This is a genomic window from Dickeya undicola, assembly GCF_000784735.1.
Classification (GTDB): Bacteria; Pseudomonadota; Gammaproteobacteria; order Enterobacterales; family Enterobacteriaceae; genus Dickeya; species Dickeya undicola.
Window position 1 is genome coordinate 1 of sequence record NZ_JSYG01000049.1, and the last position, 57671, is coordinate 57671.

Here is a 57671-nt window from a genome sequence, read left to right on the forward strand (position 1 = left end):
AGGTGTCCATTTCATTAGCGCCTAATACCGCTATACCTACCGTTTACTGGCAGTGGCATGTTGCGTAAGGGCAACACATCCGAGGCCCGATGCAGCGCAACCAGACAGAGAAAGCAGCTCCAACGCCTTACCCTGCAAGGGCTGGCCGAAAATGGAGCACTATTCCGCGCAGCTATTTATACCCGTCATACTTCAAGTTGCAGGTGCGTTGGCTGCGTTACTCGGCCCATTTCATGGGCCTCGCCCCTTCGGGGCCGCTGCAAGCAGCGTTCAAATCGGCTTACGCCAATTTGTCACTCACCCCAGTCACTTACTTATGTAAGCGCCTGGGGATGAAATGAGAGACATCCTGTCTCTCACCAGAGGCCAGCCGTTGGCTGGTCAAATTCGTTCCCAACGAATTTGTCACTCATCTGCCGCGTTACAAGGCTCACATGAGCCTTGCCCTGAAGGGCCAACGCTTCGCGTTGTTCAAAACGCAATACGTTTTGTCCTGCAACTCGAATTATTTTGGGTATATTTGCATAGGTAGCCCTTTATTGCTTTTTTAGCCCCCAATGGCGGTATTAGCTCATAGCATTAACAAAGGGTATCCGCTTCGCCCACGGTTTCACACGCTCCAGCTCAGCCGCGAGTGACAGCAGTGTCTGCTCATCACCAAAACGGGCGGCAAAGTGTGAACCAAGCGGTAACCCTTCTGGTGTCCAGTAAAGCGGAACGGACATGGCGGGCTGCCCCGTAGCGTTAAATAATGCGGTAAACGGACAATAACGATGAAACCCTTCAATAACATCACGCAGGCTCAGGGTATCATCAAAGGCATCCAGTTGACCGATGAGCGGCGGGGCCTGTGTCAGCGTTGGTGTGAGAATCAAGTCGTATTGTGTCATGAAATGGGCAAAGCGACGTCCCAGCGCGTGTATAGCATTCACGGCCATCACATAGTCGGTTCCTGGTATGCGACCTCGTTCCCGCAGCATCACACGAGTTCTCGGCTCCACTTCCTCAAATGACACAGGTTGCCCACGGATATTACCCAGCATGTCAACATAAGCCTGCGTGTTCACGCTGATAATCGTAAATGCGTCATTGTAGAATTGCTCGGCGTCGACGGGCAGCGAGACAAGCTCCACGTGGTGTCCCAGTTGTTCACACAAGGCTGCGGTAGCGCGAACGCTGTTCAGCGCCTGTTCACTCGTGATCCAGGGCGATAAATGTTCGATCATTGCGATACGCAATTTTTCGGTCGGTCGTGACAAACAGTCAAGAAAGGGGGATGCCTGATAGGGTGCAGCATAGGGGGCTCCTAAGTCAGAACCAGCCGAAATATCGAGTAACGCGGCGCTGTCACGTACCGATAGGGTAATAGCGTGCGATACGCCCATGCCTGCCCAGCCCTCACCGGCTAATGGTCCACTAGGCATACGTCCACGTGTTGGTTTCAAGCCAAATACACCACAGCAGGAAGAGGGAACACGAATTGAGCCTCCACCATCATTGCCATGTGCGAAGGGAACAACTCTGGCAGCAACGAGTGCGGCAGCACCACCGCTGGAACCTCCGGCGCTGTGCACCAGACTCCACGGGTTGCGTGTCGCACCGAAACGTGTTGATTCCGTCGTGTATGAGGAGCCAAATTCAGGTGATGTGGATGTCCCGGCAATCACTATGCCAGCATTGCGGTAACGTGATATCAGCTCATCATCCAGCCCTGGATGTGCATCACCCAAGGATAGCGAACCGTTAGTCATTCGAGCGTCTTTCACCGCAGTAAATAAATCTTTAACGAACGTTGGAACCCCTGCAAATGTTCCCGTCATTAACTGCGGTTGTCCGATAACCTCACGCGCACTATCGAAAAGCGTTTCAGCGACAGCATTAATCTGTGGGTTCACTTTTTCCAAACGCGCAATAACACCTTCAAGTAGTTCACCTGGCGTCACCTCTCCAGACTTGACATAGTGGGCAAGCCCCAGACCATCTTCAGTATCCAGAATTTGTTGGATTGGATTCATATTAACATTCCTTAATCGATGGTTTTTTTAGGGTTATCGGTCGACAATCACACGGGAAGATCGGTTTTTTAGCTTACTTATCAGCCACAGCAATGCACCACCAAAACTCGCAACAGATAATATTTGGATCGACGCGACAAGCCCTTGCGTCAATCCCGCCAACAGCGCCACAATCAAGGGGCTAACAAATTGACCGACATACAAACATCCTGTAAACAGGCCTACGCCCTTCCCCCTGTGCTTCTCAGACAAGGCATTCATCACAGGCAGCATCGTGTTAGGAACCAACATGCCGATACCAACACCATGGATAAATACCGCAACCAGAATCTGTTGATAATCGGTCGCGTGTACCAATAACCACAGCCCAATCCCTGCGAGCGTCAGTAGCAATACGTTAACGCCCGTAATGCCAAATCGGCTACGTAATAGAGGCCACAACAGCGATCCTACCAGTGAAGCCAGTAATCCCAGCCCCGCAGATAAGCCAATAAGCGTGCTGGATGTCACACCTGAGTGTACTAACAGTGTGGGTGTCTGTACCGGCACAACAAATGCCAGCACCATTCCGCCAAAGACCAGCACGTAATTAGCCAAAAGTGTCATCACATTTATCGGTTGAGCTGCTGATGGCGCATGATGCTCGCGGTGATCTTGAGCCGTCGGTTCCCAAAGTATCTTCATCATAAACGGGACTAACAGCAGCGGTAGCAGATAGAGGTAGAAGGGCATTCTCCATGAGTGCTCACCTAGTGCGCCACCGACAATGAAAAAGATCGCACCGACAACACCAATCGAGACAACCTGTAAATTAACGAAACGGCTTCGCTCTGGGCCACGCCAATAATCAGCAATCAGGGTTGAGCAACAAGTCATGATAGCGGCTTCGCAGGCACCAAATACCAGTCGACTGAACACTATACTGCTTAGGCTATCGAGCAACGCAGGCAACATGCCGGTAACTGCATATAAAAGCGTGGCAAGAATAAGCAGGTTTTTTCGCCCAAATCGGTCGGCCAACCAGCCAATCATTGGCGAAAAAACGGCCATGGTAAGTGCCGGTCCCGTGACGGTCAGCGGGATCAACATATCCGCGCCAGGTGTTGTGGGGCCAAACTCAGCAGCTATTTTCGGCATCACGGCTGCAATCATCACCGATCCCATGATGGTCAGGCTGCTACCAAGAATCAGAACCAGCCCTTCTTTGCCTGCGCGGGGGCGATACAATGATGTGTTTATCGACATAACGCTTTCCTCAGAAACTTTGTGCAACACGTAAAGCGATGGTGTAGCCCTGGGTGCGGTTACGGCTGTCATCTTCTTTGTAGGTGTGAATCCAGAAAGAAGGACCGGTTGGGGAGAAGTAACTCACCGCAGGGCCATAGGCAAATGTCCGTGAACGGTTACCCGTTATCAGTGTGTTACTCCGGTCATCACTGAATTGGTTGTAGTAGTAACCGCCAAGACCTACTGTCCAGGCACCAATGTGCTGCCCCGCAGCATATTCGTAACGATATTCTGTACCGTTGCGATACCGTGTCTCGTGGTTTTCAGAATTGAAATCAACTTGAAAACTCGACGAAACCTCAAAACCGCTGTTCGTGATATAGGTGGCGTTAAGCATGGGAGAAAAAACCCAATGATTGAGTCCAGGGTTAACTAACCGGTTTTTATCGTAGTCACCGGTCGGTGCCTGAATCTGAAATTGGGTGTTGATCGCAAAATTCTGAGAAGGCATCCAACCAAGGATAAGCGGTAAGACCTGAGTATCTGCCTGACGAAACGCATCTCCGCTGAGGGGTAATGGGCCAATCGGTGTTTGGGCCACCATGTCCATATCCATTTTGAAAAACGGCTGGATAACACCAAAACCGTAACGCCCACCCAATAGCGTCTGATCCGTCATCTTAAGCCAGACCAGGCTCATAGACAGGACTTGCAAAGAAAATGGCGCATTTTTTTTGTTGCCAGTGTTATCGAGATTGGCATGTGCGCTGTAATACGCCACGCGGGAACCAAACGTCCCTAGGTCGGTAGTGGGCGGTAAAAAACCCGCACCAAAATCATAGGTTCCTGCGGCAGTAGAGGGCGTTCCATTTTCTGTTGCCATCGCCGGGGTTACGGCAAGCCCACAAAAAAGAGGTAAAAAGAAGCTAAATGATGCTAATTTGCTGCGATAATTCATCTTCATGCTGCCATCTCCTGATTCTATTGTGAATCCAGAGTAGGCAATAAAACAGCTTGCTGTTATCCGAAATTAGCAAAATTGTTGCAGGACCGATTTAATGTAGTTGATGGATACTCCCCAAAAAGCTGGCGATAATCATTCGCGAAGCGGCTGAGATGCCAGAACCCCCAGTGACAGGCAGTGTCTTGCACAGTTGTAGCGCCCTCTAATAGGTCATGATGCGCACCATTGAGACGTAATACGCGTAAATAACTAATAGGATTAATTCCCAGCGTTTCCTGAAAGCAGTACTGAAGCTTACGTCGGCTCGCTCCCGCATGTTTACAGACATCCAGAATAGAGGGTGGGTTATCACGATGCGCCATCATGTATTCACGCGCACGATCCACAATGCGCTTTTTGGCACTGTCTGTTAAGGCGATAGCACATTCAGGTTCAATCATTTCAGAGAGATAAATGAGAACGGTATCTCTAATAGCCTGACGGACTGCCGCGAATGTCAGTAATGCAGGACGGCGGGTATTGTCTTCACTGATTTCAATACTGTCGCTGAGCATACGCCAGCGTGCGAGGTTATCATGATTAACCAGCGGAAATAGACGAGGTGCATGTAACATCCGCTCGTTAATCTCGTCAAAAATAGTCGGGAAATAGGTTTCATCCACGCTGATAAGAAGCAGATCGACAGCTTCTGGTGCGCGTAACTCGGGCAGAGAGTGCGAGGGTGCAACAAGCAGACGTTCACGGTCAATATGATGACCCGCGCAATAAAAGTCGTCTGACGGTGGGTATAACGGAAAGGTAAATAGCTGATGCTTAACAGCCTGACCTTGCTTTAGGAGCGCCTGAGTCGTGCGTTCACGAATTAACTGGATACCATCTAACTCCAGAACGGTCAGACGACCATCGAATTTTCCCTGAGTAAACTGGTTATAGTGCAGTGACCAACCTGGAATATTGACAACATGCTCAGCAATATTTCGGGAGCGTCTATGTGTCAGGGAAAACGAGAACAATTCTGGATTAGCAATGTCAGTCATGTTTTCAGCCATATTATTGCCTTCTCATCAACTCGCGGTAATACGTGTGGAGATCATTGAATTAATGGAAAGCAAATATCGCGCCAGTTGTGATAATAGTAATATTCAACAAGCAGATTTACTAAAAATGGATAATGCAGGCGTCATTGATGCAATGTGACAAATGAAGAGGTTGTCTGTCGAAGGGCAGAAGAAGATAAAACACATCTTCTGCCTCAAATTTTTAAATAAATAGGTCGTGACGAAATCAGTGCTTGGAAATTAAGCTATTGGTTGTCATTTATATTTTCACGGTACGCATCGATGACATGTAATATCCCGCCAGTGCACAGGCCGCAATAAACCACGGAATCGTCTTCACCACGACGGAATCACTGCCGCTAAGGGTTTGCAGATTGCTGACTACCAGAATAATAGTGACAGACATGAAGACGATTGATAGCAGTGGTGCCCAGAATACCTGCAGGCGACTGTCATCAGTGGACATCCGACGGAAGAACATCACCACCGCAGCAGATACGCCCAATTGCAGAATAAGAATACACAGGGTCGCGACGGCTGAACCGATAGCAAAGATATGCACCATCGGATCCAGGCCCATACTTCCTATTACAAGTAGCAATATCAACAGGATAACGCTATGCAGATGGCTGGCATTATGTGGGGTGCCGTTGGTTAGGTGGGTTTTGCTTAGCGCTTTCCAGATCAGACCATCACGACTGATGCTAAAGATATAACGTGAAATGTTGTTGTGGAAGGCCAAAGAGGCGGCGAACAGGCTGGTGATCAGCAGTACTGACATACTATCGACCGCCCACTGCCCGACATACTGGCGAGTAATATTGAAGACAAAATTACCGGGGTCTTTGCTGGCAATGGCGACGATGTCATCGAAGCCATATGCCTGCACCAGTGACCAACTGGTAAAACAGAAAAAGGCGGTGATCAGCAGCAAGGCACAGAGGGTGGCGCGCGGTACGGTTTTCTGCGGGTCCCGGCACTCTTCGGCGTAAATGGCTGTTGATTCAAAACCGATAAAGGAAGCGATAGTAAAAATAAAGGCGATACCGAGGTTACCGTGCATGAACACCGAAGGTTCAAACGATTCGACGGTGTAGGAACCGGCTTTCTTTACCAGCAGCATGACATCAGTCAACAGTACGATAGCCACTTCAGCCAACATCAGCACGCCCAGCAACTTGCCCCCCACCTCAACGCGCTTGATGCCCAGCACCCAGGCAATCACCGTGAATACCATGCTCAGCGTCCACCAGGGAAGATGCAGGCTGACATGCTCCTCCAGAAACAGCTGAGTAAAAAAACCGAGCATGGCAACAATCGCCACCTGAATGGAAGCATAGGCCATCAGCGCCAGCACGGAGGCGGATGCCCCCCAGTGGTCGCCCAACCCCTTGGAGATGTAGGTATAGAAAGCACCGGCATTATTGACGTAGCGGCTCATGGCGATAAAACCCACCGCAAACGTCATCAAAATAATGCACGACAGAATATAAAACACCGGAATGCCGCCGCCATTGCCGGAAATAATCGCTATCGGCAGGCCACCGACCACGCCAGTCAAAGGCGATGCGGCTGCGACCACAAAAAAGACCAGGGAAAATAAGCCCAACGTATTTTTGCGTAACCCATTATCGTTGTTCATCGTTAGCGTCTCCGTGAAAGAGAGTGAAGTTTTTCAGACAATCTGCGTCGCCTGAAGCAGGTAACTTCACTGAATCATTTCCCCGTTTACGCGGATAGAAAAAATCGGACAGAGCAACGGTGCAGGCTTGCACCGTTGTAGTGCTTAGTGGTAGCGCAGGCGATGGAGTAGCGCATCGTCGGCAATGTGCCGTTGATAATCGCACGGTGTGATACTGACGAACTTCTTGAATTCGCGCAAAAAGTGCGACTGGTCGCTAAAACCGAGGTCAAACGCCAGGTTGCTAAAAGAAATATCTTCTTGTAAATGAATGCGGTGTAGTGCGGACTGGCCGCGCAAAATACGGCTAAATGCTTTCGGTGATAGCCCGGTGTCCTGGCGGAACTGTCGCTGAATAGTCCGGCACGTATAGCCGGTCAACGTTTCCAGTTGATCGATACGGATATTCCCCTTTTGCTGCACCATTGCCCGAATAATGGAAGTAGTGACAGGTGAAGACTTACGCACCAGCCTTGGCGTGAAATGGGCATTAAATAACGAAATTTGACGAGATAAATCAATTTCTTGCACAATTTCTTCGAACGCCAACCGGGCATCAGGCACTACCTCAAGAAAGTTGAATTCCTGATCAGGGATTTCCTCTGCCATCACATCAAGAAAGTCGGGAATAACGCCCGGCGCGAAACGCACACCAAAATAATGATGCTTGTATTGTATAGCTGCACCGCGTGCTTCCAGAGTAGTGCCGCAGACACGGCCCTTGGGATTAAACGGATCACAATCAAACAGAATATCGACGCATCCATCAGGCACCGCCAGTGTCACTCCTGCTGTTTGTGCTAAATCGAAGCTGTAAAAATGTGAAATTGCTGGATTTTCTGAGGCAATCACCGAGTAATGCTGCGCTGAATTCAGCACAAACCACGGTTGTTCAGGGAGAAAGCCTCCAACTGGGCGACAAAGGGCATTTTCAGACATGACTCGCTCCGATATGGGCTGAACCGACAAAAATAATGCAATCCTCATGCCATACACATGTCGCAAATATTCAATACAGGGGGGATGCAGTCACGTATTTCTTATTGCCATTCACTTGCACGCCCGTCGCATTCATGACGACGGGAATCATCATTAAGACCAAAAATAAAACTGAAGGGGCCAGACCATGACTGATTCAACCCGGATTGATTTTATCTACTTGTCGGAGCAGGACATGATCCGTGCGGGGGTTACCGACATGCCCGCTTGTGTCAACACCATGGAGGAGATGTTTGGTCTGCTTTATCGGGGTGACTACCGCATGGCTGGCGCGAATAACGATTCACACGGCGCAATGGTGACGTTCCCGGAAAACTCGCCATTCCCCACCATGCCGAAGCCCACGGCCGATCGCCGTTTGATGGCGATGCCCGCCTACCTTGGCGGCAGTTTTTGCACCGCCGGGGTGAAATGGTATGGCTCGAACATCGCCAACCGCGAAAAGGGGCTACCGCGTTCCATTCTGATGTTCACACTCAGCGATGCTGATACCGGTGCACCGTTGGCGCATATGTCGGCTAATCTGCTCTCGGCCTATCGTACCGGTGCGATACCCGGTGTTGGGGCTCGTCATCTGGCGCGCAAAGACGCCCGAGTAATTGGCCTGCTGGGTCCAGGCGTGATGGGGAAAACCTCAGTGTCAGCGTTTATCTCCGTCTGCCCACAGATTGATACCATCAAAGTGAAAGGGCGTGGTCAGCGTAGCCTCGATAACTTCATCACCTGGGTACAAAAAACTCACCCACAAATCAAACACATTGACGTCGTAGATACATTGGAAGCCGTAGTGCGGGATTCGGATATTGTCACGTATTGCAGCTCTGGCGAAGTCGGTGATCCTGACAGCTATCCACTGGTGAAACGTGAATGGGTTAAACCGGGTGCCTTTCTTGCCATGCCAGCATTGTGCAACATCGACGCCGGAATGGAGCAAAGTGATGTGCGTAAAGTACTGGATAACACCGGCCTCTATCAGGCGTGGTTCGAAGAAGTACCCAAGCCCGCCCATAAAACGATTCCGGTTATCGGTGTGCGCTTTATGGACATGATTGCCGAAGGGAAACTGACGGCGGACCAGTTGGAAGATATCGGTAAAATCGTCGCCGGTGACGCACCGGGGCGTCAGAACGATGACGAAATTATCATCATGTCGGTGGGGGGGATGCCGGTAGAAGACGTTGCCTGGGGAACGGTGGTCTATCGCAATGCACTGGCAAACGACATCGGCGTGAAATTAAACCTGTGGGAAACCCCGGTACTGAGCTAATTAAGGGACATCAGCATGACGAGTATTATTAAAGTAAAAACTGGCTCGAAATTTGAAGAAATGGGCAGCTATTCGCGAATTGTCGCGGTGGATAACTGGATTTATGTCTCTAATACCGCTGGACGCAATCCCGTCAGTAAGGAAATTCCGGCAGAGGTCAGCGAACAGACATTACAGGTATTCGCCAATATTGAAGCCGCGCTGGCAGCCATTGATGCATCGCTGAACGATGTCGTGTTCTCGCGGGTCTTTATTCAGGATCCAGACGATGTGCCAACAGTCATGTCCATCATCGGAGATAAGTTTCGGGGTATCAACCCTGCCACCACGGTGACGTGCCCACCACTGGGCTCAACAGTCTATAAAGTGGAACTGGAGGTCACGGCGTACCGTGGGGCCGCCAGTGCGGATGTTCAGGAAATAACCGTTGCGCTGTAAAGCGCAACAGGAGGCGCGCTATGTCACCGGAAATTACCCCTGTTACCACATCATCTGACTTTCCTGAATCCACGACAGTAGTCATTATTGGCGGTGGCATTGTCGGTTTAACGGCTGCACTGACGCTGGCGGAACGCAATATTCCGGTGGTGGTGCTGGAGAAAGGACGTATCGCAGGTGAGCAGTCATCACGTAATCTGGGCTGGATTCGTAAAACCAGCCGTGCCGCCGATGACATCCCACTGGCGCAGGCGGCTGACCGCCTGTGGGCGGGAATGGCGGAGCGTGTTGGCTGCGATGTGGGTTATCGTCAGGCAGGCATTATGTTTATTGCCCGCAGTGAAGCACAGATGGCGTTACATGAAAGTTGGTATAACGCGGTCGCACCGCTTGCGCTGGATACCCTACTGCTGAGTAAAGCAGACATTGCCGAGCGAGTACCAGGAGGAAAAGGAACATGGGCTGGGGGAATTTTTACCGCTTCTGATGGTCGCGCTGAGCCAACGCTGGCGGCAAGCGCGATCGCTCGTGCCGCTATCGCCAAAGGTGCGATCATTGTCGAGCAGTGTGCAGTACGTACACTTGTGACAAGTGGTGGTAAGGTGAGTGGTGTTGTCACCGAGCGAGGTGAGATTCGCTGCGAGCACGTTCTGCTGGCGGCGGGTGCCTGGTCACGGCGCTTCCTTGGCAATCTGGGGGTTTCCTTACCCACGCTACCATTGATTTGTTCGGTGATGCGCACGAAACCGCTGGAAGGGCCGACCACTATTGCAGTCGGCGCACCAGATTTCTCATTTCGTAAACATCAGGATGGCGGTTTTGTCATTACTCAGCGTGGCGCACTGGATGCACCGCTCACGCTCGATCATCTGCTGATTGGAATGCGTTATCTGCCGCAGCTACGTCAGGCGCGTGACAACCTGCGCATTTCACTTGGCAAATATTTTGTTAAAGATTTGGCGCTGGCTCGCCGCTGGCACAGTGATCACCTCTCGCCATTTGAACGTATTCGCACGCTTGATCCTGCTGCTAATCCGGCGCTGAATCAGGAAGCGATGCGCAACCTGCGTGCAGCCTGGCCGGTATTCGAGCAGGCGGAACTGGCACAGGCGTGGGCTGGCGTAATCGATGTCACGCCGGACTCCAACCCGGTGATCGGGGAGGTAGCCGCATTGCCGGGTCTGACGCTGGCAACGGGTTTTTCCGGCCACGGTTTCGGTACATCGCCTGCCGCAGGGCAGTTGGCTGCTGACCTGGTATCAGGCCATACGCCGTTGATTGACCCAAAGCCATATCGATTTTCTCGTTTTTGACAACGTGCGCGATTTGTCGCGCACTTCAAGTTAAGCGAAAACGCTAAGGTGTAGGTGATACGAGTCTGTATGCCGTCGTTGCGGTATTCAACGTACCAAACGGTTTCGGTTCCCCCCCAATGGCCCGACAACACCGGTTCCTGTCACGACGATGCACACAGTGTTTCCCGTACTCATAGCGTATATCCTCCTAACATGCTGATGGTTTAAGGGCTAACTGGATTTTCAACTGAGCCCGAAAGTTTTGCGTAAACTGGCGTCGACAGGCCCAGCAGGCATAAAGCGACGCAATTTACGCAATAGAGAGGCCTGCCCCGACGGGGTACGGCGCATCTGCCACGGCCCCAGAGCCGCATCAACAATCGTGGTTGCTACCCCTTCAGGATCGGGAGCACTGTTGACACTGTTGACAATGGCACGTGATGCCTGCTCCCGCTCGCGATCGTAGCTGTCGATTTGGGCGCTGGCCTGCGGCGCATTGATATCCAGATTGGTTCGGGTGAAGGACGGCTCCACCAGCGTAACGCGGATACCAAACTGGCGTACTTCGTGATCCAGACTTTCCGTGAGTCCCTCCACCGCATGTTTGGAGGCAGAGTACCACCCCATATAAGGTGCCGGGAGGAAACCAAGCACCGAACTGACATTGACGATTCGCCCGCTACCCTGCGCTCGCATGAGCGGCAGCACCGCCTGTACCGTGCGCAAAATACTGAACACGTTGGTATCGAACAAGGCGGCGGCTTCCGCCGTCGACGTCTCTTCCACTGCGCCGACTAAGCTTGTTCCCGCGTTATTGATTAGCACATCGATGCGTTGAGCTCGCTCAACGATAGACTGAAAGCCACGTTGTACTGTGTCGTCATCACGCACATCCATTTCGATCAGTTCCACACCGGGCAAAGCATTCGCGGTGTTGATGTTGCGCACGGTGCCGAAAACCACACAGCCCTGGCTGGCAAATTTCTGTGCTACGGCACGTCCTATGCCTGATGACACACCGGTAACCACCACAACCTTTTGTTTTGACATAACAAACCCTCTCAAATCAGATAATAGGAGTGAATTTACGGATCACGGATGACGGACCGCCCTGATCTTGAACCAGATGGAATACATGGCTGGCAGGAACACCAGCGTCAGGATTGTCCCGGCCAACGTACCGCCAATCAGTGTGTAGGCCAGCGTTCCCCAGAACACCGAGTGGGTGAGCGGGATGAACGCCAGAATGGCCGCCAGCGCCGTCAGCAGCACCGGTCTGGCTCGTTGTACGGTGGCTTCGACGACGGCACGGAACGGATCCAGCCCCTCCTGTTCGTTGTGGTGGATCTGCCCTATCAGTATCAGCGTGTTACGCATCAGGATCCCCGATAAGGCGATAAGGCCAACCAGCGCGTTGATGCCGAACGGTTGCTGGAACAGCAGCAGGGTCGGCACCACGCCGATCAAACCCAGCGGGCTGGTCAGGAATACCATCACCATCGCCGCAATAGAACGCACCTGCAGAATGATGATGAGCAGCGTGAGAGCAATCATGATCGGGAAAAGCGGCAGCATGGCTTGGGTCGCCTTGGCGGATTCCTCGATCGAACCGGCCTGTTCAATCCGGTAGCCTGCCGGAAGACGCGCGATGATCGGCTGCAACTGCGTCATGATAGCGGTGGAAACATCCGGCGGTTGCAGCCCTTCGGCGATGTCGCCGCGAACCGTGATGGTCGGCGTGCGGTCACGGCGTCGCAGGATCGGGTCTTCCATGCGCACATCGACCGCCCCCACCTGAGACAACGGGATGCGCTGCCCGGCGGAACCGACTAAGGTAAAGTCGGCGATCCTGGCGGGATCAAGGCGGATATCACCCGCCGCGCGGCCGACGACCTGCACCGAACGAATATCTTCGCGCACCTCCGTAATCGGTACGCCGCTCAGCAGGAATTGCAGTTGCAAGGACACCGAGTTAGTGGTCAGCCCTACCGCCTGGAGACGGTCCTGGTTGAGCGTGAAGTGCAAGGTTGGAACACGCGGTCCCCAATCCGTATTGACGGTACGCATCATCGGGCTGGCACGCATCACCGCCCCGACTTCATCGGCGATGGCGCGCAGCGTGTCCGGATCCGGCCCCATGACGCGGTAGGCGACGGGAAACGGCGACGGCGGGCCAAACACGATCTGCGTGACACGTACCTGTGCTTCCGGTGCTAAGCCGCCGGCTATCGCCTCGCGCAACCTGAACTTGAGGGTTTCGCGTTCTTTGTCGTTACCGGCCAGCACTACGATTTTGGCGAACGACGGATCGGGCAATTCAGGCGACATTGCCAGGAAGAAACGCGGCGCACCCTGGCCGATGTAGGACGTCACGATCCGCGCTTCTTGCTGTTGTGCCAGCCAGGCTTCGACTTTCGCGGTGGCGGCACTGGTTTGTTCAATCGACGTGCCATAGGGCATCTGCACTTCGACAAGGACCTCTGGCCGGTCGGACGTCGGGAAGAACTGCTTCTTGACGGCTCCCATGCCAAGCACCGATACCACGAACAGCGTGATGACCGCACCGGCGACGATCCATTTGCGGGCAATAACAAGCCCCAGCACCTGCCGAAAGCGGTTGTAATTACGGGTGTTGTAGATGGCGTCGTGTCCGCCCTCGACCTTCTTGATATCCGGCAACATCTTCACCCCGAGATAAGGGGTGAACGCCACCGCCACTACCCAGGACGCGATCAGCGCGATGCCGACGATCCAGAACATATTGCTGGTGTATTCACCGGCGGTGGAGCGGGCGAACCCGTTCGGCATAAAGCCGATAGCCGTTACCAGCGTACCGGAAAGCATCGGGGCCGCCGTGTGGCTCCAGGCATAGGCCGACGCTTTGATGCGGCTATAACCTTCTTCCATTTTCACCACCATCATTTCGATGGCGATGATGGCGTCATCCACCAGCAAGCCCAGCGCCAGAATCAGCGACCCCAGCGTGATGCGGTCGAAATTCTTGCCGGTGGCAGCCATGATGACGAACACCGCCGCCAGCGTCAGCGGCACTGCGGCGGCGACGACGATACCGACACGCCAGCCCATGCTGAGAAAACACACCACCATCACGACCAGCAACGCGACGAAGAATTTGACCATGAACTCGTCGACCGCCGAACTGATGTTGACGGCCTGGTCGGTCACTTTGCTCAAGGTCATGCCCAGGGGAAGCCCTGCGTTGATATTAGTGACTTCCGCTTCAAGCGCCTGGCCGAGCTTCAGACCGTTCCAGTCGTCACGCATCACGACGCCCAGCAACAGCGCCGGCTCGCCGTTGTTGCGCACCATGAAGGTCGAAGGGTCTTCATAACCGCGCTCGACGGTGGCCACATCCGAAAGTTTCAGCGTCCGCCCTTGCGCCACAATAGGAGTCTGGCGGATTTTCTCCAGGTTATCGAACGCGCCGTCGACACGCACAAACACCTGCGTCCCTTTAGTCTCGATGGAGCCAGCCGGGGTCAGTACGTTCTGGTTATTGAGCGCAGCGAAGATATCCTGTGGCGTGACGCCCAGCGTCGCCAGGCGGTCGTGGGAGAACGAAACGAAAATGCGTTCAGGCTGCTCGCCGATGATATTGACCTTCTTCACCCCAGGAACGTGCAGCAGTTGCTGGCGTAATGATTCCGCATCCCGTGCCAGTAGCCGCTGCGGTTCGCCTTTGGCTTTGAGTGCAAACAGCGCGAACGTCACGTCAGCATATTCGTCGTTGATGAGGGGGCCGATGACGCCAGCAGGCAATTTCTTGGCTTCATCACCCATCTTTTTACGCGCCTGATAAAACTCCTCCTGAATCTCCGAAGGCGGCGCGCTGTCAAGCAGAGAAAGCATGGTGATAGCCAGACCAGGACGGGTGTAGGTTTCCGTACGGTCATACCAGCGCAGCTCCTGCAGGCGTTTTTCCAGCGGTTCGGCAACCTGATCCTGCATCTCCTGCGCCGTGGCTCCCGGCCAGGCGGTGATGATCGTCATCTGTTTGATGGTAAACGGCGGATCTTCCGCCCGTCCGAGCTGAAAAAACGCGAGGATACCGGCGACGGAGATCAGGACGATCAGAAACAACGTAATGGCGCGTTCGCGTACCGCGAGCGCCGACAGATTGAAACGACTTTCACTCACGGGCGGCCTCCCACAGCAGCAGTGGTGGCGGCAACCTCAGCGACCCGCACCGCTTCACCTTCGTGCAGCAGGTGTGCGCCGAGCGCGACGATCTGTTCACCTTGCTGTATCTGGCCGGTGACGCGTGCAGTGTCGTCGCTCATATTCTGAATGGTGACCGGACGCCAGGCTACCGCCGCCGGTTCGCCGTGAATCACCCACACGCCCGGCCCTTTGCCAGCGTCAAACAAAGCGGCCAGCGGCACTTGCAGGCTGCCCTGCGTCGTGGATTGCGGGTCAAGGATGCGGACCATCACCGTGGTTCCCAACGGGGCGTCAGCCAGTTCACCTTGCAGTACGTAGCGCGCCTCGAATGTACGCGTCAGCTTGTCTGCCGTGTTGGAAAGTTGTCGCAGAGTGGCAGGACTACCGGTGCCGGTCTGGCCAAAGCGTGTCGCCAGCCCGGTCGAACCGAGCGCGGGACGCAGCGTTTCCGGTAACTGGATAATCGCCTCACGCTGCCCGGACTGAGCCAGACGGACTACGGTCTGTCCGGCGTTAACCACCTGGCCAGGTTCGGCCAGCGTGTCCATGACGATGCCGTCACCGTCGGCGACCAGGACCGCATAGCGGCTGGCATTGCGGGCCACGTCGGCCTGGGCTTGTGCTGCACTGAGCTGAGCTTTGGCCGCGTCCGCCGCAGCTTTCACCTGATCATAAGCAGATGACGATATCGCACCGGTGCCGCGCAGGTCGCGGTAGCGGGCTTCATCTTCTGCGGTTTGCAGTGCCCGAGCACGCGCGGCGACAACCGCTTCCTGCTGCGCGCGAGCAGCAAGTTCCAGATCGATAGGGTCAAGGCGCATCAACGGTTGACCACGTTTAACGGCTTGACCTGTATCGACCAGTCGTTCCAGCACTTTGCCGGAAACCCGAAAGCCTAAATCACTCTCTATTCTGGCAGCGACCGTTCCGGTGAATGTCCGAGACTCAACCTCTGAGCCTCGTACCGTTGCGGTGCGTACCAATGGTGCCTGGGTTCGCGGGTCGGAGGGCGCTTTTTCGCCGCAGGCGGCCAGGGCAAACGGCAATGCGCAGATGACTGCAAGTGAAAGGAGGCGGCGACGAGCCATATGTAGAGTCCCCTTGACGGATTAATCAGGAGACTCATCTTTAATCATGTGACCAATTTAGTCAATAGTCACTATTTCATGTCTGCCGCTGAACTAAGGCGATAAGCTACGCAGTATCAGGCTGGACAGCTGTGCCGGTGCCTTCTCGGCATAATCGAAACTATGCTGCAATATCAGTGGGTTAAGGTACGGCCGTATGACGAGATAAATCGCAGCAACCGTTTCATCCAGCGGCGTTTTTCGTTCAAAATCTCCGCTTTGTCGGCCTTCCAACAAAATATCATGCAGCAGTGTCTGGATGCGTTCTTCATAGGCGATCGCTGACTGCCAGCGCTCGCTGGCGGAGGAAGCGGCAATTTCATAAAGCTTTCTGTCCTGGAAGAACAAACGCAGGCTGGCTTCGACGATGGTCTTAAACATTTGTCGCAATTTTTCCGGCGGTTGATCGGCCTCCTCAACGGCGGCACGCACTTCCGATTCGATCTCTCGCAGGCAGTTGGCGCAAATCATCTCGCCAATCACCTGCTTGGATGAGAAGAACTTGTAAATGTAGGCTTTGGAAAAACCGATGGCTTTGGCGAGGTCAGAAACCGTAGTTTTTTCATAGCCATAAAGTTTGAAGTGCTCAGTTGCGGCGCTCACTATCTGATCCCGTACATCATGATCAGCCGGGCCCCGGTTCGACACGGGATAAGGGTTTTCTTTACTCATAGTTTGCAATTTGCCCCTGACGTAATACACAGGGGGGAAGTTTACCCCCTGACCTTCTCGTTGACAACGAGTGACCAATTTGTAATATGGTCACAATTCAGCACAGTGTCTACGGTGGAAAAATGATGTTACCTAAACCCTCCCTTATTGTCCTTAGCGTGGCTGGTCTGTTAGCTGGTTGCGCAGTCGGCCCTGATTACACCCGGCCTGTTGTGCCAACACAGGAAAAATACCTTGGGCAAGACGCTGTCGAGCAACGCCGAACAGCCGCCCATGCTGAACTCGTGACCTGGTGGGAGGGGTTCGGCGATCCGCAATTAACGCGATTTGTCACACAGGCGTTGCAGCAGAACCTCACTCTTGCGCAGGCTTCTGCGCGTGTGATGCAGGCGCGTGCCGGTCTTGGCGCAGCAAATGCCGCACTGCTCCCTTCCGGCAGCATTTCCAGTCAGGCGGGCAGAGCTTACCAGTCTGTCGAAACCCCGTTGGGGAAAGTATTGAATTCAACGCCGAATTTCGACCGCTACGGTAATGCTTACGAGGCCAATCTCGGTGCCAGTTGGGAACTGGATCTATTCGGCGGCCTGCGCCGTGGGCGGGAAGCGGCTCTTGCCGAGTATCAGGCCTCTGAAGCGGGGGCGGTGGCAACGCGTTTGGCGGTCGCGGCACAGACTGCCGACATCTACATCACCATTCGTGGATTACAAGCCCGTCTGAATGTCGCCCAACGGCAGGTACAGACAGAGCAGGATCTGCTCGCAACCATCAACCGCTTGTATGGCAAAGGGCTGGCGGCGGAGCTTCAGGTAAAGCAAGCCGAAGGTGCGTTGGCGCAGGTGCAGGCATCGGTCCCCGTTTTACAGACCGCGCTGGATACGGCGATGAACGCATTGGATGTGATGTTGGGGTCGGCACCGGGTACATACCGGGCTGTGCTGGCGGAAGCGAGCACCATCCCTGCCGCTCCGCAAATCGCCGCGACCGGTTCGCCGGGTGAACTGCTTCGACGTCGGCCAGACCTGATCGTGGCTGAGCGTCGCTTAGCCGCATCCAACGCACGTATCGGTGCTGCCGTTGCCGAGTATTACCCGAAATTTTCCCTAAGTGGGCTGCTCGGCAGCGCAACAACGGTATCCAGCGGCAACCTGTTTAGCAACGGTGCCAGCCAATCGTCCGGTGTGATAGGCCTGCGCTGGCGGCTATTCGATTTTGGCCGCATCAACGCACAGATCAACCAGGCCAAAGGCGAGGAAGCCGAAATGCTGGCAGCCTATCGCCTGGCGGTATTACAGGCTTCGGAGGATGTGGAAAACGCCTTCTCGGCGCTGGTTAACCATGAAGAGCAGGCCCGGATACTGACCCACGGGGTTGACTCGCTCAGCCAGGCGCGGGATGCCGCGTTTGCGGCCTACCAACACGGCACCCTCAGCCTGATAGAGGTGTTGCAGGCCGACGAAAGTATGCTGCGGGCCTCCGATTCGCGACTACAGGCGCAAACCGAGTCCGCTCGTGCGGCGGTTGCGGCATTCAAAGCGCTTGGCGGCGGCTGGCAACCCGATGAAACCAAGGCAGCCGCTCCCGAACAGCACCGCAGTCATGGCGTTTAAATTTTATTCATAACACTGAGTGTTGAGCCTGCATGATGACTAAATTATTACCGAACGCAAACCGAAGCCATGAACCGACCGCAAAGCAATTGACCACGGATATTCTGGTCGGCCCCATCCTGCCGGTCATGCTTCGTCTGGCGTTGCCGACCGTTGCGGTTCTGGTGGTACAGACACTGGTGGGGGTCGTGGAAACCTATTTTGTCAGCTCGTTGGGTGCCGATGTATTAGCAGGGGTCGCCGTCGTTTTTCCCGTATTGATGCTGATGCAAATGATGGCGAACGGCGGCATTGGTGGTGGATTATCATCGGCGATATCGCGGGCATCCGGCGCAGGTCGATGGCAGGATGCACAGGCACTGGTATGGCATGGCGTTATTATTGCGGGTGTGATGGGTGCCGCCTTTGCCGCTATTATCCTCATCGGCGGTAACGCCTTATATCACTTGATGGGCGTTAAAGGGCCATCGCTTTCTGCCGCGTTAGCCTATTCAAATCTTATTTTTGCAGGGGCACCGCTGGTCTGGCTGGTGGCGTTGCTGTCTGCCGCCCTGCGTGGCGCAGGAGACACCAAAACGCCTGCGCGTATCACCTTGCTGGGGGGCGTGCTCCTGCTGCCGATGTCCCCTGCACTGATCATGGGATGGGGGCCAATACCGTCGTTTGGCGTCGCCGGCGCGGGGATAGCGATACTGATTTATTACTTCTTTGCCACGCTACTACTGGTCAGGCATATGTGTTCAGCCCACAGTGTAATCAAGCTGTCCATCACGCCGCTGAATTCCCGATTATTCAAAGATGTGCTTGGCGTGGGTTTCCTGTCGGCCATCGGTACGGTGCAAATCAATTTGACCGTTACCGTGGTGACTGCCGTTGTCGGGCTGTTCGGACCTGATGTCATCGCCGGGTATGGCATCGCTTCACGGCTGGATTATCTGCAAATTCCGCTGCTGTTCGGGCTGGGCACGGCGATTATGACCATGGTTGGTGTCAATGTCGGCGCGGGTCAAAAGCAGCGCGCACAACGTATTGCCTGGGTTGGCGCTGTTGTCGCATTTACGTTTACGGAGTTAATCGGACTTGGCGTGGCGGCCTATCCGCACCTTTGGCTTTCGCTATTTAGCGACGATCACGCCATTTTATCGGCAGGCACCAGCTACCTGCAAAACGTGGCACCGTTTTATGGTTCCATCGGCATTGGCATGGCACTTTATTTTGCCGGTCAAGGCGCGAAACGTGTGCTCTGGCCCGTGCTCGCCGGGACCGTACGCATGGTGATCGCCGCGGTTGCAGGGTGGCTGGCTGTCACACAGTTTAATGCTGACTTGTCATCGCTTTTCAAGATCATCGCGCTGAGTGCTTTTGTTTATGGTGCCATAACTGTAGCGGCTAGCTTCGGCATTGGACGGTCAAATCGCTTGGCAGTATCGACCGGGGCGTGATTTGGCAAAGCCATCGGGCCACTCAATTTGTAATAGTAACCACCATTATAGGATTATCGTAATGTTATGAATGAAAAATCAGGACTCAATATGGATCGCGGGAAATAATATTCAGACCGTTCTAACTGAGTGAATATTAAACATCGAGATACCGCATTTATATTTATTACTAATATTCAGGAGAATATTAACCATGAAGAGAATTTGGTTGATTCTGGCAAGCATAATCCTTGCTTTTAACGCCTTTGCTACACAGTTTACCGACGGCAAACAGTATAATACCTTAGATAAATCGGTTGCTGGAGAACCCCAGGTATTAGAATTTTTTTCGTTTAACTGCCCACACTGTTACCAATTTGAGCAGGTCTTTCATATTTCAGATCATGTAAAAAAAGAACTACCAGAAGGCATCCACTTAACTAAATACCACGTAGAGTTCCTTGAACCTCTAGGAAAATATCTTACCCAGGCTTGGGCTGTGGCAATGGCACTGGGTGTAGAAGATAAAATATCTGCACCACTGTTTGAGGGTATTCAGAAAACACAGACGATAAAGACTGATGCTGATGTCCGAAAAGTATTTATTGATGCAGGTGTTAAGCCAGAAGAGTACGATGCAGCATGGAACAGCTTCGTTGTGAAATCACTTGTTACCCAGCAGGAAAAAGCCGCAGCCAATTTTCAGTTGCAGGGCGTACCCGCTATGTATGTTAATGGTAAGTATATAGTTAATATGCAAGGTATGGACATCAGCAGTACGGATGCCTTCGTACAGCAGTATGCCGAAACGGTCAAATTTCTAATCGACAAAAAATAACGTAGATTTATTAATAGCGCTGGGATCTGGTAATAGCCTGTATTACCCATAGAGATTCATTTTCCCAGATTAAGGTATCGACGTAATAGACTGACCAGTGAGCATAAAAAATCCAGAAATCGATAACGTTTCTGGATTTTTCACAACCACTGTTTCCTTAACTGCTCAAATTACTCATTGGTATTTTTTAAGTCACCTTATTGGCGTCAAGATGCCTACCCATCTTGAGGATGTTGAGCCCAAACTCGTGATACTGGCTGCTTGTTCAGTTTCCATGAAAAATGGGAGTGCGACCTTCAGCTTGTGCCGCCATACCTTCAATAAAATCCTTCGTGCGGTAAAGCGCACTGTACTGTGCACCGAGTTTCGAGAAAGCTATTGCCTCTCCGGAATCAATGGCCTGATGTGCTGATGCCAAGGTAGCTTGCACACCGAGAGGGCCGCATGAAGCTACCTTGTTGGCGATAGCTATTGCTCTATCCATCATTGCCTGGGGCGTTTCGGCGATCTCTTGCAATATTCCCATTCGATATGCATCTTCAGCACGCCAATGGTCCCCTGTAAGCATGAATCTCATGGCGTTCCCCCAACCAGCCTCGCGAACAAAGCGAACCGTCGAGCCGCCGCCAGGGAAGCGTCCATGTGCGTTTTCATCCTGACCAAAGTTCGTATTCGCCGCTGCTATACGGATATCCGCTGACAAGAATAACTCATGAGCCATATTCCAGGTATCGCCGTGCACAGCAACGATGAGTGGTTTGGAACGCTGCACTTGACCATAATTAAGAGGATTGATGACTCGCTGCAAACCTGCCAGAGGACTTCCGTTATTGATGACTGACTTATATGCATCCACATCAATACCCCGAGAAAAATTCTCTCCGTGACCAAATAGGATGGCGACACGGAGCGAAGGGTCATGATCATAGTCGTAAATGGCTCGTGCTAGTGCTTGAAATGTCTCTGGGTCAATACGGTTTTGGATCGAAGGCCGATTGAGGCCTAATAACGCCACCTGCCCTCGGCGTTCGATGGACAATGTCGTGTTTGATTCAAGCGGCACTTCCTCCAGAGTGGAGGGTTGAGGTGCTGTCTCTGCCAGCATTTGTTTTGTCTGTTCCACAGGGGAAGCGGATGTTGCCATGACTATCGTGGGTACAACTGCTGCGATGGTGGCAGTTGTCTTAATCAACAGACGACGCGTTAAATCGAGTTTTTTTTCCACTTGTATACTCCAATTTTGCTGGTCTACGGTTCTCGGTCGATATCACACGGTAATCAGTTCCACGACGATATGTGGCTAACAACGAGCGCACTGACAGGGTATGCAACATGGTCGGGGGCGGGCTGGAATGATGACCACAGCAACAGTGATGCTGACGTGGAAGTCAGTCCGACATTGATATTATGGTAAATATTATAATAAGAGCTACTACCGATGCAATAGTTTGTCCGAATCGTGTATTGTGTGCAGGCATCCTAACGTTGTTTGAAACAGGCAGCTATGAGCGCTTAAAGGCACCTTTGCTGCTGATGGGGGTATCCCTATAATTAATCCCCATCCAAGGGATGAGGTTGGCTTGGAGATAGGATCTATGCGATCGAAAGGTTTTGATGGAATGGTGTGCTCAATTGCTGGCGTTATGGCTGCAATCGGTGATCGATGGGGTTTGCTGATCCTCCGTGACCTTGTATTCGGAATCAGCCGATATGACGAGTTACGTCAATCCTCCGGGGTAACCAATACCACACTCAGCAATCGACTCAAACATCTTGAAGCCAATGGGCTCGTTGAGCGACGGCGCTATCAAGTGAATCCCGAGAGATTTGAATACTTATTAACCCCAAATGGCTGGCAACTTGCCCCGGTAATGGCGCTGCTTTCCCAGATTGGGGATAGTTTAGGCTTATCCGGCGCTTCAGCTCCGCCGTTAAAATTTGTGAATCGAAAAACGGGTGCCGATGTACGGTGGAGCTTCATCGATCAGAAAACCGAAAAGCCGCTGAGCAGCGAAGACATTGCCTTTGAAGAGGGACCAGGCGCAGACGACTTGGTGCGTTGGCGGCTATCTCACACCAATCGCCGATATGCTTTACCACACCATGCCGAAACAGAGCGAATAACGCCTGATCATTCGCCGATGTCCAAAATAAAACAGTGAACAGGATTACCGCCTCACAAACCGCCTCGTTATAACAACGCTATCTGCTGAATAGTAAGATGGTGCGATAGCTCGCGTACAATGACCAGATAACTGATGAAGCCCGCATCATCGGGAAATTCGCCATCGCGCTGGGGGCTGCCGGAAATAACATCCGCCACCCGGTTAAATACGTTCTCGATCTGCTGTTGAGTCAGTGTGTCGTGGCTGCCAGCACTATGGGCTATCGCTTTAAGGTAAGGGTCGGCGCACGAAGCCTGTTGCGCTACCTGACGCAACGCGGGTATTGCCTGAAGCTGGTCTTCAACGATAGCGATCGCCATTTCCACCTCATAAGGCGACGGGAGTTTGTGGTGGAAAAACTGGCGGGCAATGGCGCGATATCCTATCGGCAAGGTGATATCGGGAGTGGTGAACCGCACATGTTCTTCGCCGATAGTGAACGAATCATTCATCATCGTCATTCCTGAAACTGTCTGAATGACCAAAACAATAACGCTGATTAATCGGAAAGGGAAACCATCCCCGCTGGTTTTTGCGGCTTCTGCGGTTCTCCAGGTTGAGAGCCATCTCCCCCGCTGCCCACCTTACGCCGTAATTCATCGATGTCGCGCTTTGGCGGTGCTCCGAAAAGGCGCGTGTACTCACGGCTGAATTGCGACGGGCTCTCATAGCCAACGTTGAACGCCGCACTGGCCGCGTCCGAATCCTCGTTCAGCATCAGGCGGCGGGCTTCATTCAACCGCATCCACTTTTGGTACTGCAAGGGGCTCATGGCCGTCAGTTGCCGAAAGTAATGATGCAGGCTGGATGTGCTCATCTGCGCATAAGCCGCGAGTTCATCAATCCTGAGCGTTGCGGTGTAATTCATTTTTAGCCAGTCGATGGCCCGAGATACCCGGTGCCCCTGGCTTCCTACCGATGCAATTTGCCACAGCCGTGCCGCCTGATCGCTCATCAGCAGGCGATAGTGGATTTCCCGCTCGATAAGCGGTGCGAGCATCGGGATCGCGCCGGGTTCATCAAGCAAGCTCAACATTCGCCTGAAGGGGTCAATCAGCATCGGCGTGACCGTACCGATACCAATGCTCCTGCTATTTACCCGTTGTTCGGGTAAGGGCAACCCACCTTGTGCGATCAGCTCCGCCATGATGCGAAGATCGAACTTCATGGTCAGCCCCAGACAGGGACTTTCCGGGCTGGCAACATTTACTTGCGAATTGGCGGGGAGATCCAGCGACGTAACCAGGAAACGTTGGGTGTCATAAGCGTAGGCTTCACCACCCACCAGCATTTGTTTTTCCCCCTGAACCACGAGCACAATGCTGGGCTCGACCAGACAGGCGGTCGGCGGCATCGGCGCTTCACGTCGAAACAGCGTCAGGCTCGGAATCGGCGTAATACAGTCCATCTGACCGTCGGTCCATCGCCCGATCACCGCCGCCATCGCCTCACACGCCACGCTGACCGCATCGGCATCGTGTCGTCTTGTTTGTTGTTCCTGATTCGGCATACCACCTCTCCCGTCAGTGCCTTGTGGCAGCATATCCCCCCGACACGATAGAGCCAATCGACAATCCCGACAGTTGGAGGATCAGGCAATAAATGCGGAGTATCTGTCTATCGATGGGCTGACGAGATCACGAAAAATGCATTCGGTCAGCGTAATCCCGGTCATCCCTCAGCACGTGTTTACGCTCCGTTCGGTATATACCCAAAATAATTCGAGTTGCAGGACAAAACGTATTGCGTTTTGAACAACGCGAAGCGTTGGCCCTTCAGGGCAAGGCTCATGTGAGCCTTGTAACGCGGCAAGTGAGTGAATCCCGATGAGCTTACTCAGGTAAGTGATTCGGGTGAATGACAAATTGGCGTAAGCCGATTTGAACGCTGCTTGCAGCGGCCCCAAAGGGGCGAGGCCCATGAAATGGGCCGAGTAACGCAGCCAACACACCTGCAACTTGAAGTATGACGGGTATAGAACGATTCAGTTCGCTCATCCCCACAGCCTGTGTCCGGCGGTTACATGAGCAGTCAGACAGATTTAAAGGATATCACGATGGAAAATTTCACTTTTTTCAACCCGACCCAAATCGAATTCGGTGTCGGTAAAGAACAACAGATCGGTCAGCATCTGGCCGGGCATGGCATAAAAAAAGTGCTGCTCTGCTACGGTAGTGAACGCATCAAACGCGATGGTCTGTTTAACATCGTCAGCCAGAGTCTCTCTGGGCAAGGCATCGAACTGATCGAATGCGGCGGCATCGTCAGTAACCCGGTTATCTCGACGGTGCGGGAAGGTATCGACCTGGCAAAAGCACATCAGGTTGACGCCATTCTGAGCGTCGGCGGCGGCTCAGTGCTCGACAGCGTCAAGGCGATTGCAGCCGGTGTCCACTACAACGGCGATGTCTGGGACTTGTTTACCGGCAAAGCACCCGTTGAATCGGCACTACCGCTGTTCGCCATTCTGACGCTGGCCGCCACCGGTAGCGAAATGAACCCCGCCGCGGTGGTTACCAATGACGAAACCAAAGAGAAGTTCTTTATTTCGTCACCTGCACTGTTCCCCAAAGTCTCCATTGTTAACCCGGTACTGATGCAGGGTGTTCCTCGTAACTATCTGGTGTATTCCGCTTCGGATGTCATCGCTCATTTGATCGAGGTTTATTTCACCGCAACGGTACACCCCAACCTGCAATCACGGCTGGTTGAATCCCTGATCAACACGGTCATCGAGACAACTGAAGCATTGCTTGCCGATGAAACAGACTATAACAGCCGCGCACAGTTCGCGTGGGCCGCGACATTGGCGTTGAATGGCCTGACTTTTTCCGGCGCAGCAGGCTTTAGCTACCCCAACCACGCCATTGAACACTCGCTTTCCGCACTGTTCAACGTGCCGCACGGCGCTGGCTTGTCGGTGGTGGTCCCGGCCTGGATGAAATGGTACATCGGCCGCAATCCGGCGCAGTTCGAACGATTTGCCCGCAACGTATTTGGCGTCGATACCGGCGAACAAGGCATTACCGCGCTGGAAGACTGGTTCAATAAGATTGGTACGCCGACCCGCCTGCCACAGTTAGGCATTGAGGAAAGCGCTTTGCCAGACATCGTTGCAAACGTGCAGAACAACGTCCGTGTCTTTGGTCTTGCCGACACGTATACCCCAGCTGTGGTGACCGACATTCTGAAGAACGCGTTGTAACCGTTGAGTTGTGACACTCCCCTGATAAGGCCAGTGTTCCTTATCAGGCGGTATCCCGTAATCATTTAATGAGATAATCCACATGAGCAGCCTGCTTTCCCGCAATAGGTTCATTCAAAACGCTATCGCCATTTGCGTAGCGACAATATTGACCAGCGTCCAGCCGGTGCTGGCGCAGTCCCCTTCCGCGTCAGCCAATGGCGATGCCCTGCAATTGACGCAGGAATGGGATAAAACGTTTCCGAAAAGCGATAAAGTCGACCATCGGAAAGTCACCTTCAAAAACCGCTACGGCATCACCCTGGCCGCCGATCTGTATTTGCCGAAAAACCGTGGCAACCAGCAACTGGCAGCACTTGCGATCAGCGGTCCTTTTGGCGCGGTAAAAGAGCAGTCTTCCGGCCTGTATGCGCAAATCATGGCCGAGCGCGGCTACGTCACACTGGCCTTCGACCCGTCTTATACCGGCGAAAGCGGCGGAGAGCCTCGCAATGTGGCGTCACCGGATATCAATACCGAAGATTTCAGCGCCGCGGTCGACTTTCTCGGTTTGCAGCCTTTTGTTGATCGCAGCCGTATCGGCATTATCGGCATATGCGGTTTCGGCGGCATGGGGCTAAACGCCGCCGCGGTGGACAAACGCATCAAAGCCGTTGTCACCACCAGCATGTATGACATGTCCCGCAGCATGGCGAAAGGCCTCAACGATAGCCTGACCAACGCGCAGCGCACCGAAATGCTGGAGAAAATGAGCCAGCAACGCTGGGTTGACGCCCAGAAAGGCACGCCTGCCGCCGGTCCCCGCATTTTGCCGGAGAAACTGGACAGCACACCCAATCCGATCATCAAGGAGTTTTTCGAGTATTACCGCACACCGCGCGGCTATCACAAGAACTCACCGAACTCCACTGGTGCCTGGACTGCCACCACGCCGCTGTCATTCATGAACATGCTGCTGCTGACCTACGTGAACGAAATCTCGCCGCGCCCGATCCTGCTCATCGCTGGTGAGAATGCGCACTCGCGTTATTTCAGTGAAGACATCTATCAGGCAGCAGCACAACCGAAGGAACTCATGATTATCAAGGATGCCAACCACGTCGATCTCTACGATCGCCTGGATAAAATTCCGTTTGATAAGATTTCCGATTTCTTCCGCAACAACCTGAAATAAGCAATACGACGGCCATCGGGCGCGAAGTGTATTCGTTGCCAGATGGCCTGTCGGTATTTCATATCCGCCATCGTGTATAGCCGCACTGGTTTTACTCGCCGGGTTTGGACTGTTCATCCGGTTTATCACGCAGTGCGCCGCGAAAATACGCAAACCACCACACTGACCGAGGCAGGCTACATCGGGTCGCGGCAAGCAAAATGTCACCTCGCTCCCCTTTTACCACGCATTGCAGGTACAATTCCCCACCAGTTACCTCATTCACATCCGCGCGTTATCACGCAATGAGTCCGATATGTTAAAAGACGGCGACATCACCTTCCGTAAACTTGAGATTTTCAAGACGTTCATGGAGAGCGGCACCATCACCCGCACCGCCGAACTGCTCGGGCTCAGCGGCGTCAGCGTGCATCGGGCGCTGCATACGCTGGAGGAAGGGGTGCGCTGCCCGCTGTTTATCCACAAAGGGCGCAATCTGGTGGCGCTGCCAGCGGCGCACACACTGCTGGAGTACAGCCAGGAAGCCATGTTGCTGATGGAACGGGGGCTGGAGGAAACCCGCAAGACCGCAGGTGTCGGTCAGGGGCGTTTGCGCATCGGGACGCTGTATTCGCTGACGCTGGAAACGGTGCCGCGCCTGATTATGGGCGTCAAGCTGCGCCGCCCGGATCTGGAGCTGGATTTAACCATGGGGTCGAATCAGCGCCTGCTCACCCTGTTGGATGACCAACAGCTGGACGCGATTCTTATTTCGCTCTCTGACAGCGACATCGACCGTAACCGCCTGGAGTTCCTGCCACTGTTCGAAGACGATATCTGTCTGGCCGCCCCGGCGACCGCGAAGCTGGATACCCGCCAGCCAGCCGACCTGCGTGATTTCCATCACCAGCGCTTCGTTTCGCTGTCCGAAGGGTTCGCCACCTATGCCGGTTTTCAGGACGCGTTTCACATCGCCGGGTTCGAACCGGAGATCGTCACGCGGGTAGACGACATTTTTTCTATGCTGAGTCTGGTGCAGGCGGGTGTCGGCTTTACGCTCATCCCCGAGCGGATGAAAAAAGTGTACGAGAACGATGTCCAGTTGCTGAAACTGGCACCGCCCTATCAGATGCGCCAGCTCATCGCCATCGTGTTCGCCCGCAACCGCGAGCATGACCCGAATCTGCTGGCGCTGGTGGCAGAAGGCCGCATGTATGCCCGCAGCCTGAATGCTACTCCTGCGCCTTAAGCTGGCAGGCGCGGTGGACCACCACATCGATACCGCTGCGCTCCAGAGAAAACGCCTCGCTACGGCTAAACGCCTGCTTTGCTAAGCAGGTCAACACGCCGCCCGGCGGCATCTCAATCGCCAGCCGCACGTCGCGCTCTTCCGCCGCCACCATCGCCTCATGCCAGTGCACGGTACGCGCCATGTTCTGCGCCAGGTCGTCCGCGATGCGCGCAGGCTGCCAGATTGCCCGAGCGGAACTGCCGCTCAGGTAACCGCATTGTGGCGAAGAGAGCGGGACGGCAGCCATCGCCGCCGCCAGCTCTCTGGCGGGCGCATCCAGCAATGCACAATGCGACGGTACACTGACCCGCAGGCGTTGTGCCCGGCTGGCACCGCGTTGTAACGCGCGCTCCGCCACCTGTGCCATGTTCGCATCACTGCCCGCAATCACGATTTGCCGTTCCGCATTCAGGTTGGCAAGATACGCGCCGCTGTCAACCAGCAACGCCTCCACCTCCGACTGGCTCAACCCCATGATGGCGGTAAGCCCATACCCTTGCGGATAAGCCTGCTCCATCAGGTCGCCACGCAACGCCACCAGCCGTAATGCATCGTCAAAACGCACAACCCCGGCCGTTACCGCCGCCGGAAATGCGCCAATCGACAGGCCGCTGACCATATCCGGCATCACACCGCGCGCCATCAGCGCTCTGGCCCAACCCACCCCCGCAATCAGCAGGCACAACTGTACCGCACGGGTATGACGCAGCGCCTGCGGGCTATCCAATTGGTCAAGCTCGTCGCCCAGCACCGCCGCCGCCTCATCCATCACCCCGGTGTCGGCTGGCAGCGACTGCAACATTCCGGTATGCTGCGCCCCCTGTCCGGGGAAGGTAAACAGCGTCTTCATCTCAGCACTCCAATAACCACGGGTCACTGACCCGCCGCGGACCCTGGTTGGTTTTTAACAGCACGTGTTCATCGCGTAACCATTCAGCCAGCGCAAAACCACCGTTAGGTGTTTCAATTTGCGTATCGACCCGGCATAGCGGCGAGGCGGATAGCCGCCGCTGCCAGTTTGTCAGCGCCTCACGGTCCAGCGGCTGTGGTGCGCGAATCAGCAGGTCCAGGTCGCTGTCGGCATGTAACACCGGCACTTGCGTCGCCAGCGCATACCCCGTACTGCCGGTTATCCCCCACTGCCACGGCCAGCGCTGCTGCGCCAGTTGAATCGCGACCTGCACCGGCGGTTGTGACACAAACGGCGAGGCCAGCAGTACAGGCAGTTCACCCAGACTTTCCGGCGTCACGGCCCGCACAATCTGATCCACCGCCACCCACCCGGCGGCGCGCTGGTCACGGCGCATACCGCGCACCCCGACCGGAATACGCCCGGCCGGGTCAACGTCACGCCGCACCACCACCGGCAAGGTCGGCCGCCATTGGCTGTCCACCCAGGGCGCGTCGATGCCTTCCAGCCCCTCGCGGGACGCCAGCCATAACAAATCGTGCGGACGTGTCGTTTCCATGATTCCACTTCCTGATAGGGTTTACATTCCGGATGTTAACGTAATAAACAACGGCAACGACAGGATACAGAGTACCGAGCTTAACAGCAGCACTGCTTCTGCATCCGGTGACTGCACGCCAAACCGGTTACCGAAAACCACACCGAAGAAACCGGCGGACAGGGCAATCATCAGAATCGCGGTGATCGCCACCGAACCGTGCAAGCCCAGTGCCAGCACGATACCCCATGCCAACGCCGGTTGAATCAACAGTTTGGTCAGCACTGCGGTCGTCACCATCAGGTTCAGTTTTAACTGCCGTGCAGACAGAATTACCCCGGTCAGAAACAGTGCCGCTGCGGTGGCGGATAACCCCAAAGGTTTAATAGACGCCAGCAGCAACTCCGGCATACGGATACCGATGGCGGACAGCACCACACCCAGTAGCGGCCCCAGCACAATGGGCTTTTTCAGCGAGCGCCACATCAGCACCGGCAGCATCGACAGCGTAGAGGTCTGATTACCCCCTGATGCTCGCACTTTTTCACGTTCCAGAATCAGCAGGCAGAATGGCGTCATCAACACCGAACCACAGGCGATGGACACCGCCACCGACAGCGAGGTAGACGACGCATCGCCCAGTACGCTGCCGAGAATCGGCAGGCCGAGCGCGGCGTAGTTGGGCAGCGCGACGGTGAGCGTCAGCACCGCAGCGTCCTGCGGCGTTTTATGAAACACCTTGACGGACAGAAAATAAATGGCGGCATAGGTTACCCACATCGCCAGCGTCAGCACCACGATCAACGGAGCCTGCTCGACAATACCGGACCAGGGCGTCTGTACTGTGGCACTGAACAGCGCGGCTGGCAGTGCAAAATCCATAACAAAAATATTGAGTAGCGCAACGTTCTTGTTATCCACCATTTTGGCTTTACCAGCCCAGAACCCCAGTAGCATGATGATAAAAATCGGCGCAAGGGCATGAACAATTACATAAGTCATATCGTATTCACCTGTAATAAAAGAGTCGTCGTTCCAGCACGATGATTTGGCTTGTGTCCGCACAGTGGCTGGCACAGCGTCGTTTTTTCAGACAAAGGGATTCCCGCAGGCGTCCAATGACGCCAGCCCCGGTTATCTGGCAGGTTTCTTTATTGGCTTACCGATAGGTGGCCGTCGCGAGTGAACACGAACCAGCCACCGGTGTGTGACTTACCCGCGAGCGCGGTTTCCTACGTTTTCTGTGCTTACCACTGCGCCCGCATCCGTTCGCGGACCAGCGAAGAACTGCGCCGGTTGTCCGCGCCCAGCCGCGTTTTCAGCGACGGATCACGTCGGGCATCGGTTATCGCCTGCTGCAATGCGGCAATCACCTGCGCCGCATCGTCAGCGGACGGCGTATCCGGGTTGGCGATATCCAGCAGCGTCGATAACAACCCCAGCGTGGCATAATTACGAATGTCATACGCCATCGGTGGGATGGTGGCGGCCAGTTTTTCCAGGTCTTCCACACTTCTGAGTGTGATACGCGCGGCGGAGGCTTTACCCATTGCGTGAATTTGTACGTCCGGGTCATTGAAGGCGATCAGCCGATTGGCCTGATAGCCGTGGGCCAGAAACGCACCGGACATCGCTTTGCCGACGATCAACCCAATAACCGGATGCCCGGCGAGACGCGCCTGCGCATACGCGCCCGCCGCCGCAGCCAGCGCCTGATGGATGCCGAACGCCTCTTCGCGGCGGCCATACGCCTGACTCGGCACGTCGATCACCGCCACAATCGGCCGTTTGTGCTCGCTGTGCCGGTCTGCGGCGATAGTCTCATGCACCACTTTCGCCAGCGTCCAGCCTTCAAGCAGCCCGACCTCGCCCTGCGCGGCGCGTGGGTAGTGGTTATCCGCATCAGGAACAACGGCAATAAAACGAACCGCTTCGCCACCGATGTCGCCATCAGCCGCCTGTACCGACGGGCACAGCCCGGCCAGTCTCGGTTTACCGTGCGCCAGCGTTTCCAGCCATACCGCACCGCGATGTGCTACCTGACTCATGGGTTTACCTCCCCAAAAAGCTGTTGGATCTGTTGCGTGTCGGCCTGCACCCGTGTATCAGCGCCGGTCAGTCGCGCCAGATACCATGCATAGTTATCCGAACGGTGCTGCGCCGGAACGCCGCTGGCGAGCGCGTCATTCACCGCCTGTTTGACGGCGTTAACGCCATCAGCCACCAGGCTATCGGCCAGCCCGATGTGATGACGGATTTCCCCACCGGTCATGCTCCAGATAAAGGGACGATCACGCGAGTCGTACTCGGCAACTCCCGCTTCCTGTTCGATGACCTGCGGGCCGTTAAGCCCGAGACGCGCTTCACGGGTAACAATCAGATGGCTGCACAGCGCGGCGGCGATCGACATGCCACCAAAGCAGCCCACCGTACCGGCGATGATGCCGATTACTGGCGTGTAGCGACGCAGGTCGACAATCGCCGCGTGAATATCGGCTATCGCCGCCAGCCCCAGGTTGGCTTCCTGCAACCGGACGCCGCCGGTTTCCAGGCACAAGATCGCCTGCGTTGGAATACCCTTGCGCTGATCGTCCGCCGCCAGTTCCAGCGCAGCGGCCATTTTGGCACCGGAAACTTCGCCCATGCTGCCGCCCTGAAACGCGCCTTCAATGGCGATCACTACCGTCGGTTTGCCCTGCAACGTACCTTTCGCCACCACCATGCCGTCGTCGGATTGCACCACAATGCCCTGCTGCCCCAGCCACGGCGAGACGATGCCGTCAAACGGGTCGAGCAATTCGCGGTAGCTGCCTTCATCCAGCAAGGCGCGGGCGCGCTCCCGTGCTTTGAGTTCGATAAAACTGCGATCATCACGCATGATTCACCCCTTCAAAAACCTGTTCGATTCGGATGCGTGCTACGCCGGGCGTAGCGCCAAAATCATGAATCGTCATCGCACCGGCAGGCAGGCCGCCGAGCGACTGTAACCGGTCGAACAGCGCCTGCCAGCGCGCCCGACTGTTATCCACCGACGTAGTGATGTCGATGGTGAGCGTCTGTCCGGCGTTTGCCGTCAACAGCACTTCCATATCACCGGAGCCGACCACGCCAGCCAGCGCGTTGCCGCTGGCCGTGCGGGTAGCCGGGAATGACAATGTAATGTGTTCCATAACACCCTCTTAATCGTATAAAGATGGCTGTGCGATACCATCGAGCAGTAACGTGGCGGCCAGCAAATCGGCCGCGCCGCCCGGCGACGCGTTCAGCGCCAGCATATGCGCATCCAGTTGTGCCAGTGCCTGCCGCCCGGCGGGGCAAGACACACCGCCGACCGCCAATACCGCCTGGGCACCGCGTTGCATGGTTTCCAGCCCGTCCAGCCCGGCGCGTGACAACACGCAGGTATCGCTCAGCGAGGTCATGATGCTCATCAGCGCATCCAGACGCGCGTCATCCTCACTGGCACCGTGCCGACGGCTATGCAGCAACTGGGGTAACGCCAACCGGGTTATGTGCGGGAACCCCTGCTGCGCTTCTTCGCGCGCGCCAGGAACCTGATAACGCTGCGTCGCCCGCCGCCCTTTACTAAACACCGCTGGCGCGGCGCTATCCGGCAGGCGGGCAAGACGTGCTGCCGTGTCCGTGATAGCCTGCGAGTCGCCAATACCACCGAGCATTGCCGTGGCGCTGACCAGTAACCCCAGCGCCCAGATCGCACCGCGGTGCGTATTGACACCGCCGGTCGCCAGCATCATGTGCTGTTCGCCTTCTCGCCCTACCCGGCCGACCAACTGGCGCAATGCGGCATCTGCCGGGCGCTGCCAGCTTTGAAGCGCCAGCGTATGAAATGTATGGGTCAGGCTGTGGGCGGAACGCTCCATCAACGCAAGCGTCAAATCCTGATGCGCACCGCTGCCGCGGCTATCGACCAGACCTGGTTTGGGGCTGAGTTGCGCCTCCTCAATCAGGCAGCGCGTCGCCGTGTCAGCCAACCATTGTGCATACCCGTGCGCGTCGGACTGTCGCTGCGGTTTCATTACCAGCTCCGGAATTTCGCAGGCGGGTTGTACAGGCCACCCGACCATTCCACCAGATCGGCCACACTACCGGCCGCCAGCAGCGAACGGGTCGCTTCGGTACGGCGGATACCCAAATCTTCCGGGTAAGCGACCTTGCCGTTGCGGCGAAATTCCGCCACGCGCTGCGCATCCACACCCAGCCCGATGTCGGTGATCCCGGCCACTGCCGCTACCATCGCTCGCCGTTCCTCCAGGCTGTCGGCACGGTAGAGATAGGCGATGCCTTCTTCCGTCAACACATGGGTAACGTCGTCGCCATAAATCATCACCGGTGCCAGCGGCATACCGGCCGCCTTCGCCACATCCACCGCGTCGAGTTTTTCCACAAACGTGGGTTTGACACCGGCCTGGAAGGTTTCCACCATCTGCACCACCAGCTTGCGCCCGCGCTGCATGGGGTCAGGTTCGTTAATCATGGCAAGCCATGCTGGCGTGGCGTGACGACGACCGTGCGGGTCATGCCCCATGTTGGGCGCGCCACCGAACCCGGAAAGACGGCCTTTGGTGACGGTGGACGAATTGCCTAACCCATCAACCTGCAATGTCGAACCGATAAACATATCGACGGCGTACTGCCCCGCCAGTTGGCAAAACGCGCGGTTGGAACGCATCGAACCATCCGCCCCGGTGAAAAATACGTCCGGTCGGGCAGCGATGTAGGCTTCCATCCCCAGTTCGCCACCAAAGCAGTGGACGCTATCGACCCAGCCGCTTTCAATCGCCGGAATCAGCGTGGGGTGTGGGTTGAGGGTCCAGTGCTTACAGATTTTGCCTTTCAGCCCCAGACGCTCGCCGTAGGTCGGCAACAGCAGCTCAATCGCCGCGGTGTTGAAACCGATACCGTGGTTGAGCGACTGCACCTGATGCTCGGCGTAAATGCCCTTGATAGCCATCATCGCCATCAGGATGTGCTCTTGTTTGATCAAGCGCGGGTCGCGGGTAAACAGTGGTTCGATAAAGAACGGCTTGTCGGCGACCACCACATAATCAATCCAGGAACCGGGAATATCGACGCGCGGCAAGTCCGTTTCGTCGTCCACCAGTTCATTGACCTGAGCGATGACGATACCGTCATGGAACGCGGCGGCTTCGACCAACGCCGGGGTGTCTTCGGTGCTGGGGCCGGTGTACAGGTTGCCTTTACGGTCGGCTTTGTACCCTGCGACCAGCGCCACATTGGGGATCAGGTCAACATACAGGCGGGAATAGAGTTCGATATAGGTATGAATCGCGCCCACTTCCAGCGCGCCATCTTCCAGCAGTTGCGAAATGCGCAGGCTCTGCGTGCCCGAGAAGGAGAAATCGAGCTTGTGGGCGATGCCTTTCTCGAAGATATCCAGATGCTCGCTACGCCCGACACTCGGCATGATCATATGCAAATCATGCACTTTTTGCGGGTTGACCTCCGCCAGCGTGCGGGAGAGAAAGTCAGCCTGCTTCTGGTTATTGCCTTCCAGCACCACTTTATCGCCGGGGGCGATCAGCTTTTCCAGCATCGCAGCAAGATGTTCCGTGGGAAGCACCTTGCCCTGGACGGGTATCGACGCCTTGCGCCGTTGTTTTTCACTGCGGCGTGTATTCCAGAGCCGCGGTGACGTTTGCCCAGACAACATTATTAACCTCCTGATTCAGCTCATCATTTTGATTTGCCTTGGTCTGGTTAAAGTATGTTCCCCGGCCGATGCCGCTTCAATAAAGCCGGTATCGCAATCATTAGCTTTAGAGTAAAGATTGATGGCGTGCTGCAAGTCGTTACGACGCCAGCGCGCCTCCGCTCACGGTTTGCCCTTGCAGCACAGTTTTGGCTCATTGTGATCGATATCGCGCTTTTTAACGTGGGATGGCTGGTTTTTAACGCAGAAGGAGGAAGAGAGAGTGCGGTAAAGGCCGTCGTTAGCAGGCAAGAGAGGCGGCTACGCTGTTAGCCCTGACCAGACAGGCCAGGGCGGTGGAACCGGTTATATCACTTGGAAGGCGGGGCTTTTTTGTCCACTACGCTGTGAATCGCAGCGGCCAGTTCATTGATTTCGAATTTCGCCACATACGAATCCGCGCCCACGTTACGCACGTGGTCTTCGTTCGCAGAGCCGGACAGCGATGAGTGGATAATAACGGGAATGTTCTTGAGCGTATCATCACGTTTGATATTACGCGTCAGTGTAAAACCATCCATCTCCGGCATTTCCAGATCGGTCAGCACAAAGGCAATCTTGTCCGAAATCGGCCGGCCTTCTGCTTGTGCTTCCTTCGCCATTTCCTTGATCTTGTTCCAGGCTTCCAACCCGGTGATATGCATGATGTACGGAATGTTCATCACCTTCAGCCCTGTTTCCAGCATCGTTCGTGCGACTTTGGAGTCTTCGGCCACAATCGCCACCGCACCGGGCTTCAGTTTGAAGGTTTTGGCTTCCACGCTTTCAATCTTAATCTCGCGCTCGGTCGGAATAATGTCGTGCAGAATCTGTTCGACATCCAACACCAGTGCCAGACGGTTACTTGATGGATCGCTGTCCAGACGCGCAATACTGGTGATATAGGTATTACTGACGCCTGCTTCCGCCGTATTGACCTGGCTCCAGTCCAGGCGAACAATGTCATCAACGGATTCGACCGCAAAAGCCTGGGTGCTGCGTGCATATTCCGTCACCAGCAGAATATTACGGCCGGTACTCGCCGCACATCCTACTACCGCCGGAAGATCGATAACGGGAATAATCTGCCCGCGAATATTAATCATGCCAAGCATTGGTGGAGTCATACCCGCCGCCTTGGTCAAGGTTGGCATCGGAACGATTTCACGAAGCTTGAACACATTGATGCCGAACAGCTCGGATGGCCCTTCGCCGGTGGCCGATCCTAAACGGAACAATAACAATTCAAACTTGTTGGATGAGGTGAGATTAGTTCTCTCCTCAATCTCTCTTTGAAATTTATCCATTCTGTCCTCAATGCAAATAATTATTAATTGTGTGGTTACAAGGCAACATCAGTAATGCAGGCAAATCAGGGCAATACCCTGCCACCTCACTCTACGCGATCGCTGGCGCGCTTCAAATAGCTCTTACTTCTTATACACCATCAAAAAGAAAAATATGTGTCTCACGTCATCCGCCGCATCTTCCTGTTTTGAAAAGCATAGACCACCGGTCATTTATCCACCATGTTCCTGATGCAATTGTTCCTGATGCAATTGTTCCACATCCTGTGAGTGACGATTAAAACAGCGTCATTGATATAAACTCCACCGTCACTATTAACAGCATCCTGTCTTAACAAAACCTTAAATGAATAAGAAAAACTCAGCGCATGGAATATCCACGCGTTGACACTCATACACATATTTCCCCCCAATAATCCGGCAGCGCGCGCACGAGAAATCCCCCCATGCTGGGCAATGATTTCCATGGACTTTTTTACGTCAGGCAAGCTATAAAAAATAAGACATTGGGTTTAAAACTGGATAACGCGTTAACACACAGGTACTGCCATGACACCGATTGTTCTGCCCTCGTATGACGATGTTGCTGCCGCCAGCGACCGGATTGCTGGTTATGCCCACCGCACGCCGGTGCTTACTTCCCGTACCGTTAACGATGCGTTCGGCGCGGAGCTTTACTTTAAATGCGAAAACTTTCAGCGCATGGGCGCATTCAAATTCCGCGGCGCGATGAACGCGTTGCTGCAATTCACCGATGAGCAGAAGGCCGCCGGTGTGGTGGCCTTCTCGTCCGGCAACCACGCGCAGGCCATCGCCCTGTCGGCAAGATTGCTCGGGATTCCAGCCACCATCGTTATGCCGCAAGACGCCCCGGCAGCCAAAGTTGCCGCCACCAAAGGATACGGCGCGCAGGTGATTACCTATGACCGTTACACGCAAGATCGTGAAGCCATCGGCCGCGAGCTGGCGCAACAATACGGTATGACACTGATCCCACCCTACGACCATCCACAGGTTATCGCCGGGCAGGGAACCGCAGCGAAAGAGCTATTCGAAGAAGTGGGTGAGCTGGATGCGCTGTTTGTCTGTCTGGGCGGTGGCGGGCTGCTGTCCGGTTCGGCGCTGTCGGCACGACAGTTGTCACCCGGCTGCCGGGTATACGGTGTCGAACCCGAAGCCGGTAACGACGCTCAGCAGTCCTTTCGCTCCGGCCACATCGTGCGTATCGATACGCCCAACACCCTCGCCGATGGCGCGCAGACACAATGTTTGGGGCAGTATACGTTCGCGCTGATCCGTGCCAACGTGGATGACGTTCTGACCGTCAGTGATGATGAACTGGTCGCGGCGATGCGCTTTTTCGCCGAGCGGATGAAAATGGTGGTGGAGCCGACCGGCTGCCTCAGCTTCGCTGCGGCCCGAGCCTGTCAGCATGAACTGCGGGGGAAACGCGTCGGCGTGATCGTCAGCGGCGGTAACGTCGATCTGACCCGCTACGGCCAGCTACTGGCAGGCTAACCCGCCAGATAACGCACGTGCCGACGAACTCATCGGCACGATGCCGCCGCTTAAGATACCAGCACCAGATGACCGTCGCCAACCTGTTGATAACGGCGCGTCGGCGGCTGATAGTCCGCCGGGCGCAGCGGGCTGTGCAGTTCATCGGCCTGCGTCGATCTGGGCACGCGCTTTTCCGGGTCGGGCACCGGTACGGCGGCCAGCAGGCGGCGGGTATACGGGTGCTGCGGATCGTTGAATACCGCCTGACGCGGGCCGATCTCCACGATTTCGCCCTGATACATCACCGCTACCCGATGGCTGATACGCTCGACGACCGCCATATCATGAGAAATAAACAGGTAGGTCAGCCCCAGTTGCTGTTGCAAATCGAGCAACAGGTTGACGATTTGCGCCTTGACGGTCATGTCCAGCGCGGACACCGCCTCGTCGGCGATAATCACCTGCGGATTGAGCGCCAGCGCCCGCGCGATGCATAAGCGCTGCCGCTGCCCACCGGAAAACTGATGTGGATAGCGGTCGGCCATCTCGGCCTGTAATCCCACCTTCTCCAGCAGTTCCGCTACTTTCTGTGGTGCCTGTCGTGCTGACACCAGGCCGTGGCTGACCATCGGTTCGGCGATCGCACTGCCCACGGTCAGCCGTGGGTTGAGGCTGTCATAAGGGTCCTGAAAAATCATCTGCGCCCGCATCCGTAACCCGGCCAGCGCCGACGAGCGGGCCGTCAGCATATTCTCGCCGCACAGCGACACCGCGCCGCCATTCGGCTCCAGCAACCGCAGAATAGCGCGCCCGGTGGTGGACTTGCCGCAGCCAGATTCCCCCACCAACGATAACGTTTCTCCCGCTTGCAGGCTGAAAGAGACGTTCTCTACCGCATGAACCCGGCCGGTTACCCGCCGCAGCCAGCCACTTTTTACATCAAAACGCTTGATCAGATTACTCACCGCCAGCACCGGTTCTCCCGGCATTACCGTGTCTGTCAGCGGCTCGCGCTCTGTGGTGGACTGCCCGAATAACGCAAACCGCCGCGGCAGGCGGCTATCCGCCATTTCCCCCAACCGCGGCACGGCGGAGAATAGCGTCTTGCTGTACGGGTGTTGCGGCGCGCGAAACAGCTGGCGGGTATCTGCCATTTCCACCCCTTCACCGTGGTACATCACCATCGTGCGGTCGGCCACTTCCGCCACCACCCCCATATCGTGGGTGATGAACAGAATCGACATGCCTTGTTCGTCCTGCAACGTTTTGATCAGCCCCAGAATTTGCGCCTGAATGGTGACATCCAGCGCGGTGGTCGGCTCATCGACAATCAGCAAGCGAGGGTTACAGGCCAGCGCGATGGCGATCACCACCCGCTGGCGCATTCCACCGGAAAAGCTGAGCGGGTACTCGTCCAGCCGTGAGCGGGCGGCAGGAATGCGTACTGTTTCCAGCAGACGCACCGCTTCCGCTCGGGCGCTGGCGTGGTCCATTCCCCGGTGACGCCGCAAGACTTCGGTAATCTGGGTGCCAATTTTCAGCACCGGGTTGAGGCTGGTCATCGGCTCCTGAAACACCATGCCGATATGATTGCCACGGATGTGCTGCATCTCGCGGGGCGGCAGCGCCAGCAGGTCGCGGCCATCGAACAGCACCCGTCCGGTGGTGCGCACCTGCGATCCTGCCAGCAGACGCATGATGGACAGCGCGGTGACGCTTTTGCCAGAGCCGGACTCACCCACCAGCACCACGGTTTCCCGCTCACCGATGTCAAACGACAAGTCCTGCACCACCGTCAGCCATTCACCGTTGACCCGAAAAGCAGTATTCAGTTGTTCAACACGTAACACCGACTGATTCACGCCTCACTCCTCTTGTCTGGTATTTAGCGCATCACGCAGGGCGTCGCCGATCAGGTTAATCGCCACAATCAGTAGCAACAGCATCACACCGGGGAACAGGCTTACCCAGTAATCGCCGGACAGCAAATAGTCAAACCCGTTGGCGATCAGCAACCCGAGCGACGGTTCGGTAATCGGCAGACCAATGCCGAGAAACGACAGCGTCGCCTCCAGCATGATGGCGTAAGCGATACGCATGGTGGCGACCACAATCAGCGGCGGCAGGCAGTTGGGCAGCATATGGCGGAACACAATACGCGGCGCGGAAAACGCCATGCCGCGCGCCGCATCCACATAATTACGGCGGCTCTCCAGCAAGGCGGAGGCGCGAATGGTGCGGGCGTAATACGCCCACTGGGTGATCACCAGCGCCAGGATAATTTTGTCCACCCCCTGCCCCAGCACCGCCAGCAGGATCAGGGCGATAAGAATGGGCGGAAAGCTGAGCTGGATATCGACGATACGCATCAGCAGCGCATCGGTTTTACCACCCAGCCAGGCACTCAGCATACCGGCGGCCATACCGATGACCAGCGCCACCAGCGCGCTACTCACACCGACTGTCAGGCTGGTGCGGGTGCCGTAGAGAATGGCGCTCAGCAAGTCGCGGCCCTGATCGTCGGTGCCGAGCCAGTACGTCAGCCCGCCCATGCCGGTTGAGCCCGGCGGCAGGCGGTTATCCATGATCATCAGTTGGGTCAGGTCATACGGATTCTGCGGTGCAATCCAGGGGGCCAGCAGCGCCAGCGCTACAATTAACGCCAGCGTAAACAGCCCCAGACACGACAGTCGATCATGAAACAGCATCGACAGTGTACGCGCCAGCGCCGAACGCGCCGCCGGTACGGCGGATGGGGTATGTAGCGAACGTCCCGACTGGCTCATTGTCCTCCTCCTAACCGGATGCGCGGATCCACCACCGCGTACAGCACATCGACCAGCAGATTGATCAGGCTGAACATCACCACCGTCATCATCAGGTAGGCCAGAATCACCGGACGATCCAGCACCGCGATGGAGTCAATAATCAGCTTGCCCATCCCCGGCCAGGCGTAAATGGTTTCGGTCACCACCGCAAAGGCGATCAGCGCGCCCAGCTCCAGACCAATGACAGTAATCAGCGGGATCAGCGTATTTTTCAGCACATGTACGAACAGGATACGACGTTCCGACAGCCCCTTGGCGCGGGCAAAACGCACGTAGTCCTGTTGCAGGCACTCGCGCACGCCAGCGCGGGTCAGGCGGATAATCAGCGAAATCTTGAACAACGCCAGATTGAGCGCCGGTAGCAGCAAGTGCTGCCAGCCGTCCGACGTCAGCAGACTCAGCGGCACACCCGCCACCGTCACGGTGTCGCCCCGTCCCGACGACGGCAGCCACCCCAGCTTCACGCTGAACAGCATGATCATCATCATACCGATCCAGAACGTTGGCAGGCTAAAGCCCAGAATCGAAACCGTCATTACCGATTTCGCCGCCAGGCTGTCCGGCCGTAAACCGGCGAACACCCCCAGAGGAATACCGATCAGCAACGACAGCAGAAATGCCACCAGCGCCAGTTCCAGCGTGGCGGGCATTCGTTGCAGAATCAGGTGTAGCGCCGGTTGGTTGAAAATGAAGGAGTTCCCCAGATCGCCCTGCAGCGCATGGGAAACAAACAGCAGGTACTGTTGCCACAGGGTTTTATCCAACCCGAACGCGCGGATCACCGCCTCACGCTCGGCGGGGGTGGCGTTGCTCCCCAGCAGCAAGTCCACCGGGTTGCCGACCAGATACACACCAGCGAACACCAGCACGGACATAACCGCCAGCGTTATCAAGGTTTGCAACAAGCGACTGAGTAAAAAGCGGGCCATAACGTGTCCTTGTTGGTTAGCGCAGGGTTAAGAAGCTACCCCGCCAGAACTATTTTACTTGCCATGTTGAACCTCGCCGTGCCCGAACGCCTGACGAACCGAATCCCTCACGAACGACATGCACGGGCCGTGCTATTCGAGCGACCGTAGCGGCTGAGCACCCGCACCAGCAACGCCAGAAAACCGGGTTCATCCACCGATTGCATTACCTGTGCGTTGGCCGCCTGCGACAACTTGCCATAAAAATCCGCCCAGGTATGCCCGGCGGTTTCACCGGCAACGGTCACCCCAACCCGCGCCTCCCGTCCAACAAACAGCGACGGTTGTAATAGCCAGGCGACGGTGGTGGCGTCATGTACCGGACCGCCTTCGCGGCCGAAACGCGCCATGTCGCTGCGGTCAAATGCGCCCAGCAGGCGAGCGATGGCCTCGCCAGGCCGCCCGGCGTCACGCTGCAAAACGTCGATTTCCTGTTGGGTAATCAGCGCCTGAAACGTCATGTCCAACGGCATGATCACCAGCGGAATCCCGCTGCTGAAGACCCGATGGGCGGCGTGCGGGTCAGCGTAGATATTGAATTCAGCCCACGGCGTGCGGTGGCCCAGCGCGGTAAAGGCGCAACTCATGGACACCACCTGACGGATGCCGCGCGCGACGTCCGGGTGTTGAATCAGCGCCAGCGCCAGATTGGTCATCGGCCCGATGGCGCAAAAGGTAATCGGATTCTGCTCTTGCGCCGCCCGACGTGCGGTACGAACGATAAAGTCCACCGCGTGCTCCTGCGCGACCTGGCATTCTCCCCCTGGCACCAGCTCATCACTGAACGCACCGATATGAGCATACTTGCCGTAGCGTTGTGGACCAATTAACGGCTTTTTTGCACCGGCGAACACCGGCACGTCATCACGACCGGACAGCGCCACAATCCGCCGGGCGTTCGCCAGCGTATTTTCCAGTGCCACGTTACCGGCCACCACCGTAACGCCCAAAACGTCCAGTTCCGGCGAAGCCAGCGCCAGCCACAACGCAATGGCGTCGTCTACGCCGGGATCGGTGTCAATAATGATTCGCTGACGTGTCATCACGCAGTTCCATACGCTGAGAATAGCTGACAGAACAACTGAAACACCTCGTCGACCGCCACACCGGTGACCACATCGACATTCGCCGACAGGCCGGATTTACCGTAGATATCCATTACGCTCTGTCCCATACACAGTTCGCTTTGATGTTCCACCAGCACTCGTGCCCGTTCGGTCTGGAACAGGTCGGGGCGCAATACCCAGGCGATCACCAGCGGGTCATGCAGCGGACCGCCGCGGGAGCCATAACGTTTAACGTCATTGCGATCCCAAAACGCCATCAATTGACTCAACGGACCGCGCAATCGCCCGGCGTGCGCTACCAGTTCATCGACGCGTTCCGGCGTCAGAATCACCTGATGGGTGGCGTCCAGCGGCAACAGCGTCATCGGCAGATCTTGCGAAAAGACGATATGCGCAGCGTGCGGGTCAGCCAGCATGTTAAATTCCGACGTCATGGTGCGGTTGCCCAGTTCCCGGCAGGCACCGCCCATGGAGACAATGCGCTCGATGCCATCCACGATATCGGGCGCGATACAAAAGGCGCTCGCCAGGTTGGTAAGCGGCCCCAGCGAGCACAACGTAATACGTTCGCCGCTCTGCGCCGCCACCCGGCAACGGGCGATCAGAAAGTTAACCGCGTGTTGCATTTCCGCCGCTTTACGCGGTGCGGGAAAATCGCTGTCGCCCAACCCATTCTTGCCATGAAACTGCCCGTGAATCGGCTCGCGCAGCATCGGTTGCCAGCAACCGGCAAACACCGGAATATCGGTACGCTCGCCCAGTTCGACTATTTGCAGCGCATTGCGCAACGTGTTGGATAACGGTTGATTACCATTCACCACAGTAATGCCCTGAATCGCCAGTTGCGGAGCGACAAACGCGCTCAGTAACGCCAGCGCGTCGTCAATGCCGGGATCACAATCGATGATGATGGGAATCGACTTCACAGTGCGCCCACCCGTTTCAGTACGCTGGCGGTGTCTTCGCGCACATGATACTTCATCAAACAATAGGGAAATACGCCGAAGAATTCGCTCATGGAGTGGCCCTGAAAGTGACAGGCGGAGTGTCCCGCCGCGAAATGCAGCGGGACACGGCCTGATGGGAGAACCCTGGTGTTAACGTAAAAATCGCACTATACCCGTCATACTTCGAGTTGCAGGACAACCTGAATTATTGGGGTATACATCATTTTCATTCATCACCAGCGCCGGGTGAAAAACTCACCGTTTACTGTTTGTGAACGAAATAGGGCAATGTGTAGCCGTCTGTGCGGCCCACGTAGCTATAGCCTTTTTTCATTGCCCAGGTATTGGAGAGAAACAGCAGCGGGATAACCCCTTGCTCTTTCATCGCCAATTCGGTTGCCTGCTGTAGCAGAGCATCGCGTTGCTGTTCATCCAGCGTGGCACGTGCCTGATTCAGCAGCTTGTCAAATTCGGCATTGGAATACCGTCCCCGGTTTCCCTGGCCTGCATTCGGGCCAAAGGTTTCCAGCAGCGGCCCCAGCACGCCGGATGCCTCGCCGGTTTCAATCGCCGCACCGCCCATCACCAGGCTAAATTCACGCTTTGCCGCCTTGGCGAAGTAGACGTTGCCGGGCATGGTGACCACCTCGGTCTTGATGCCCGCCTGGCTGAACATCTGCCCCAGCGCCTGCGCGATTTTGGCGTCGTTGGGATAGCGATCGTTCGAGGCGTGGAACGTCAGGGTAAAGCCGTTCGGGTAGCCCGCCGCCGCCAGTTTTTGTTTCGCCTGCGCCAGGTCATAAACCGGTGCTGGTATTTTGGCGGAATATCCCGGATACCCTGGCGGCACCAGCTGCGACGAAGGCAGCCCCTGACCGTCGAGGATACGCTGCACCAGCGCGTCACGATTGATCGCCAGCGACATCGCCTGACGCACCTCCGCTTTTCTCAGCGGATTCTTGCCATCGTCACCTTTGGCGAACGGCGACTCATCTCGGTCCTGATCCGGGTGCAGATACAAAATACGGTTGCCCGGCACCGACTCCGTGGCGAAAGCCTGCTGACGTGCGATAGACGCGCGGTCTGCGGTCGGCACGCTTTCGATCATGTCCACATCGCCGGACAGCAACGCAGCAATACGCGCGCTGTTGTTCTTGATGACGCGCAACGTCACCTTGTCCCACTCGGCTTTGCCGCCCCAGTAGTGGTCGTTACGGCTCAGCACCACCTTGTCATCCGGGGTATAGGAGACAAATTTGAACGGGCCGGTGCCAATCACGTCTTTACCACCGTTCAGTACGTCGGTCGGCTGGTCAGCCAGCCGCGCCGGTAATATCGCGATACGGCTCAGGTTATTGAGCAGCAACGCCGCCGGTCCTTTGGTTTTGATTTCCACCGTCAGCGGGTCGATTTCACGAATCTCGCTGATGTCCGCCACGTAGGGCGTGTAAGCGCTGGGGCTATTTTTCGCCGCCAACGCGATGCGTTTCACACTGGCGACCACATCCCGGGCGCTAAAATCGGTGCCATCGTGAAACTTAACGTTCGGTCGCAAGGCAAATTGCCAGGTGGTGTCGTTAATCGCTTTCCATGACACCGCCAATGCTGGGGTAATCTGTTGTTTTTCGTTTTGGTTAACCAGCCCGTCGAACAGATTGCGGGCCATAGCGCTGTTAGCGCCACCGACATAGAACTGCGGATCCATCGAGGTGGTGGATGACGCCAGTCCAATCGTCAAATCTGCTGCCTGCGCGATGGGCATCAGCGTCATCAGGCCAGCAACAAACAACGTTCCTTTCATGGTTACTCCTTTAAATTCGGATCCATCCCGCATTCGGGTTCATCACGCTTTGTGCAAATCTATGACAAACTGTAACCTTCGGGATGGAGTCTACGTGTTGGTTAAAATAATTAAAAATCGTATTTTGTACCGAATTCATAAATAAACATTATGGTTGGTAACATCTATGAGCCGTATCAACTTAAGACAGGTTGAAGCATTCCATAAGGTGATTCTGACCGGCGGTATCACACAGGCCGCCAACATCATGAATATCACCCAACCGGCGGTCAGCCGACTGATCAAGGATTTTGAGTACGCGGTTAAACTAAAACTGTTTGATAGGGATGGCCGGGGGCTCGAACCTCGTGAAGAGGCGCTTAAGCTTTTTCGGGAGATCGAACGGCTATATCTGGGGCTGGATCACATTCTGCGGGTGGCGGACGACATCCGTCACGCTAAAGGCAGCGTGCTGCGCATCGGCGCGGTATCGGCGCTCGCTAACCTCTGCACCGAGCGCATTTTCCCCTCGCTGTTGAAAAAATACCCGGATGTAGCACTGTCGATGGATGTGGAAAGTACGCTGGCGATCACCGAGATGGTGCTGAGCAACCAGTACGACATCGGTTTTATCAACAGTACACCGGCGATCAAGGGATTGCAGGCCGACCTGCTGGGTGTTGCCCAGGCGGTCGCGGTCGTCGCCCCCACGCATCCGCTGGCGGGCCGCGCCAGTATCACCCTTGACGACCTGAACCACTACCGCGCCATTCTGCCAGGGCGCAAAACGGTATTACGGGAACAGCTGGCGCAGGCGATTACCGCACACGATGTGGCACTGCAAAGCCCGATCGAAACCTCGCTGCGCCATTGCTGCGTCATGGCAGGCACCGGATTAGGGGTGGGAATTGTCGATGCCATTACCGCCCGCACCAGCGAATCCAGGTTGTTGATCAAACCCTTTGCACCGAAGCTTGACGTTGCCTATCTGGCGATTTTCCCACCTCAGCACGCACGCAGCCTGCTGGTGGAAGAAGTCGTCCAGCTTATCCGCACGTTGATTGGCGAGAGCGCGTCGGCCGGGTGAGCGGCATCAGCTGGCTGTCATCATGTCGCCATCTGCACGCGGCACTATGCTACCGTGGCACTATGCTACCGTGCCGCACGATGAACGGTACGCATACGCGCAGTCATACCCACGGAGCCAGACGCCAGACACATAATGCCGTGACGAATCACCTTGCAACAAATAATGCGGCGACAATGGCGTTGTCATCACTAACCATTGCGGCAATAGCCCTCTCTGGAATCCTGCCATGATACGTAAGAAATACCTGCCTGGTTTGATCGTTACGCTGCTACTGGTCGCCCTATTGCTCTATTTCTGGCAGCCTTTCGCCCGCCGCGGTGATGGCAACGCCTTGTGGACATTCGTCAGCCAGCAGTGCGTACCCAACCAGCAGAAAAATAACTCGCCCGCCCCTTGTCTGGACGTCAATCTGGCGGGTCATTACACGCTGTTCAAAGACCGGCGCGGACCGTATCACGACCTGCTGATCCCAACCGATCGCATCAGCGGTATTGAAAGCCCGATGTTGTTGCAACCCAACACGCCTGCCTATTTTGCCGCTGCCTGGAACTACCGCGACCGGCTATCGAGCCAGATGGGCAAACCGATCAAGGACGACGTGTTCGGGTTGGCGATCAATTCGCTTTACGGCCGCACGCAAGGTCAGTTGCATATCCATATTTCCTGCCTGAAACCCGAGGTCTATCAAACGCTGCGCGCCCAAAGCGCTAACATCGGCTACGACTGGGCTTCCCTCGGCCAGCCGCTGCTGGGCCACGACTATCTGGCAACCAAGCTGAACGGCAGCGATCTGACACAAATCGACCCATTCAAGCGACTTAACCAGTATGTACAAACGCACGGTGACCAGATGGAGAATTACGGTCTGGCGTTGACCGCCAACGCGCAAGGCGAACTGATTCTGCTGGCGGTGCGGCGTGATGTTATCGGCCTGTTCAACCGCGGCTCAGCGGAAGAAATTCTGGACGTGAGCTGCGCGCTGGCGCAATAACGGGGTACTGCCGCGCATTCGATACGCCCCTCGGCCCTATTGATGGGGCAGCACGACACCGGCCGGGAAACACCCCGTTGATACCCAATCACGCCATTATTATTGATTGGTGATTATTTTATTTATAACTAAAAATGATTTCAAATAAGTAATCACCAATATAAATTGAGATGGATTAATAACGAGAGTAACATTCTCCGGCTTTTCTATTTGCTCTCTTTTTATTATTAATCAGGATGATTTATGGCACTCTTCGTTCGTTCCATCAGCCAACTGGCGCTGATATTTCTCCTTTCCTTTTCTCTTCACAGCATGGCCGCAGACAACACCGCCCCGCAAGTTCACAGCGCTCTGGATAACGCGATTGAAGCCATGCAGCGTGCCGGTGTTGAAGGCCCCAAAGAAATAAACCTCGGTAATCAGGCGGTACTGAAACTCCCTCAAGGATTTGTCTATATTCCGGTACGAGAAGCCCGCGCATTTATGCGTGAGCTGGGAAATTATGTGGACAGTAATTTTTATGGTCTGGTGTTAAATCATGACATTGATGGTTTTATTTCCATCGAGTACACCGCATCCGGTTATATCAAGGATGACGATGCCAAAGAATGGAATGCCGATGAATTGCTGGATAACCTGAAAGAAGGCACCCGTGAAGCTAACAAAGAACGGGTAAAAAAAGGCATTACGCCGATCGAAATTCTCGGCTGGATTGAAAAACCCAACTACGAGCAGGCCACTCACCGGCTGGTCTGGTCCGCCGCGTTGCGCGATGAAGGCAGTAACATTGAAGAAAACGATCAGGGCGTCAACTACAACACTTATCTGCTCGGCCGCGAAGGCTACCTGTCGCTGAATCTGGTCACCAATCGCGGAACCGTCAACGACGAGAAACCCAAAGCCCGGCAGTTGCTCAACGCCGTGACCTTCAACAACGGCAAGCGTTACACCGACTTTAACGCCAGCACCGACCACGTTGCAGAATATGGTCTGGCGGCGTTAATCGGCGGGATTGCGGCCAAGAAGCTGGGCTTGTTGGCGATGATGGGCCTGGCGTTCGTGAAATTCTGGAAAATTATTCTGGTGAGTATTTTCGCCGTCGGTGCCATCGTCAAGAAGCTATTTTCCGGTAAGAGAAAAGCGCCGACAACGCAAGGCAATACCGAGAATGAAGCGGTGCCGGAAACCACCGTGGAAACGCTCCCTGAAACCACAGCGGCACCAGAAGTCACCGCAACAGAAAAGGAACAACCGAAAGTTTGATATCAATAGCGACGGTGCCAGCGTCATCGCTGAGCGTATTAACATCGCCTGAAAATACTGGCACCCTCGCCCCGCAAACATCCGTATTGTGCCCGGACGGTGACAGAAATGAGTCCCGGCTGGGCATCATACCTGTTCTCTGCATCGGCAAAAAACAGACGATGACCAGCCGGGAAATAAGAGCGTCAGCCCGACGATACGTCTTCGGTTATTACTGACTCCCTTCAGTAACTGACATAATGTTTAATTACAGCAATAATCCATTATTCCGTTTTAGCAGGCGTTTCCGGTGCGGTTTTTTCTTTTTCATCCGCATGATGTTTCTTTTTCTCCGCTGTTATTTTCTTACCGGTTACTTTTTCTTTTTCCGCTTTATTGGGCGTGGCCGTTTCTTTTTCTGCCGTTACCGTGCTTTTATGTGCGACCTTTTTATCATTGTGCATTTTCACCGCTTGCGGCTCATGCTTTTTCACCTGTGTTTCGGTGCTGGCTGCCGTCGATTGTTCAGCCGTCAGCGTTTTGCTGCTCGCCTCCTGACTCGCTGTGGCGTCGGTGGCGGCCGTTGTTTTCACTTCCGCACTGGCTACCGCGCCGGTTACCGGTTTGGCGCTCACGTCAGTCGATGCTGCATGAGCGTAAGAAGTAGCCAGAATAACGCCTAAAAGCAGGGGTTTCATATTCATTATGAATTTCCTTTAACAAGTCATTTGCGATTAACCAGAAATAAAACGTTATTCTCTGGTTAATAACTGAAGCGTTCAGGTAACCGCCTCGGGAGTGATTAAAGCAAAGCTGGAAATAAAAAGAATATGGAATACTCCTAGAAATCGCCCCACTCATCCGACCTGATGATTTTATATTCTCCTCATGACTAATAGCCCTAATGGGATAGGTTCTAAATAAAAGTCAGGGCTGGCTGCCATGACAGGAGTAACCACACCCGGTTTGCCGTAATTGGTAACAAATTTGTAAGCAGCTTTACCCGACAGTCGTGTATTAGCCCGGAAGAACACAGTAGGATGGCAGCGAAGGGTGTGACAAAACAGCCGCAGAGCCAGTCTGAACAGGCAGTTCCGCAATCCAATATCTCTTGAGGTAATCCTATGCAATCTGAAGAACAACGTCTTATTGATGGTCTGTTTAGCCGACTGAAAACAGCCGAGACTAACACGGGTCCTCGGGACCTCAAGGCTGAGCAGCAAATCAACGACTACATCCGCCAGCAACCCGCTGCACCTTACTACATGGCGCAGGCGATGATTATTCAGGAAGCGGCGTTGAAACAGTTGGATCAACGGGTGAAAGAGATGGAAGCCGAAATTAACCGGCTGAAGCAGGAAGCGGCAACCCGTCCACAGCAGAGTAGCGGCGGTTTTCTGGCCGGGCTGTTCGGCGGCGGTAGCCGCAGCAGCGCACCGCAGCCGTCGCAACCAGCAGGCTATGGTCAACCGGCCGGATACGGCCAGCCGATGGGGTATACACCACCGGCACCAGGTTACAACCAGCCCGCTCCAGGTTATGCGCAACCGGCCCCTTCCCGTGCGGGCGGTTTTCTGAGCGGTGCGTTGCAGACCGCGGCTGGTGTGGCAGGCGGTGTGGTGCTGGCCGACATGCTGACCGGCATGTTCCACCGCTCACAGCCGGAAGAAATCGTCAACATTATCAACGAAACCCCGATGCTCAACGACAATCCGCTGGGTAACGTTAGCGACAACTTTCGAGATTTCAACGCCAATAATCTGGATACCTTCAACGGTGCCGATGCCAATAATGGCTTTTGGAACAGCAACGTCAGCGATAACTCGTCAAACAACGACTACGACGATTACGCCGCTGACGACACCTACGACGACGACGATTCTTACGTTTAATGCCATTATGCCCTCCCGCGCCAGCGGGAGGGATAACCAGGAAAACGATCGCCCGTGTGCCGCGCTCCCCGCCCGTTTCGCTACTGTCATGCCGTTGTTTCCAGATAAGATGACCCAACCACACCGACAACGCTACTCACAAAGGGAAACACTACCTCATATTCGTTTGCTTGCTCGTAATCAATTGTCAGAAATAGAATAGAAGAGAAACAACATTAACCAGGATTTTTCATACCTTTTATATCTATCCCCAAAATAATTCGAGTTGCAGGACAAACGTTGTGCGTTTTGAACAACGCATCTGCAACTTGAAGGATGACGGGGATATAACGATGTTTCATACCGGCGCTATGCATGACCCGCCGCTGCCAACGCGCAGCTAAGGCTGCCAGCGACATAGTGCCAGGGGAAGGCGATAACGGAAGGTTGATTGACGGTATGCATCTGAATTTAGCTTTGTTTAAAAACAACAGTACCGGGTTAAACAGCCTGAATGTCTTCATGGTGACATTGATAGGCTGCAACATCGGTGCGCACGCCCGGCTTTCCGAGATTGACCTGTCTGTATTCTGGCCTGTGAATATCATCATTGCTGCGCTGTTTTACCGCTGCCGCTATCTGAACACGCCCTGGTATTACGCCGTTTCCTACGCGGCGATGATCCTGCAAGATTCACTGTTTTACGGCTGGGGACTGAGCGCATTTACCATCAATGCCGCCAATATTGCCTTTATCGTCGTCCTCACCCAGTTGCTCAACTGGCCCGGTTTCCTGGCCCGACGCGAAACCGACATGATCAGCTCGCTGTATGTTTTCGTCTCCTGCATGATAGCGGCGTTGGCCTGCGGTATTGTCGGCGCGCTGGCGCAGCAACCCTGGCCCCGTTTTCCGGCGGCGCTATTCCGCAGCAACTTTCTTAACTGGTTCAGCGACCAGTTCTACACCGCCGTGCTGTTCCTGCCACTGTTGTTGACCCTGCGCAGTCAAATCCCGCTGCGGATTCCGACGCTGAGGCTGCCAGACGCCTTGCCGCTGTTGTTGTTGCTGGTGTCGATCAGTGTAGCGCCGTTACTCGGCCCGGTTGCCATTCTGGCGTTTCCGTTACCGGCACTGACCTGGTGCGCCATCGTCTATCCGTTGTGGCTGGTTCGATTGATTACCTTGTGTATCGGGTCTGTCGAGCTGATTCTGACCGCGGAGCATGTTTTCGCGCTGTATGGCTCGCAAGATCCATTGTTTATGCATCAGGTCACCATCGCTCGCATCGGTATTGCTGCCACCATTTTCAGCCCGCTGATGATGGCGACCAACGCCCGTACCATTCGCCTGTTGAACGCCCGACTGCTGCAACAGGCCAGCCATGATTTTCTCACCGAAACCCTGTCACGCTACGGTTTTACCGAGGCGCTGACGGCACAGGGCCAGAGCATCAAATCATTGCAAGACTCGGTGAATATCATGCTGATCGACATCGACCATTTCAAAAACATCAACGACAGCTTTGGTCACGACTGCGGTGATGAAATCCTGCGTCAGGTGGCAACGGTGATAAAACAGACCATCCCCACGCCGGGGCTGGTCAGCCGTATCGGCGGAGAAGAGTTCGCCGTGGTCTGCTTCAATCACAGTCCGTCTTCGTTTTATCGGCTGGCCGATGGGTTGCGGCATACCATCCAGCAGACCCCGTTTATGTTCAACCAGCAGCAGGTGCCGGTCACCGTCAGTATCGGTATTGCCCATGCGTCGACGCCGGGCAACTATCTGGTGGATACGGTGCATCAGTTATTTCCGCTGGCGGACAAAAACCTCTATACCGCCAAACGCGAGGGGCGCAACCGCACTATTCAGTAGCCAAGGTCTGTCAGTAGCCAAGGTCTGTCAGCAGCCAAGGTCTGTCGTGAGTCATTCACCCGGTAGCGATGGTGCCGCCGGGTGAGTCTCATGATGTTGGGTCAGGGGTGTGCTGTTCATCAGGGCAACGGAAAATCGGCGTGCGTCTGGCGGTGCGATGCTCCTGAAACCCGACTTCCGGGTGTGCGCGCAGATCACGGCGCAACGCCACCAGCTCGTTATCCATCATGTTCAATACCCCCGATGACGGTCGATCACACCGACCATCGGCTCGCCCCGCTCAAAACGGGCGATGTTATCCATCAACGCCTCCACCGCACTGTCCGCCTGGGTCTGGCTGGCGATATGCGGCGTCAGCCACAGCGCCGGGTGCGACCAGAATGGATGGGTCGGCGGTAACGGCTCCGGATCGGTGACATCCACCACTGCGCCCCGCAGGTGACCGCTATTCAGCGCCACCAGCAGATCGTCATGGTTTAATTGCGCACCGCGCCCGGCCTGCACTAACGCCGCGCCTACCGGCAACTGGTCAAAGAGCGACGCGTTGAGTAAACCGTGGGTAGCGGGTGTCAGCGGCAACAGGCACACCAAAATGTCAGTGTCGGCCAGAAACGCCGCCCGCTGCGAGTCACCGGCGAAACACGCCACGCCCGGCAGGGATTTCGGCGTGCGGCTCCAGCCACGACACGAAAAACCGAGCGACTGCAACTGCGTCACCACCGCCTGCCCAAGCTCGCCCAGCCCCATCACACCGACGCGGCGTTGCGACGCCGACACCAGCGGATGCCCCAGCCAGCGCTGCTCGCGCTGCTGTTGCAGATACAGCGGCATGTCGCGGTGTAACCCCAGCACGGCAAAGGTGACGTACTCCACCATGCCGCTGATGATGCCCTGCTCCACCATTCGCGCGACCGGCAGTGACGGCGGCAGTGCCGCGTAGTCGAATTGGTCCGCACCGGCACCCACGGAGAACAGCACCTTGAGATTGGGCAAGCTGGCGATCAGCTCTGCTGGCGCTTCCCACGCCACCAGATAGTCTACCGCAGCCGGGTCCGGCACCTCGGGCCACTGCCAGAAACGTGCCTGCGGATAACGGCGGGCGATAATGTCTGCCCACTGCCGCCCACGCTCCGCCATCGACTTATACAGAATGTTCACTACGCCATCGCCTGCGTCATCAGCGCCCAGGCCCGCATTCCGTCCGCCTCCGGCTGCCACGGTGCGCCCCGGATCATGGTGACGGGCGCGTCCACCTGCTGTAGCCCGCAGTCGGCCAGCCAGCTTCCCAGCCCAAGCGCGGCATCGCTGTCGATACGGACAAATTCACCGTTGACCTCGGCCATCAGCGCGCTAATCAGCAAGCGGGCGTTATCCGCGCTGTCGGCAATCACCGGGCCGATGGCGTAACCGCGGCCAAAACGGCGCAGCGCGGCAAAACCCGCAGTACGACCATGCTGTTCCAGCACGCGAACGTGCATCGCCTGACGCAACAACCAGGCGACCAGCGCCGGACGCGCCAGCCCATGCGCCTGTTGATCCAATGCGGTCAGGTAGGGTGCATCCGCCAGCGTGGCAGCGCGCAACCGCTGCCCTTCCTGTAATGCAGGCGCGGTGAACAACGGTAACAGCGAGCACTGGTACTGATGGATTTCGCCCACCGGTGTAAATCCCAGTTGGGCATACAGCCCCTGCCCGGCTGCCGTGGCGTGCAGCCGCACCTGATAACCCTCCAGACCGGCTAACAGCCCTTTCATTAACATCCGGCCGATACCGCGCCCCTGCTGCTGCCCGTCCACCACCACCAGACCGATGGTGGCCCAGCGGTCACCCCAGCGCCAGCACAGCGCGGTGCCGACGGGTTTGCCCTGGTCTTCCGCCACCAGCCCTTCGCCCAGATGCAGCGCGTCCTGCCAGTCTTCCAGCCGGTGCGGCCAGTTCATCTGCTGAGTCAGCGACCAGCCGTAGTCGGCATCCGCCGCCGTCATGGCGCGTAACGTTATCGTCATATCCTGTCCTCACATCATGCCCGGTGCTTTCAGCCCGGAGCCGTCCACCAGTCGGGCATAGCGGAATGGGGTCGGGTCCACCACCGGTGTTTCACCGGTCACCAGATCTGCCGCCAGCCGCCCGGCCCCCGGTCCAATGCCGAAGCCGTGCGCGCTATACCCGGCGGACAACACCAGCCCTGGCAGGCTTTCCACCGGCGAAATCACCGGAATGGCGTCCGGCGTACTGTCGATCATACCGCCCCACGCCTGTACCGCGCGGATAGCGGCCAGCGCCGGGTACTCGCGCCGCATCGCTGCCAGCCCTTCACTCACCATTGCCATGTCCGGTGCCGGGTCGAGAATGCGGGTTTTCTCGAACGGCGAGATGCCGTCGAATGACCAGCTCGCCCGAGCTTCCGGCCCGCACAGGAACGGTTTGATACCTGGCTGGAACGACAGATTTTTACGCCGGGCGCGGAAGGTGGGATAAAATTGACGGGCGTAGCGCAGGCTCTGGAAACCCGGTTCCAGCCTACCGCGCCCGGATACCGACACCGTATAGCTGCCGTCCAGTTGCGGGCGACAGGCAAACGCGGCGGTGTAAAACGGCAGGCTTATCGCCTGTTCGACAGGCGCGGTGCGAAACGCGGTGCCAATCACGTTGCCCAGCGGCAGCTCAATGCCATGACGACGGCAAAACAATGAACTCCAGACGCCGCCTGCGCAAATCACCGTGGAGGTTTTCACCCGCCCGCGCTCGGTCCACACGCCGCTGACCCGCCCGCCGCTGATGTCCAGCCCGCGCACCGCGCACTGTTGGATCACGCTGGCCCCAAGGCGCTGGGCCGCAATCGCCAGCCCGGCACAGGCCAGCGCCGGTTCAGCATGACCATCGGTGGGTGACGACACCCCGCCCAGCCACACGGTGGTGCTGCCCGGCGTCATCGCTTTGGCCTGCTCGGCATTCAGGATGTCGCTGCGCACGCCATAGCCTTTCGCCATCTTGCCCCACTGGTCCCAGGCGTCGATCTCCGTCTGATCCTGCGTGGTGTACAGCAGGCCGGAGCGGCGGAATCCCAGCTCTTCACCGGTTTCCTGTTGCAGTTCCTCCCAGCGGCGCAACGCATAGATAATCAACGGCAATTCGCGCTCGTCGCGGTTCTGCTGCCGACACCATCCCCAGTTGCGGCTGGATTGCTCGCCGCCAACCAGCCCTTTTTCCAGCAGCAACACGCTGACGCCTTTTTTCGCCAGTTCATACGCTGCCGCCGCGCCGGCAATTCCGGCGCCAATCACCACCACGTCCGCCTGATCCGGCAACTGGCTGCTGTCCTGAACATATCTGATGGGTGCAGGCATGTTGTTCCTCGTCATCCCCTAAAAAATAAACAATGCGTTTCTGACGCCAGTATTACGCTCCAACAAACCAATTTCTTTACGGCGTTATTGCCCGTCAGACAATGGCTTATCGTAATCGGCACGGGTCATCGTCGTCACCTCCCGTCTGCCTTTCATTACAACTATTTTATCCTGGCAATCTCATTGCACCGTGTTTCCCTATTCCTCTTCACTGGGGACGGTATCGAACAAGGTCAATCACATCTGCCGACACAGCCGATGCGCATTCAGCCGGATGTAACGAAACAAACCACGGTGTTACCGGCGTAAACCGCATTTTGTGCCGTCAGCGTTGGACGAGCAGCGCTGGCTGCTGATGTTGGATTTCTCGGGAAAATATCCTGCAACAGATGGTTATCAGCCAGTCATCATCTCTCGACCCATTCTGATGGCTGAATCAACCACATCGACAACAATGGGCGGGAACCCTACGATCATGAGGTGGATTATCATGCTGACCCAAAGACGCAAATCCCTGCTGGGCTACATTCCTGATATCCCGGATATCCGCGACCACTTTTATGCGCCGGACCCGAGCGTATTGAAAGTCTTACCGACGAAAGTGGACCTGACCCCGACATTTGAGGTGTACGATCAAGGCCCCATCGGCTCCTGCACGGCTAATGCGCTGGCGGGTGCGGTACAATTCAGCCGGTTGAAAATCGGCGAAAGGCCAGACTTTGTCCCTTCCCGGCTATTTATCTACTACAACGAGCGCATCATTGACGGAGACGTGAAACACGACACCGGTGCCATGCTGCGCGATGGCATCAAAACCCTGCACAAACTCGGCGTCTGCCCGGAAGACGAGTGGCCCTACGTCGCGACGCCACCGCAGGAAGACGGCGGCGCGTTCCCACCCGGTGCGCCAGCCGCCACCAAACCACCGGCACGTTGCTATCAGGACGCACAGAAATACACCATCACCAACTATCAGCGGCTGCATCAGGACCTGGCGCACCTGCAAAACTGTCTGGCCTGTGGTTTCCCCTTCGTGTTTGGCTTTACTGTGTACTCCAGCTGGATTGATTTGAAAAATCTGCCGGTGGTGGTGCCTCT

At 55.7% G+C, this 57671-nt stretch carries 51 protein-coding genes (1 of these 51 running past the window's edge); 17 read left to right on the plus strand and 34 right to left on the minus strand.

All coding sequences use genetic code 11. From position 1 onward, the window contains the following. Positions 1–566 precede the first annotated feature (566 nt). The 6 genes from OB87_RS18770 to OB87_RS18795 all read right to left on the minus strand — a co-directional run bounded on the left by OB87_RS18770 (position 567) and on the right by OB87_RS18795 (position 7884). Positions 567–2015, minus strand: coding sequence for an amidase (locus tag OB87_RS18770; RefSeq protein ID WP_033570891.1), 1449 nt, complete (start codon positions 2013–2015; stop codon positions 567–569). A 33-nt stretch (positions 2016–2048) separates the two neighbouring features. Continuing rightward, positions 2049–3260 (minus strand): MFS transporter, encoded by a 1212-nt coding sequence (locus tag OB87_RS18775; RefSeq protein ID WP_033570892.1) that lies wholly within the window; start codon positions 3258–3260, stop codon positions 2049–2051. A gap of 10 nt (positions 3261–3270) precedes the next feature. After that, positions 3271–4206 carry a SphA family protein gene (locus OB87_RS18780; protein WP_081977420.1) on the minus strand — a complete coding sequence of 312 codons (936 nt, stop codon included), beginning with the start codon at positions 4204–4206 and terminating at the stop codon, positions 3271–3273. Between the two features lie 56 nt (positions 4207–4262). After that, positions 4263–5255, minus strand: coding sequence for a helix-turn-helix domain-containing protein (locus OB87_RS18785; RefSeq protein ID WP_033570893.1), 993 nt, complete (start codon positions 5253–5255; stop codon positions 4263–4265). 268 nt (positions 5256–5523) lie between these two features. Then, positions 5524–6906: an APC family permease gene (locus tag OB87_RS18790; RefSeq protein ID WP_033570894.1), complete on the minus strand. Its 1383-nt coding sequence runs from the start codon at positions 6904–6906 to the stop codon at positions 5524–5526. 144 nt (positions 6907–7050) lie between these two features. Further along, positions 7051–7884 carry an AraC family transcriptional regulator gene (locus OB87_RS18795; protein WP_033570895.1) on the minus strand — a complete coding sequence of 278 codons (834 nt, stop codon included), beginning with the start codon at positions 7882–7884 and terminating at the stop codon, positions 7051–7053. Positions 7885–8071: 187 nt separating this feature from the next. On the opposite strand from OB87_RS18795, the gene OB87_RS18800 reads away from it, so the two are divergent. The 3 genes from OB87_RS18800 to OB87_RS18810 are packed head-to-tail and all read left to right on the plus strand — an operon-like array spanning position 8072 to position 10962. Further along, positions 8072–9211 (plus strand): tyramine oxidase subunit B, encoded by a 1140-nt coding sequence (locus OB87_RS18800; RefSeq protein WP_033570896.1) that lies wholly within the window; start codon positions 8072–8074, stop codon positions 9209–9211. A 15-nt stretch (positions 9212–9226) separates the two neighbouring features. Continuing rightward, positions 9227–9649 (plus strand): Rid family hydrolase, encoded by a 423-nt coding sequence (locus OB87_RS18805; RefSeq protein WP_033570897.1) that lies wholly within the window; start codon positions 9227–9229, stop codon positions 9647–9649. A 20-nt stretch (positions 9650–9669) separates the two neighbouring features. Then, entirely contained in the window at positions 9670–10962 is a 1293-nt protein-coding gene (locus OB87_RS18810; protein ID WP_033570898.1) for an NAD(P)/FAD-dependent oxidoreductase, read from the plus strand. A 225-nt stretch (positions 10963–11187) separates the two neighbouring features. Here OB87_RS18810 and OB87_RS18815 read toward each other — a convergent pair whose 3' ends face one another. From OB87_RS18815 to OB87_RS18830, 4 genes are all read right to left on the minus strand, one after another. Then, on the minus strand, positions 11188–11994 hold the full coding sequence (locus OB87_RS18815; RefSeq protein ID WP_033570899.1) for an oxidoreductase: 807 nt from the start codon (positions 11992–11994) through the stop codon (positions 11188–11190). A gap of 42 nt (positions 11995–12036) precedes the next feature. Then, a complete protein-coding gene (locus OB87_RS18820; protein WP_033570900.1) occupies positions 12037–15102 on the minus strand; it encodes an efflux RND transporter permease subunit in 3066 nt (1021 codons plus the stop codon). Continuing rightward, the gene (locus OB87_RS18825) at positions 15099–16214 is read right to left on the minus strand and encodes an efflux RND transporter periplasmic adaptor subunit (RefSeq protein WP_033570901.1); all 1116 of its coding nucleotides are present in this window, start codon (positions 16212–16214) and stop codon (positions 15099–15101) included. The genes OB87_RS18820 and OB87_RS18825 overlap by 4 nt, the downstream gene beginning before the upstream one ends. A 93-nt stretch (positions 16215–16307) precedes the next feature. Next, positions 16308–16925, minus strand: coding sequence for a TetR/AcrR family transcriptional regulator (locus tag OB87_RS18830; protein WP_033570902.1), 618 nt, complete (start codon positions 16923–16925; stop codon positions 16308–16310). Positions 16926–17050: 125 nt separating this feature from the next. Here OB87_RS18830 and OB87_RS18835 point away from each other — a divergent pair, with 125 nt between their 5' ends. The 3 genes from OB87_RS18835 to dsbA all read left to right on the plus strand — a co-directional run bounded on the left by OB87_RS18835 (position 17051) and on the right by dsbA (position 20791). Then, positions 17051–18532, plus strand: coding sequence for an efflux transporter outer membrane subunit (locus tag OB87_RS18835; protein ID WP_033570903.1), 1482 nt, complete (start codon positions 17051–17053; stop codon positions 18530–18532). 32 nt (positions 18533–18564) lie between these two features. After that, positions 18565–19974, plus strand: coding sequence for an MATE family efflux transporter (locus OB87_RS18840; protein WP_033570904.1), 1410 nt, complete (start codon positions 18565–18567; stop codon positions 19972–19974). Between the two features lie 193 nt (positions 19975–20167). Further along, entirely contained in the window at positions 20168–20791 is a 624-nt protein-coding gene (gene dsbA / locus OB87_RS18845; RefSeq protein WP_033570905.1) for a thiol:disulfide interchange protein DsbA, read from the plus strand. A gap of 265 nt (positions 20792–21056) precedes the next feature. Here dsbA and OB87_RS18850 read toward each other — a convergent pair whose 3' ends face one another. Further along, entirely contained in the window at positions 21057–22016 is a 960-nt protein-coding gene (locus tag OB87_RS18850) for a crotonase/enoyl-CoA hydratase family protein (RefSeq protein ID WP_081977421.1), read from the minus strand. A gap of 370 nt (positions 22017–22386) precedes the next feature. On the opposite strand from OB87_RS18850, the gene OB87_RS18855 reads away from it, so the two are divergent. Beyond that, positions 22387–22953, plus strand: coding sequence for a winged helix-turn-helix transcriptional regulator (locus tag OB87_RS18855; protein WP_235425299.1), 567 nt, complete (start codon positions 22387–22389; stop codon positions 22951–22953). Between the two features lie 29 nt (positions 22954–22982). Here the strand turns inward: OB87_RS18855 and OB87_RS18860 are convergent, their stop codons facing one another. Further along, positions 22983–23411, minus strand: coding sequence for a hypothetical protein (locus OB87_RS18860; protein ID WP_033570906.1), 429 nt, complete (start codon positions 23409–23411; stop codon positions 22983–22985). 44 nt (positions 23412–23455) lie between these two features. After that, complete coding sequence (locus tag OB87_RS18865; RefSeq protein WP_033570907.1) at positions 23456–24466, minus strand: AraC family transcriptional regulator; 1011 nt, start codon at positions 24464–24466, stop codon at positions 23456–23458. Between the two features lie 546 nt (positions 24467–25012). On the opposite strand from OB87_RS18865, the gene OB87_RS18870 reads away from it, so the two are divergent. The 3 genes from OB87_RS18870 (at position 25013) to OB87_RS18880 (ending at position 28563) form a co-directional block, all read left to right on the plus strand. After that, on the plus strand, positions 25013–26161 hold the full coding sequence (locus OB87_RS18870; RefSeq protein WP_033570908.1) for an iron-containing alcohol dehydrogenase: 1149 nt from the start codon (positions 25013–25015) through the stop codon (positions 26159–26161). Positions 26162–26243: 82 nt separating this feature from the next. Continuing rightward, the gene (locus OB87_RS18875) at positions 26244–27335 is read left to right on the plus strand and encodes an alpha/beta hydrolase (RefSeq protein ID WP_033570909.1); all 1092 of its coding nucleotides are present in this window, start codon (positions 26244–26246) and stop codon (positions 27333–27335) included. Between the two features lie 295 nt (positions 27336–27630). Then, entirely contained in the window at positions 27631–28563 is a 933-nt protein-coding gene (locus tag OB87_RS18880; protein ID WP_033570910.1) for a LysR substrate-binding domain-containing protein, read from the plus strand. Here the strand turns inward: OB87_RS18880 and mdcH are convergent. From mdcH to OB87_RS18930, 9 genes are all read right to left on the minus strand, one after another. Continuing rightward, the gene (mdcH, locus tag OB87_RS18885) at positions 28547–29455 is read right to left on the minus strand and encodes a malonate decarboxylase subunit epsilon (RefSeq protein WP_033570911.1); all 909 of its coding nucleotides are present in this window, start codon (positions 29453–29455) and stop codon (positions 28547–28549) included. The genes OB87_RS18880 and mdcH overlap by 17 nt on opposite strands. 1 nt (position 29456) lies before the next feature. After that, on the minus strand, positions 29457–30074 hold the full coding sequence (locus OB87_RS18890) for a malonate decarboxylase holo-ACP synthase (protein ID WP_033570912.1): 618 nt from the start codon (positions 30072–30074) through the stop codon (positions 29457–29459). 21 nt (positions 30075–30095) lie between these two features. Next, on the minus strand, positions 30096–31055 hold the full coding sequence (locus tag OB87_RS18895) for an AEC family transporter (RefSeq protein WP_033570913.1): 960 nt from the start codon (positions 31053–31055) through the stop codon (positions 30096–30098). A 245-nt stretch (positions 31056–31300) separates the two neighbouring features. Next, positions 31301–32101 carry a biotin-independent malonate decarboxylase subunit gamma gene (gene mdcE / locus OB87_RS18900; RefSeq protein WP_033570914.1) on the minus strand — a complete coding sequence of 267 codons (801 nt, stop codon included), beginning with the start codon at positions 32099–32101 and terminating at the stop codon, positions 31301–31303. After that, complete coding sequence (locus tag OB87_RS18905; protein ID WP_033570915.1) at positions 32098–32931, minus strand: biotin-independent malonate decarboxylase subunit beta; 834 nt, start codon at positions 32929–32931, stop codon at positions 32098–32100. Before OB87_RS18905 ends, mdcE begins: the two co-directional genes overlap by 4 nt. Further along, positions 32924–33223 (minus strand): malonate decarboxylase acyl carrier protein, encoded by a 300-nt coding sequence (mdcC, locus tag OB87_RS18910; RefSeq protein WP_033570916.1) that lies wholly within the window; start codon positions 33221–33223, stop codon positions 32924–32926. Before mdcC ends, OB87_RS18905 begins: the two co-directional genes overlap by 8 nt. A gap of 9 nt (positions 33224–33232) precedes the next feature. Beyond that, positions 33233–34090, minus strand: coding sequence for a triphosphoribosyl-dephospho-CoA synthase (locus tag OB87_RS18915; protein WP_033570917.1), 858 nt, complete (start codon positions 34088–34090; stop codon positions 33233–33235). Further along, a complete protein-coding gene (mdcA, locus tag OB87_RS18920) occupies positions 34090–35745 on the minus strand; it encodes a malonate decarboxylase subunit alpha (protein WP_033570918.1) in 1656 nt (551 codons plus the stop codon). Before mdcA ends, OB87_RS18915 begins: the two co-directional genes overlap by 1 nt. A 350-nt stretch (positions 35746–36095) precedes the next feature. Beyond that, entirely contained in the window at positions 36096–37070 is a 975-nt protein-coding gene (locus OB87_RS18930; protein WP_033570920.1) for a chemotaxis protein, read from the minus strand. A 549-nt stretch (positions 37071–37619) separates the two neighbouring features. Between OB87_RS18930 and OB87_RS18940 the strand changes: the two genes are divergently transcribed. Beyond that, on the plus strand, positions 37620–38588 hold the full coding sequence (locus OB87_RS18940) for a threo-3-hydroxy-L-aspartate ammonia-lyase (protein WP_033570922.1): 969 nt from the start codon (positions 37620–37622) through the stop codon (positions 38586–38588). 50 nt (positions 38589–38638) lie between these two features. On the opposite strand, the gene OB87_RS18945 is transcribed toward OB87_RS18940, so the two are convergent. The 6 genes from OB87_RS18945 to OB87_RS18970 form a co-directional block, all read right to left on the minus strand. After that, positions 38639–40432, minus strand: a complete 1794-nt coding sequence (locus OB87_RS18945) for an ABC transporter ATP-binding protein (protein ID WP_033570923.1) — start codon at positions 40430–40432, stop codon at positions 38639–38641. A gap of 3 nt (positions 40433–40435) precedes the next feature. Then, positions 40436–41356: an ABC transporter permease gene (locus tag OB87_RS18950; protein ID WP_033570924.1), complete on the minus strand. Its 921-nt coding sequence runs from the start codon at positions 41354–41356 to the stop codon at positions 40436–40438. After that, entirely contained in the window at positions 41353–42327 is a 975-nt protein-coding gene (locus tag OB87_RS18955; protein WP_033570925.1) for an ABC transporter permease, read from the minus strand. Before OB87_RS18955 ends, OB87_RS18950 begins: the two co-directional genes overlap by 4 nt. 107 nt (positions 42328–42434) lie before the next feature. After that, complete coding sequence (locus tag OB87_RS18960; RefSeq protein ID WP_033570926.1) at positions 42435–43409, minus strand: nucleoside hydrolase; 975 nt, start codon at positions 43407–43409, stop codon at positions 42435–42437. Then, positions 43409–44359, minus strand: a complete 951-nt coding sequence (locus OB87_RS18965) for a nucleoside hydrolase (RefSeq protein ID WP_033570927.1) — start codon at positions 44357–44359, stop codon at positions 43409–43411. Before OB87_RS18965 ends, OB87_RS18960 begins: the two co-directional genes overlap by 1 nt. Positions 44360–44642: 283 nt before the next feature. Further along, a complete protein-coding gene (locus OB87_RS18970; protein WP_033570928.1) occupies positions 44643–46181 on the minus strand; it encodes an ABC transporter substrate-binding protein in 1539 nt (512 codons plus the stop codon). A 166-nt stretch (positions 46182–46347) separates the two neighbouring features. Between OB87_RS18970 and OB87_RS18975 the strand changes: the two genes are divergently transcribed. The 3 genes from OB87_RS18975 to OB87_RS18985 all read left to right on the plus strand — a co-directional run bounded on the left by OB87_RS18975 (position 46348) and on the right by OB87_RS18985 (position 49504). Next, a complete protein-coding gene (locus OB87_RS18975; protein ID WP_033570929.1) occupies positions 46348–47247 on the plus strand; it encodes a LysR substrate-binding domain-containing protein in 900 nt (299 codons plus the stop codon). A 229-nt stretch (positions 47248–47476) separates the two neighbouring features. Next, positions 47477–48241: a CDP-diacylglycerol diphosphatase gene (locus OB87_RS18980; RefSeq protein ID WP_033570930.1), complete on the plus strand. Its 765-nt coding sequence runs from the start codon at positions 47477–47479 to the stop codon at positions 48239–48241. A gap of 312 nt (positions 48242–48553) precedes the next feature. Continuing rightward, on the plus strand, positions 48554–49504 hold the full coding sequence (locus tag OB87_RS18985; RefSeq protein WP_235425302.1) for a DUF2167 domain-containing protein: 951 nt from the start codon (positions 48554–48556) through the stop codon (positions 49502–49504). A 263-nt stretch (positions 49505–49767) separates the two neighbouring features. On the opposite strand, the gene OB87_RS18990 is transcribed toward OB87_RS18985, so the two are convergent. Next, positions 49768–50187 (minus strand): hypothetical protein, encoded by a 420-nt coding sequence (locus OB87_RS18990; RefSeq protein WP_033570931.1) that lies wholly within the window; start codon positions 50185–50187, stop codon positions 49768–49770. Positions 50188–50607: 420 nt separating this feature from the next. On the opposite strand from OB87_RS18990, the gene OB87_RS18995 reads away from it, so the two are divergent. After that, positions 50608–51375, plus strand: coding sequence for a DUF2076 domain-containing protein (locus OB87_RS18995; protein WP_033570932.1), 768 nt, complete (start codon positions 50608–50610; stop codon positions 51373–51375). A 215-nt stretch (positions 51376–51590) separates the two neighbouring features. Here the strand turns inward: OB87_RS18995 and OB87_RS20915 are convergent, their stop codons facing one another. Then, on the minus strand, positions 51591–51878 hold the full coding sequence (locus OB87_RS20915) for a hypothetical protein (protein ID WP_167334397.1): 288 nt from the start codon (positions 51876–51878) through the stop codon (positions 51591–51593). Here OB87_RS20915 and OB87_RS19000 point away from each other — a divergent pair. After that, positions 51877–53226: a GGDEF domain-containing protein gene (locus tag OB87_RS19000; protein ID WP_235425301.1), complete on the plus strand. Its 1350-nt coding sequence runs from the start codon at positions 51877–51879 to the stop codon at positions 53224–53226. The genes OB87_RS20915 and OB87_RS19000 overlap by 2 nt on opposite strands. Positions 53227–53314: 88 nt before the next feature. Here OB87_RS19000 and OB87_RS20945 read toward each other — a convergent pair whose 3' ends face one another. Genes OB87_RS20945 through OB87_RS19015 form a run of 4 tightly spaced genes read right to left on the minus strand, consistent with a single transcriptional unit; the run spans position 53315 to position 56573 of the window. Beyond that, positions 53315–53455: a hypothetical protein gene (locus OB87_RS20945; RefSeq protein ID WP_200884326.1), complete on the minus strand. Its 141-nt coding sequence runs from the start codon at positions 53453–53455 to the stop codon at positions 53315–53317. 2 nt (positions 53456–53457) lie between these two features. Next, positions 53458–54384, minus strand: coding sequence for a 2-hydroxyacid dehydrogenase (locus OB87_RS19005; RefSeq protein ID WP_033570934.1), 927 nt, complete (start codon positions 54382–54384; stop codon positions 53458–53460). Then, positions 54384–55232 (minus strand): GNAT family N-acetyltransferase, encoded by an 849-nt coding sequence (locus OB87_RS19010; RefSeq protein WP_033570935.1) that lies wholly within the window; start codon positions 55230–55232, stop codon positions 54384–54386. Before OB87_RS19010 ends, OB87_RS19005 begins: the two co-directional genes overlap by 1 nt. Positions 55233–55241: 9 nt before the next feature. Then, complete coding sequence (locus tag OB87_RS19015) at positions 55242–56573, minus strand: NAD(P)/FAD-dependent oxidoreductase (protein WP_033570936.1); 1332 nt, start codon at positions 56571–56573, stop codon at positions 55242–55244. Positions 56574–57063: 490 nt separating this feature from the next. On the opposite strand from OB87_RS19015, the gene OB87_RS19020 reads away from it, so the two are divergent. After that, positions 57064–57671, plus strand: the 5' portion of a protein-coding gene (locus OB87_RS19020) for a C1 family peptidase (protein WP_033570937.1). 199 nt of this gene lie beyond the right edge of the window; only the first 608 of its 807 coding nucleotides appear in the window; it begins with the start codon at positions 57064–57066; its stop codon lies off the right edge, out of view.

Coding starts and splice junctions, on each gene's coding strand:
- OB87_RS18770 (WP_033570891.1), bottom strand. CDS start 2,015: ATGAATCCAATCCAACAAATTCTGGATACTGAAGATGGTCTGGGGCTT.
- OB87_RS18775 (WP_033570892.1), bottom strand. CDS start 3,260: ATGTCGATAAACACATCATTGTATCGCCCCCGCGCAGGCAAAGAAGGG.
- OB87_RS18780 (WP_081977420.1), bottom strand. CDS start 4,206: ATGAAGATGAATTATCGCAGCAAATTAGCATCATTTAGCTTCTTTTTA.
- OB87_RS18785 (WP_033570893.1), bottom strand. CDS start 5,255: ATGGCTGAAAACATGACTGACATTGCTAATCCAGAATTGTTCTCGTTT.
- OB87_RS18790 (WP_033570894.1), bottom strand. CDS start 6,906: ATGAACAACGATAATGGGTTACGCAAAAATACGTTGGGCTTATTTTCC.
- OB87_RS18795 (WP_033570895.1), bottom strand. CDS start 7,884: ATGTCTGAAAATGCCCTTTGTCGCCCAGTTGGAGGCTTTCTCCCTGAA.
- OB87_RS18800 (WP_033570896.1), top strand. CDS start 8,072: ATGACTGATTCAACCCGGATTGATTTTATCTACTTGTCGGAGCAGGAC.
- OB87_RS18805 (WP_033570897.1), top strand. CDS start 9,227: ATGACGAGTATTATTAAAGTAAAAACTGGCTCGAAATTTGAAGAAATG.
- OB87_RS18810 (WP_033570898.1), top strand. CDS start 9,670: ATGTCACCGGAAATTACCCCTGTTACCACATCATCTGACTTTCCTGAA.
- OB87_RS18815 (WP_033570899.1), bottom strand. CDS start 11,994: ATGTCAAAACAAAAGGTTGTGGTGGTTACCGGTGTGTCATCAGGCATA.
- OB87_RS18825 (WP_033570901.1), bottom strand. CDS start 16,214: ATGGCTCGTCGCCGCCTCCTTTCACTTGCAGTCATCTGCGCATTGCCG.
- OB87_RS18830 (WP_033570902.1), bottom strand. CDS start 16,925: ATGAGTAAAGAAAACCCTTATCCCGTGTCGAACCGGGGCCCGGCTGAT.
- OB87_RS18835 (WP_033570903.1), top strand. CDS start 17,051: ATGTTACCTAAACCCTCCCTTATTGTCCTTAGCGTGGCTGGTCTGTTA.
- OB87_RS18840 (WP_033570904.1), top strand. CDS start 18,565: ATGATGACTAAATTATTACCGAACGCAAACCGAAGCCATGAACCGACC.
- dsbA (WP_033570905.1), top strand. CDS start 20,168: ATGAAGAGAATTTGGTTGATTCTGGCAAGCATAATCCTTGCTTTTAAC.
- OB87_RS18855 (WP_235425299.1), top strand. CDS start 22,387: ATGCGATCGAAAGGTTTTGATGGAATGGTGTGCTCAATTGCTGGCGTT.
- OB87_RS18860 (WP_033570906.1), bottom strand. CDS start 23,411: ATGATGAATGATTCGTTCACTATCGGCGAAGAACATGTGCGGTTCACC.
- OB87_RS18865 (WP_033570907.1), bottom strand. CDS start 24,466: ATGCCGAATCAGGAACAACAAACAAGACGACACGATGCCGATGCGGTC.
- OB87_RS18870 (WP_033570908.1), top strand. CDS start 25,013: ATGGAAAATTTCACTTTTTTCAACCCGACCCAAATCGAATTCGGTGTC.
- OB87_RS18875 (WP_033570909.1), top strand. CDS start 26,244: ATGAGCAGCCTGCTTTCCCGCAATAGGTTCATTCAAAACGCTATCGCC.
- OB87_RS18880 (WP_033570910.1), top strand. CDS start 27,631: ATGTTAAAAGACGGCGACATCACCTTCCGTAAACTTGAGATTTTCAAG.
- mdcH (WP_033570911.1), bottom strand. CDS start 29,455: ATGAAGACGCTGTTTACCTTCCCCGGACAGGGGGCGCAGCATACCGGA.
- OB87_RS18890 (WP_033570912.1), bottom strand. CDS start 30,074: ATGGAAACGACACGTCCGCACGATTTGTTATGGCTGGCGTCCCGCGAG.
- OB87_RS18895 (WP_033570913.1), bottom strand. CDS start 31,055: ATGACTTATGTAATTGTTCATGCCCTTGCGCCGATTTTTATCATCATG.
- mdcE (WP_033570914.1), bottom strand. CDS start 32,101: ATGAGTCAGGTAGCACATCGCGGTGCGGTATGGCTGGAAACGCTGGCG.
- OB87_RS18905 (WP_033570915.1), bottom strand. CDS start 32,931: ATGCGTGATGATCGCAGTTTTATCGAACTCAAAGCACGGGAGCGCGCC.
- mdcC (WP_033570916.1), bottom strand. CDS start 33,223: ATGGAACACATTACATTGTCATTCCCGGCTACCCGCACGGCCAGCGGC.
- OB87_RS18915 (WP_033570917.1), bottom strand. CDS start 34,090: ATGAAACCGCAGCGACAGTCCGACGCGCACGGGTATGCACAATGGTTG.
- mdcA (WP_033570918.1), bottom strand. CDS start 35,745: ATGTTGTCTGGGCAAACGTCACCGCGGCTCTGGAATACACGCCGCAGT.
- OB87_RS18930 (WP_033570920.1), bottom strand. CDS start 37,070: ATGGATAAATTTCAAAGAGAGATTGAGGAGAGAACTAATCTCACCTCA.
- OB87_RS18940 (WP_033570922.1), top strand. CDS start 37,620: ATGACACCGATTGTTCTGCCCTCGTATGACGATGTTGCTGCCGCCAGC.
- OB87_RS18950 (WP_033570924.1), bottom strand. CDS start 41,356: ATGAGCCAGTCGGGACGTTCGCTACATACCCCATCCGCCGTACCGGCG.
- OB87_RS18955 (WP_033570925.1), bottom strand. CDS start 42,327: ATGGCCCGCTTTTTACTCAGTCGCTTGTTGCAAACCTTGATAACGCTG.
- OB87_RS18960 (WP_033570926.1), bottom strand. CDS start 43,409: ATGACACGTCAGCGAATCATTATTGACACCGATCCCGGCGTAGACGAC.
- OB87_RS18970 (WP_033570928.1), bottom strand. CDS start 46,181: ATGAAAGGAACGTTGTTTGTTGCTGGCCTGATGACGCTGATGCCCATC.
- OB87_RS18975 (WP_033570929.1), top strand. CDS start 46,348: ATGAGCCGTATCAACTTAAGACAGGTTGAAGCATTCCATAAGGTGATT.
- OB87_RS18980 (WP_033570930.1), top strand. CDS start 47,477: ATGATACGTAAGAAATACCTGCCTGGTTTGATCGTTACGCTGCTACTG.
- OB87_RS18985 (WP_235425302.1), top strand. CDS start 48,554: ATGGCCGCAGACAACACCGCCCCGCAAGTTCACAGCGCTCTGGATAAC.
- OB87_RS18990 (WP_033570931.1), bottom strand. CDS start 50,187: ATGAATATGAAACCCCTGCTTTTAGGCGTTATTCTGGCTACTTCTTAC.
- OB87_RS18995 (WP_033570932.1), top strand. CDS start 50,608: ATGCAATCTGAAGAACAACGTCTTATTGATGGTCTGTTTAGCCGACTG.
- OB87_RS19000 (WP_235425301.1), top strand. CDS start 51,877: ATGGTGACATTGATAGGCTGCAACATCGGTGCGCACGCCCGGCTTTCC.
- OB87_RS20915 (WP_167334397.1), bottom strand. CDS start 51,878: ATGAAGACATTCAGGCTGTTTAACCCGGTACTGTTGTTTTTAAACAAA.
- OB87_RS20945 (WP_200884326.1), bottom strand. CDS start 53,455: ATGATGGATAACGAGCTGGTGGCGTTGCGCCGTGATCTGCGCGCACAC.
- OB87_RS19010 (WP_033570935.1), bottom strand. CDS start 55,232: ATGACGATAACGTTACGCGCCATGACGGCGGCGGATGCCGACTACGGC.
- OB87_RS19015 (WP_033570936.1), bottom strand. CDS start 56,573: ATGCCTGCACCCATCAGATATGTTCAGGACAGCAGCCAGTTGCCGGAT.